This is a genomic window from Arthrobacter stackebrandtii, assembly GCF_017876675.1.
Taxonomy (GTDB): Bacteria; Actinomycetota; Actinomycetes; order Actinomycetales; family Micrococcaceae; genus Specibacter; species Specibacter stackebrandtii.
The window spans coordinates 1,896,726-1,953,270 of the sequence record NZ_JAGIOI010000001.1; the positions used below are offsets into that span (position 1 = coordinate 1,896,726).

Here is a 56,545-nt window from a genome sequence, read left to right on the forward strand (position 1 = left end):
CGCCGCCGTACCAGGCGCCGCTGATGACGGAGAGCAGCTGGCCGTCCGTCTGCTTCTGCTGCAGCACGGGGGCATCTTCGGTCCAGAGCAGCTTGGCGCCCAGGAGTTCCTGCTGCACGTTCATGGCCTCAACGGTTGCCTCGTCGTCGATGCTGACTGTCCAGGCGTCACCGTCAAGGCTGCTCCATTGGGCGCCGTGCTGCCAGGCAAATCCGGCAAGCAATGCGGGATCCGCGGCGGGGCTGGACGCCAGGCGCACCTTGGGATCGGCAGCGGCGACCTTGGCTGCAGCTGCGGAATATTCGTCCCAGGTCGTGGGCACTTCAATGCCGTATTTCTCAAAGAGGTCGGCACGGTAATACATCTGGAGCACGCCGGCATCCAGCGGCACGCCCCAGGTGGCGCCGCCAAAGTTCACGAGCGACTGGATGGACGGGGAGAACTCCTTCGAGACCAGGCCGCCGGCTTCCTTGGTGATGTCCTTCAGCACGCCCTGCGTCGCCATCTCGGCAACGCGCGGGTACTCCACGGTGATGACGTCGGGGGCCGTCTTGGCCTTGACCTGGTTGCTCAGCTGCGGGTAGTTGTCAGCGGAAGTGGGCACTTCCTGGAAGGTCACATGGACTTCGTCCTGGGCCGCATTGTAGGCCTCGACCACATCGGCGGAACCCTTGAGCCACGAGGAGAAGGTGATCTCAACCGGACCGTCCGGGGCGGCTGCCGGAGCCGTGCCGCCGCAGCCGCTCAGGACGGCGATGGCGAGGGCGCCGGCGGCTGCCGACAGGAAACTGGACCTACGAATATTGCGCATGGACGACTGCCTTTCATTGTGTGTCAGTCATCACAGCTTGGTGCAGCAAGCGAAAGTCAGTCAAGGCAAGTGAAAGAAAAGGGCCTTAAATCAAAGGAGATGAAAGATCCGTAAGCTATTTTCGTGGTCGGGTCGACTCGCGTTCCACGAGCTGCGGCACGAGGTAGATGTGTTCTGCGGCCTCGAACGGCGATTCGCCCGGCGTGGCGGCCTGCTGAATTCGGTCCAGGAGCAGGCGGACGGCGCGGTGCCCCACGTGGGCCCGAAATGGTGAGATGGAGGTGAGCGGAACGGAAGCGTAGGCGGCGATGACGTCGTCGTACCCGACGATGGACACATCCCGGGGGACCTGCGTTCCGGCATCCTGCAGCCAGGTCAATGCACGTGTGGCGAGTTGGTCGTTGTGAATAAAGAGGGCGGTGGCTCCGTCCTTGATGAGCTGGTGGAGGGCGGGTGCGGCATCGACGGAGCCCTGCCGGCCTTCGGAAACCACGCCCAGGGATGTGAGCCCGAGGATTGCGACGGCTTCTTCATACCCGGCCTGAATGGGGGCTGAGTTGGGGCCCTGGATCAACAGGCAGGCAATGCGTTCATGCCCAAGTTCGGCAAGGTGGCGGACGGCGGCGGCCGCACCCGCCGCGTGTGCGGAGGTGACCGAATCCAGCTTGGCTGCCGGGCCGGCGTTGGACGGAGGGCGCTCCATGAGCACTGTTGGCACGGTCAGGGAGCCCAGCCAGCTTTCCTGCTTTTCGCTCAGCAATCCGGTCTCGGGGTTGGGCGTCGGGGCGATGACGATCCCATCAACTCCGTTGGCCACCAGCCGCCTTCCCTGCTGCATTTCTGTGAGCTGGTCATATGCGGAGACGCCGAGGATGAGTCTGGCGCCAGCCTCTGCACAGGCGCGTTTGGCGCCGGAAATAATGCCGTCGTAGTAGTAGTCGCTGTGGGGCACGACGAGGCCGACTGTCGGTTGCTTGCGGGGTGCGGGGGCCTCGGCTGACAGGGGATGGGCCATGCCATGTTTGCGCACCAGGGTCCCCTGGTTGGCGAGGTCCTCGATGTCCCTGCGCAGGGTGACGGCCGAGACGCCAAGTTCATCGGCAAGTTCACGCACCTTTCGGGGGCCCGATTGATTGAGGGATTCAAGGATGGCGGCCCGCCGTTCGGCGACGCTTCGGGACATGGTCTGCACTCATTCGTAGTTGGGCTGAGCAAATGCGCTCAATGATGATCATATGATCATGTACGCGATCGTTGCAGTGGGATTGCTCGAATCTGGTGGGGCGCACCGGTGCGGGGGGTGCAAAGGCTGCTTGCTGCGTGGCCACTGTCGGGACAATTGGGCCGTTATTGGGAGCAGTCATTGGTCGGGTCTTTCTCCGGAATTGTGTGGTCAGTCCACATCCGCCGGATTTTGCCCTACAGTGGAGAGCATGAAAATTGCGCTCTTTGCCACCTGCATCGTCGATGCCATGTATCCGCGCACGGCACAGGCCACGGTGGCCATCCTGGAACGGCTGGGACACGAGGTGGTGTTCCCCGAGGGCCAGGCCTGCTGCGGCCAGATGCACGTGAACTCGGGCTACTTCAAGGAAGCCCGTACGGTGGTGGCGAACCATGTGGAGGCCTTCGACACGGACGACTACGACGTCGCCGTTGCGCCGTCGGGCTCCTGCGTGGCCAGCGTCAAGCACCAGCACGAACTCGTGGCGCGCCGCTGCGGAGACACGGCGCTGGAAGCCCGTGCCGCCGTTGTGGGCGCAAAGACATATGAACTCTCCCAGCTGCTGACCGACGTCCTGGGCATTACGAACGCCGCAGAACAGCTCGGTTCATACTTCCCCCACAAGGTTACATACCACCCCAGCTGCCACGGGATGCGCCTGCTGCGCCTGGAAGACCGCCAGCTGAACCTGCTGGCGAGCGTGGGCGGCATCGAGATGGTGGAGCTGCCCGAGGCCGACCAGTGCTGCGGCTTTGGCGGCACCTTCTCCATGAAGAACGCCGACGTCTCCAGCGCCATGAACGCCGACAAGGCGGCGAACATCTGCGGCACCGGCGCCGAGCTGTGTTCCGGCGGCGATGCCAGCTGCCTCCTGCACATCGGTGGCGGGCTGTCCCGCCAGGGCAGCGACGTGGGCACCCTCCACTTCGCGGAGATCCTGGCCAGCACGCTGGAAAACCCCGTCTCAGTCACGGGTGAAGTCAAGGTCAAGTTGGCAGGGAGCAAGCGATGAGCAGCAACACTTTTCTGGGCATGCCCTCACTGCCCGTCTTCGGCCACGGCAACCTCAACGCCACCGAGGCGTTCCCCAAGGCGGCGCACCGCGAGCTCGGGAACGAGCAGCTGCGCGCGAACCTGGGCCACGCCACCCACACCATCCGGGACAAGCGCCTGAAGGTGGTGGCCGAGCTTCCCGACTGGGAGGACATGCGCAACGCCGGCGCCGCGATCAAGGACGCCACCATGGCGAACCTGCCCGCCCTGCTGGAGCAGTTCGAGGCCAACTTCACAGCCCGCGGAGGCGTCATCCACTGGGCCCGCGACGCCCAGGAAGCCAATGAGATCGTCACGGCCCTCATCCGGGAAACCGGCGAGACCGAGGTGGTCAAGGTCAAGTCCATGGCCACGCAGGAAATCGGGCTCAACGAATACCTTGAAGAGCAGGGCATTGCCGCCTACGAGACGGACCTGGCCGAGCTGATCGTGCAGCTGGACCACGACAAGCCCAGCCACATCCTGGTCCCGGCCATCCACAAGAACCGCAGCCAGGTCCGCGAAATCTTTCTGCGCGAAATGCCCGTGGTGGACCCGAACCTCACGGACGAGCCGGCCAAGCTGGCCGAGGCTGCCCGCAAACACCTGCGCAAGAAGTTCCTCTCCGCCAAGGTGGCCGTCTCCGGAGCCAACTTCGGACTGGCGGACACCGGCACCCTGACCGTGGTGGAATCCGAAGGCAACGGGCGCATGTGCCTGACCCTGCCGGAAACCCTCATCACCGTCATGGGCATTGAAAAGCTCCTGCCCACGTGGGAGGACCTGGAGGTGTTCATGCAGCTGCTGCCGCGCTCCTCCACGGGGGAGCGGATGAACCCGTACACCTCGCTGTGGACCGGCGTCACCCCCGGTGATGGCCCACAGAACGTGCACCTGGTCATGCTGGACAACGGGCGCACGGCCGCCCTTGCCGACGAGATGGGCCGCACCGCGCTGAACTGCATCCGCTGCTCCGCCTGCATGAACGTCTGCCCGGTCTACGAACGCACCGGCGGCCATGCCTACGGCTCCACCTACCCTGGCCCCATCGGAGCCATCCTGTCCCCGCTGCTGACAGGCATCAAGAGCGAGGAAAACAACTCCCTCCCCTATGCCTCCTCCCTGTGCGGAGCCTGCTACGACGCCTGCCCCGTCAAGATCAACATCCCGGAAATCCTCGTCCACCTGCGCGGCGAGGACGTCGACTCCAAGCGCGCCAAGGTCAAGGTCCCCACCCAGATGGACCTGATGATGAAGGGCGCCGAGTGGGCGTTCGCGAAGGGCTCGCACCTGAGCCTGCTGGAAAAGGGCCTGCCCCTGGGCACGCTCGCCGCCGGGCGCGACAAGGTCATCAAAAAGCTCCCGGGCATCGCCGGCGGCTGGACGCAAAGCCGGGACATCCCCGCACCGCCCACCCAGTCGTTCCGCCAATGGTGGGCCAAAGAGCACAAGCCGGGTGCCGCCGTCGTGCCCGGCTCCACAAACAGCCCGGAAGGGGAGCAGGCATGAGCGCCCGCGAGGACATCATGAACCGCATCAAGTCGGCCCTGCGGGATGCGCCGGCGACGCCCGTGGTGCCGCGCGAGTACCGCCGCAGCTCGGACATGACTGCGGAGCAGCGCCTCGAGCAGCTCGTGGACCGGCTGGTGGACTACAAGGCGAATGTGTTCCTCACGCCCGCCGGCGACGCCCCCGCCAAGCTGGCCGAACTGCTCACGGGAAGCACCTCGATTGTGGTGCCGCACGGCCTGCCGGAGTCCTGGCTTGCCGCGCTGCCGTCCGCGGGGAAGGACGACGGCGGGACGCCGGCTGTGCATGTCGACTCGCCGGAGCGCCGCCTCACCACCGCCGAGCTGGACGCTGTTGACGCCGTGGTGACGGCGGCCGCGGTGGCCGTTTCAGAGACCGGCACCATCATGCTCGACGGCGGCGGCGACCAGGGCCGGCGCATCATCTCGCTGGTTCCCGACCGGCACATTTGCATCCTGAACGTCGACCAGATTGTGGAGGTGCTGCCGGAAGCCATTGCGCGCCTGGAGGCGAGCCGCCCGCAGACCTGGATCAGCGGCCCCAGCGCCACGAGCGACATTGAGCTGGAGCGTGTTGAAGGCGTCCATGGCCCGCGGACGCTGGATGTCATCATCCTGACGTAGACGGTTTTCGCGAAAAGGACGGCGATTGCGGATAAAGACGGCCGTATAGCACCGTCTTTATCCGCAATCGCCGTCCTTTTTTGGTGCGGGGGCCGATGCCCCGACTCGCCGGGAGTGTCGACAGGCCCGGACGGCGGTGGCAGCATGGCCCGTATGGAAACCTCGGAGCTGCTGGTGGATGCGTTTGGCCGGATCGACGGAATTGTCTCCGGTGTGCTGGACGGGCTGACGTCCGCGAAGGCGAACTGGCGCCCCGGCGGCACGGGCAATTCGATCACGTGGCTGCTGTGGCACCTGAACCGCGCACAGGACGAGCAGGTTGCCCAGCTTGCGGGGCATGCGTCCGTGTGGTCCGGCGGCGGGTACGCGGCGAAGTTCGGCTTTGACCTGGGCACTTCCGACCACGGCTACGGACATACGTCGGCCCAGGTGGATGCGGTGCGCGTGGATTCGTTTGAGCTGCTGCGCGAATACCATGACGCCGTGCTGGCCCAGAGCCTGGACTATGTGCGCGGGCTGTCCTCCGCCGACTTGGACCGGGTCGTGGACCGGCGATGGAACCCGCCAGTCACGACGGGCGTGCGCCTGGTCAGCATCTTGGACGACTGCGTGCAGCACGGCGGCCAGGCGGCCTACGTCAAGGGCCTGCCACACGCCGTTTGACGGGCGAAGCGGGCCGGTGCCGGGATCGCTGACGGAATGCCCATACCGGCCCTCGCCTAAGTGGCGGGTGCTGTCTGTTTGGCAGGCCGCATGCTTGGATCGGAGCCGCCCGGCGCTGCTGTCCGCGGAATGAATGCGGCTAGCACGGCGGACAGGACCGCGGCGCCGACGGCGATCGTGAACGTGACCCGGAACGCGCCCAGCGTGGGCAGCGAGAGCGGGCCCACGGACATGGTCATGGACGCGAGCACGACGCTCATGACCGCGGCCGAGGTGGAGGTGCCGATGGCGCGCATGAGCGAGTTCAGCCCGTTCGCGGCACCGGTTTCGGTGACCGGAACGGCGCCCATGATGAGGGCGGGCATCGCCGCAAAGGCCAGCCCGACGCCGGCGCTGATGACCATCGAGGAGACAATGACCTGCCACATCTCGGCGTTCAGGAACAGCGCCACGGCGTAGCCTGCGGCGATGACCAGGGCGCCGAGAATCAGCGTGGTCTTGGGCCCGCGGCGGGCGGAGAGCCGCGCGGACACGGGGGAGAGCGCCATCATGACCAGTCCGCCCGGGGCCAGCGCCAGGCCGGTCATGAGCATCGACTGCCCCAGCCCGTAACCCGTGGCGGCGGGCGCCATGAGAAGCTGCGGGAAGATCAGCGACGTCCCGTACATGGCAAAGCCGATCATGATGGATGCCAGGTTGGTGAACAGCACCTGCGGCCGGGCGCTGACGCGCAAATCAACCAGCGGCGCCGGAATCCGCAACTCGTAGAATCCCCACGCGAGCAGCGCCACGGCGGCGAAGGCGAACATCCCCAGGGTGGGCAGGGAGCCCCACCCCCACCCGCCGCCCTTGGTGACGGGAACCAGCAGGGCGAGCAGGCCAACAGCGAGACCCAGCGAACCGACGCCGTCGAACTTGGCAGGGGTGCGCACGGCGGATTCCGGCAGCACCAGCCAGACCGCGGCCAGGCAGCTGAGCCCCAGCGCCGCGGCAGCCCAGAACAGCACCTGCCAGTTGGCGCTCTGCGCGATGAAGGCGGCCAGCGGCAGGCCGACCGCACCGCCCACCCCCATCGTGGCGCTCATGGTGGCGATCGCCGGGCCCACCCGCGCCGGGGGCAGGAGGTCGCGCATGATGCTGATCCCCAGCGGAATGGCGCCCATGGCCAGGCCCTGCAGGGCGCGGCCGGCCACCACGATCGTGAGCGAATCCGTCAGCGCACACAGCACCGAGCCCGCCACCATCGCGGCCAGGCTCAGCAGCAGGATCCGGCGCTTGCCGAACATGTCGCCCAGGCGGCCGCCAATCGGGGTCACCACGGCGCCCGCCAAAAGGGTGGCCGTGATGGCCCAGGAGGCGTTCGCGGCGGTGGTGTTGAGCATGCCGGGCAGGCCGGGGATCAACGGGATGATCAAGGTCTGCATGAGCGAGACCACGATCCCGCAGAATGCCAAGGTGGTGACGACTGCCCGCGGGGAAGGGGTGCGTGCTGCGGTCTTGCTGGTGGTCACGTGGCTCCTGAGGAATTATGCTTATGTATGATGCAAACGGTTTGTATTCTACATAAGGATGGGGTCGTCGGTTTCATGGAACGCAACGCACCGGTATTGCAGGGGCTGGAATACGAGCTCATGCTGTTCTCCCGCTACTACCTACGCCCGCACCACAACGGCGACAAGGTTCTGGACCGCTCGGCCTCGGTCCTGCTTAGCCGGCTCGAAAATGCGCCGTCCATGACGCTGAAGGAACTTGCCGGCGCCCTGCGCCTGGACATCTCCACCGTGCACCGGCAGGTGGCCGCGCTACTGCGCCAAGAGCTGCTGTGCTATGCCCAAAACGACGGCGGTGAGCTCGCCCGCCGCGTCCAGCCCACGCCGGCCGGGCTGGCGGCTTTGGCTCAAACTCGAGGTGTTTATCAAGAAGGTATTGGGCGGGTGATTGAAGCGTGGCCCAGTGAAAAACGGGCACAGTTCTTGGCTTTGCTACGGGACTTTAACGAGGGTGTTGAGGTTCTTGAGGGCGGCTCCTGGCCGCGATCGTCAAATGGAGAATGTCAGATATAGGATAATTTGCTGCTTGCCCTTACATATTCTCAACGGCCAGTTTAGACTGGCTGGAACCCCGCCACTGGATGCCTCTCCCGCCGCAGTCATGTGTTTGGATTCGCGCCAAAATTCGTGACCGGGGCTGTTTTCTCGTTGCACTAGGGGGCGTCAACAGATGCTTCCTGAACTAACTAGGAAGGAGCAATATCCATGTCAGGAAACAAGGCCGTTGCCTACAAGGGGCCGGGCGTCGTCGAGGTCATCGACATCGACTACCCAACGTTTGAACTCAAGGACGGACCGGGCGTCAACCCGGCCAATGTGGGGCGAAAGGTTCCCCACGGCGTCATCCTGCGCACTGTGGCCACCAACATTTGCGGCTCCGACCAGCACATGGTGCGAGGACGCACCACGGCTCCCACCGACCTGGTCCTCGGCCACGAGATCACCGGTGAAGTGGTTGAAGTTGGCCCGGATGTTGAATTCATCAAGGTCGGCGACATCTGCTCCGTCCCCTTCAACATCTCCTGCGGACGCTGCCGCAACTGCAAGGAGCGCAAGACCGGCATCTGCCTGAACGTGAACCCCGACCGGCCGGGCAGCGCCTACGGTTACGTCGACATGGGCGGCTGGGTCGGTGGTCAGGCCGAATATGTTCTGGTTCCCTACGCTGACTGGAACCTGCTCAAGTTCCCGGACCGGGATCAGGCCCTTGAGAAGATGCTGGATCTGACCATGCTCTCGGATATCTTCCCGACTGGCTTCCACGGCGCAGTGTCGGCCGGGGTTGGCGTCGGGTCCACCGTCTACGTTGCCGGTGCCGGACCTGTGGGCCTCGCAGCGGCGACCAGCGCGCACCTGCTGGGCGCCGCCGTCGTGATTGTCGGTGACATGAACGCGGACAGGCTCGCCCAGGCCCGCACCTTTGGTTGTGAAACCATCGACCTGACCCAAGGCGACCCCGGCGCCCAGATCGAGCAGCTGCTCGGGGTGCCCGAGGTTGACTGCGCGGTCGACGCCGTCGGTTTCGAGGCAAGGGGCCACGGCCACGGTGCGGGAGAGGCGCCGGCCACGGTGCTGAACTCGCTCATGGACATCACCGCCGCCGGCGGGTCCCTGGGCATTCCGGGCCTGTACGTGACGGGTGATCCGGGTGGCATTGACGCTGCCGCGCAAAAAGGGGCGCTGAGCCTGAGCCTTGGCACGGGCTGGGCGAAGTCGCTGTCCTTCACCACAGGCCAGTGCCCGGTCATGAAGTACAACCGCGGCCTGATGATGGCGATCCTGCACGACAAGGTCTCCATCGCCAGAAACGTCAACGCGCAGGCCATCTCCCTGACCGATGCGCCGCGCGGCTATGCCGAGTTCGACGCCGGTGCAGCCACCAAATACGTCCTGAACCCGAACGGGTACCTGAACTAGGCAGGGCAGGAAACGGCGCGGAGGCCGTCGTTAAGGTTGGAGGCCCGTCAACAGGCCTCCAACCTTAACGACTGCCTCCGTGCCCTACTGTGCCGCACCGGCTATTTTTCCCAGGGTGCCTTGAACGGGAAGTACTTTTCCAGGAATTCGGTCAAGAGTTCCCGCCTCACCTCCGCCGGGGCGTCGCCGAAGCTGCCGTCGTTGAGGCAGAGGAAATCCGACTGCCGGTCCTTCAGGATGCGCGGCAGTCCGCCCAGCCCCGCCATGTTGGCCGTGTCCACATAGATGCCCGTGCCGTCGTGGTGCATGACGGCACGCCCCGTGAGCATGGCGTAGTAGTGGTACAGCGAGTTCGTCACCGAGATGTTGTCCGCGGCCCGGAAGGTGCTGGCCGCGGTGGCCTTGAACTCGTCCGGGAATTCGCGTTCCAGTTCGGCCATGACCGAGCGCCGCAGCGGCGCGGCGCTGTGTTCGAGGTGGTGTGTCGTAAACGCGCCGAACCTGTCCCAGAGCAGCCGCCGGTTGACCCTCGCCGAGTTCTCAAAGCCGCTGCGCTCAACGTCGCTTTCTCCCAGGCCGATGCGGTTGGGGGAGAGCATGAAGCGAGTGATGCCCCCGGGCGTGAAGAACAGTTCCGGTGAGAGCGGCCGGCCAAAAAACATGTCGTCGTTGGAATATAAAAAGTGTTCGGACAGGCCCTTGATGTGGTGCAGCTGGGACTCCACGGCCATGGAATTGTGTGTGGGCAGCACCGACGGGTCGGCAAAATGCTCGACGCTGCGGACCAGTGCGACCTTTGGGTGCTCGGCCAGCCAGGCCGGGGCGGGGGAGTCCGTGGCAATGAAGATGCGCCGCACCCACGGTGCGAAGAGGTGCACGGAGCGGAGCGCGTACTTCAGCTCGTCCACCTGCCGGAACCGTGATTCGTGGCCGTCGCCCTCGCCGAGCACGGCGTCCGCCTCCAGTTGCAGCCGGGCCTGACGGTAGGCGGGCGCGCTGCCGTCCACCCAGGAAAACACCATGTCGATGTCGAAGCGGACGTCAAAGGCGTGGTCGATGAACATGTTCTCAATGGTCGGCCAGGCCATGCCGTGGCGGTCCACCGTGCTGCGCCGGGTGTCGCGGGGATCGATGCTGCGCCGGGTCAGCGAGTTCTCCAGCGGCAGGTCGATCCGATCTTCCGAGAAGGCCCAGAATTCCAGCTGTACGGCCCAGGCTGCCCCGTAGTAGAGGCCGCCCGCAGGTTCCACGCGCGGGCGGAACACCCTGACGATCCGGGTGGCGGGGTCCCCCGCCAGCGATCCGTCCGCCAGCAGAACCGTTGACTTTGCCGTGTCCACGCTGCGTGCATAAAACGGTTCGTCCGCAAACGCCGCAGCCAAGGCCTGCGCAACCCCGGCCCGGGCGGAGGAGGCGACGGCCAGCACCGGGCGCTCGTCGTTTCCGCGGACCAAAAGGTACTCAATGCCGCTGGCATCCAGCACGCCGCGCACCGCCAGCAGGTCCGCCACCATGGCCTGCTGCGGCGTCAGCCCGCCCGTGTTGGCCAGGGCCAGGCGTCCGCGGTGCATGAGCACGTCGGGGCGGGCGTCCAGGATGGCGGCGGCACGTGAAGGGTCTGTGCGTGGATGGTTGCTGGCGGGCGGCGTGGACAAGGAAGGGTCTCCTGAAGGCTGGAGCGGGGTGGCCTGTCCGAGCCTACCGCGTCGGAACCTGGCCCAGCCTGAACACGTTGTCCGGGTCAAAGTGCCGTGCCAGTGAGGACAGTCGGTCCAGAACTGGGGCGGTGTAGTTGGCGGCAAAGCCCCCGGCGCCGCTGCCCGAAGAGAAGTTCGGCAGTGTGCCATCATATGCCGACGCGGACATGTGTTGCTGCAGTGCCACGGACGCGTCGGCAATGGCGGGAAGTTCCGGCGGGGCACCAACGCCCACTGTGTACAGCCCGTACCCGGCCTGGCGGTGGCAGAGTGCGCTGGGAACCTCGGGCTCCTCCGCCAGCGCCCCGCCGAATTGGCGGATCTCCACCATGAGCTGGGGCGAGCCGCTGTCCGGCCCGGCCGCGTCCAGCAGCGTGTCGGCGGCCCCGGCCGTAAAGTCCGAGAGCAGCATGGAGCCTTCGGCCGCGGGAAGCGCATCCTCGGGGTCGGAGTGCACCAGCCCGATCATCGAGGACGGAATGAGGCCCACCATGTCCATGATCGGCACCCCGGCCGAGCGCATCGGCGCAAGCCAGGTTGCGCCGTCGTCGGCATTTCCCGTGTAGACATAGCGGACGGACACCGTGAACCTGCCGGCGAGGGGCTCCGGCACGCCGGGCATGGGAGGCAGGTGCATGAGCGCCACGGAGGTGGTGGCCTCGGGCGGCAGGGGTGGGCACCATTGCGCCCAGGTGCGCAGGACGTGCGGGATGTCGTCGGTGCCGAAGAAGAGCGCGCCCGCGTAGATGTGCGCAAGCGGCAGCAACTCGAATTCCATGCCGGTGATGATGCCCAGTGAGCCCTTGCCGCCGCGCAGGCCCCAGAAAAGTTCGGGCTCCGTTGCGGCGGTGGCGTGGCGGAGCAACCCGTCGCCGGTCACGACGTCAAAGGAGAGGACCCGGTCCGATGCGGCGCCGAACGTCCGGGCCATGGGCCCGATCCCGCCACCGGAAGTGTAGCCGGCCACGCTGACGCCAGGCGCCGAGCCGCACAGGCCCACCAGGCCGGGATCGTGGCCGGCACCCAGCACCGTTTTCCAGGTGACCCCGGCGCCCGTGGCGGCCGTGCGGGCGTCCGTGTCGATGATGCAAGTGTCGAGCGAGCGCGTGTGGACCAGGAGTGCCCCGTCCATGGTGCTGGCGACGCCGTGGCCCGTGGCCTGGACCGCCACCGGCATCCCGTTGGCTGCAGCGAAGCCGACCGCCTCAGCCACGTCCTGCGCGCCGGCGGCCTCCACCACCGCTGCCGGGCTCGTGGCGACGGCCCTGTTCCAGGGCGTGGCGAGTTCGGCGTAGCCGGGGCCGCCGGGTTCAAGAAGGCTGCCGGCGAGTTTGCGGCGCAGCGCGTCAAATGAGGGGGCAGGGCTGTCGGGTTGAGCTTCCATGGTGTCCTCCGCGGGAAAAGTGCTGTGTGAAAGACCCCCAGCCTTATCCCTAGGGTGCCACCGGCCGGGCGCTGTGGCTAGGGCCGCGGAGCAGATTTTTCCCCTGGCGCCCGACGGCGGAACCCTGCTTATTCTGCCGGCGCCGCCTTCTTGCGGTTGAAGATGAGCGCAACGGCAATCCCTGCAAGCCAGAAGTCCTTGGCCATGGCGGTGCCTGCGGGCGTGGGGCGAATCTTGTCGGCCTCCGTCATGCCCGGGGTCTTGAGGTAGGCGGCCACGAGGGCGCCGGAGAATCCGGCCAGGGCCAGCCCGGCCAGGCGGCTCGGGACGAACGGGGCAAGCACGAACGCGCCCAGCCCAATTTCCGAATAGCTGAGGTACTTCCCGAAGGTCTCCGGGGCCAGTTGCCCGGCCTGGGGGATGACGCGCTGCGCGGCTTCCTGCAGCCCGGCCGCGTGTTCGGCCGGCAGGTTGCGCTTGCCGATCCCGGCGTTGAGGATGAAGGCCCCGGAAACGAGGCGGAGTGCTGCGTTGCTGATGCTGAATCCCATGGTGGCTCCCGCTGTCTGTGCTCGGTTGGTGCTGTTGCTTCAGCCTAAGGTTGCCTGCCCGCATTGGCTAGGCGCCGTGCGGGCGCGCCGCGGGGAACATCCATTCCGGGGGTGGAATGTGTCTGCGAGAGTGCAGCACCGCTGTCCAAAGGTCTCGTATCCTCGTATGTGCGGTAACGATTCCTTGTTTGCCCTATCGCGGGCCTTGGTGCCAGTGGAACATGTCTCGGGTCAGGAACAGCTCCCAACCCGGGAGCCACCCGAGGAGGAAACATGCAAGGAAGAGCATTGCTTGTAGCCGGGGTCATGGTTGCAGCCATGACTGTCCCGGTTTCGGCGGCATCTGCCGTGGATGACGTCAACACGGACAAGCTGCGCCAGGCCGTGACGGTGGGAGGCATCATGACCCACGAACGCGTGCTGCAGCGGATCGCCAACAGCAACGGCGGGACGCGGGCCTCAGGAACGCCGGGGTATGCGGCGTCCGCGGACTACGTGAAAACAACCCTGAAGAAGGCCGGATACCGGGTCTCCGAGCAGGAGTTTGAGTTCCCCTTCTACCAGGAGGTGACCCCGGCGACGCTCAGCGAGCTGTCCCCAGTTGCCACGCCCATTGAGACGGAATCCATGCAGTACTCGGGCAGCGGGAACGTGACCGGCACCCTGGTTGCCACCACTAACGTGGTGATCCCGGCGACGCCGGAGCCCAGCTCGGCATCGGGCTGCGCGCCGTCGGACTTTGTGCCGGCATCCGCAACGGAACCGCAGGTGGCCCTCATCCAGCGCGGGACCTGCACCTTCGGTGAAAAGGTGGCCAACGCCGCCGCCGCCGGCTACGACGCCGCGGTGATCTTCAACGAAGGCAACCCCGGGCGGACGGAACTGCTCAGCAACGTCACGCTCGGCGCCCCGGCCCCGTTCCCGGTGGTGGGCATCAGTTACGCCGACGGCGTCGCACTGTACAACGCCACCGCCTCCGGCCCCGTCAGTGTTGCCGTGGCCACGGACATCATTAATGAAACCCGCACTACGACGAACATCATCGCCGATTCCAAGAAGGGCAACCCCGACAAGACCGTCGTGGTCGGAGCCCACCTGGACTCGGTGCTGGAGGGTGCGGGCATCAACGACAACGGCAGCGGCACGAGTGTGCTGCTGGAGACCGCCGTCCAGATGGCCAAGGGGAAGGCCAAGGTCAAGCCTCGACAGATGGTCCGCTTCGCATTCTGGGGTGCGGAGGAATCCGGGCTTCTGGGTTCCGAGCACTACGTGGCCAGCCTGAGCAATGCGCAGCTGTCCACCATCTACGCAAACCTGAACTTCGACATGCTCGGCTCAACCAACTACGTGCGGTTCGTGTATGACGGCGACGGCTCGGCCGATCCCGACGGCGCAGGGGGCCCTCCGGGGTCCGCCCAGATCGAGTCGGTTTTCACCGACTATTTTGCCGGGCAGAACCTGGCCAGCGCACCCACGGCCTTTGACGGCCGCTCGGACTACGGCCCCTTCATTGAGGCCGGCATCCCCGCCGGTGGTTTGTTCAGCGGCGCGGAGGGCATCAAGACCGCGGACGAGGCAGCCGTCTACGGCGGGACCGCGGGGGAGCCGTACGACCCCTGCTACCACCAGGCCTGCGACTCCGTGAACAACCTGAGCACTGCGGCGTTGAATGAGCTGGGCGATGCCACAGCCCATGCCGTCATGACGCTGGCCATGTCCAAGACCGGCTTCTTCGAGGACGGCAGCAGGATGGCCCAGCGCAGGGAAGTGCCCGTCAGGGACTTTGACTACAGCGGCAGCCACATGGTGCGCTGACGGCAGGAAGTGCCGCCGGTTGAAGCGAATGCCACAGTCATATCCGTGGCAAAAGCGTCAAACGGCGGCATTTTTCTGTCCCAATGTGGCTGCGAGGCCCGCCACCATGGCGTTCAGGCCCAGTGTGAAGGCGGCGTCGGCGTCGTGGCGGGCCCGCACGGCCGGGTCGGTTGCGCCGCTGCCGCGCCGGGCCACCGCCGCGCTGAAGCTGGGCGCGTCGGGTGCCAAGTCCCCGGCATCGAAGATGTCCGCCGGGGCGTTGGCGTCGTAGGCGGAGCCGTAGATGAACGACTCCAGTGCCACCACGGCGTCAATGACGGTCTCGGGCGCCCATCCGGCATCCAGGAATCCGCGCGTGACGGCCTCGTACATGGTGATCGTGGCCGGCGCGTTCGTCACCGGAAGCAGGGCGATCACGGGGATCAGCGGCAGGTGCCCGGCAAAAACGTCGCGGTACGAATGTGCCCAGACACAGACGGCCTCGGCCCACGGCTGCGCGCCAAAGGCGGAGACGTCCACGCGGCCCATGAGGTGGTCCTCCACCAGCAGCAGCACATCCTGCTTGGAGCTCACATGGTTGTACAGCGCGGAGGGGGCCACGTGCAGGGACCTGGCCAGGGCTGCCATGGTGAGCCCCTTGTAGCCGTCCCGGCCCACCAGCTTCAGTGCCGCCTGGGTGATGCGTGCGGAACTGAGCAGTGCCTGCGGGGGGCGGCCTGCCCGGCGTCGTGCTTGTTTGGGCGCGTCAGCAGGTAGGGGCAATGCCTGGCTCTCCTTACTGGGGCCCGTTCGGGCGCAAGACTTTCCGCGAACCACTTTACGAATGTGGTGATGTCAGTTACAGTCTAATCTAAATGAACGGCATTCATTTAGTGAAGTGCACCACAGCCCGCTTTGCAGGAGAGGCAAACATGACATCCCCAGAAAACCCCACGATTGACCGCGACGTCGTCATCATCGGCGCCGGTCCCTCGGGCCTGACGGCAGCCCGCGAGCTGAAGAAGGCGGGCCTGAGCGTGGCCGTCGTCGAGGCGCGCGACCGCGTGGGCGGGCGCACCTGGTCCAACACGGTCGACGGCGCCTGGCTGGAAATCGGCGGCCAGTGGGTCTCCCCGGACCAGACGGCCCTCATCGGCCTGCTCGGGGATCTCGGCCTGGAAACCTACTCGCGCTACCGCGACGGCGACTCCGTTTACATCGCCCCCGACGGCACCCGCACCCGCTACACCGGCGAAATGTTCCCCGTGGACGCGGACACGGAGGCCGAGATGAACAAGCTCATCGACACCCTCGACTCACTCGCCGCCACCATGGACCCCGCCAGGCCGTGGGAACACCCGCAGGCCCGCGAACTCGACATCATCTCCTTCCACCACTGGCTGCGCGCCCAAAGCGGCAACGAGGAGGCCTGCAACAACATCGGCCTGTTCATCGCCGGCGGCATGCTCACCAAGCCCGCCCACGCCTTCTCCGCGTTGCAGGCCGTGCTCATGGCCGCCTCGGCCGGATCCTTCAGCAACCTCGTGGATGACAACTTCATCCTTGACAAGCGCGTCATCGGCGGCATGCAGGGCGTCTCCCTCGCCATGGCCTCGGAGCTGGGCGGGGACGTCTTCCTGAACTCCCCGGCCCGCACCGTCCGCTGGGAAAAGAACGACGGCGGCTACCTCGCCACCGTGATTGCCGACGGCGTCACCGTGAGCGCCAAGCGAGTCGTCATGGCCGTTCCGCCGAACCTGTACAGCCGCGTCTCCTTCGACCCACCGCTGCCGCGCCGCCAGCACCAGATGCACCAGCACCAGTCGCTGGGCTTCGTCATCAAGGTCCACGCCGTATATGAGACCCCGTTTTGGCGTGAGGACGGCCTCTCCGGCACCGGCTTCAGCGCCTCCTCGCTCGTGCAGGAGGTGTACGACAACACGAACCACGATGATCCCCGCGGCACCCTGGTGGGCTTCGTCTCCGACGAAAAGGCCGACTACGCCTTCACCCTCACCGCCGAGCAGCGCAGGAAGGAAATCACGGCAGCCCTGGCCGAATTCCTTGGCGACGAAGCGGCTGAGCCGGTGGCCTACTACGAATCCGACTGGGGCTCGGAGGAGTGGACGCGCGGCGCCTACGCCTCCAGCTACGACCTCGGCGGCCTGCACCGCTACTCGGCCGACCAGCTCACCCCCGTGGGCCCCATCCACTGGTCCTGTTCCGACCTCGCGGCCGAGGGCTACCAACACGTCGACGGCGCGGTCCGCATGGGCCAGGACACCGCCGCGAAGCTCATCGCAGAACTGGCATAACAACCCGTCCGGAATCCGCCGGAAGCTGGCACCAGCTCCCGGCGGATCCACCTTTTGGTTTTCTTAGACAATGACGTCCCCAGGAGGACACACATGCGGTATGTAGTTGGATACTCAGCCAACGCGCGCGGCGGCGACGCCGTCAACCTGGCCGTGGCACTGGCCCGCAGGCAGGGCGCCGCCTTGGACCTTGTCATGGTGATGCCGCAGGACTCGCCCTACAACGGGGTGTACCCTCCGGTAGCCGGCTTCGGCGACATCCTGGCCAAACAGGTGTCGGACTGGCTCGATGAAGGCTTGGCCCTGGTCCCGAATGACGTTCCGGCCCAAGCACACATCCGCCGCGGTGAGTCGGAGGCCGAGGCACTGATCGCCGCCGCCGAGGAACTCGGCGCCGTCCTCCTGGTCATCGGTGCCAGCAGCACCGGCCTGTTCCGGCGCTTCACTGTCGGGTCGGTGGCCAGCGCGCTGTTGCACGCCTCCACCGTCCCTGTGGTCCTGGCGCCGTCGGGCTACAGCCGCACAAAGCCGATCACGCGCCTGACCTGCGCGCTGGGCAGCCGGGCCGGCGCCGAGGACGTGCTGCGCACCGGCATCGCCATGGCCCGCCGCCGGGAACTGCCCCTGCGGCTCGTCTCCCTCGTCGCCCTGGGTCCGGGTGACTCCGACGCCACCATCGCCGACGCCGAGGCGCACCTGCGCGCCGTTGCCGAAGCCAGCCAGGGTGTCGACCCGGACGACCTCACGAACCTCGACATCGACGTCGTGGTGGGCCACGGCCGCACCATTGAGGACGCCGTGGACGCGCTCAGCTGGAAGAAGGGCGAGATCCTGCTCATCGGATCCAGCCGGCTGGCCCAGAACAACTCGATCTTCCTCGGCGCCACCGCCAACCGCATCCTGCGCGCCCTGCCGGTGCCCATGATCGTGGTGCCGCGCAACTACGTGCCGCTCTCCGATGCACTCTTCCAGACCACCGCGCTGCCCGTCGTGGCGCCCAAGACCCCCGAGGCGCCCCAATGAGCACCGCCAAGACAACCGAGCACGGACTCAGCGAGAAGGGCCTGAAGGCAGGCTCCGTCGGGCTGATCGGCGCCGTCGTGATCGGCATTTCCTGCATCGCGCCGGCCTACACCCTCACCGCCGCCCTGGGCCCCACGGTCTCCGAGGTGGGCGTGCACCTGCCGGCCATCTTCCTCGTGGGGTTCATTCCCATGCTGCTCGTGGCGCTGGGCTACCGTGAGCTGAACAATGCCATGCCCGACGCCGGGACCTCCTTCACGTGGGCAACGCGCGCCTTTGGCCCGTGGCTGGGCTGGATGGGCGGTTGGGGCCTGATTGCGGCCACCATCATCGTGCTCTCCAACCTGGCGGCGGTGGCCGTGGACTTCTTCTACCTGATGCTCGCGCAGATATTCGGGAACCCTTCACTCGCGGAGCTGACACGGAACCTGCCGCTGAACATTGCCACCACGCTGGTGTTCATTGCGGCGGCGTGCTGGATTTCCTACCGCGGCATGGAAACCACCAAGTCGTTCCAGTACGTGCTGGTGGGCTTCCAGCTGCTGGTGCTGGGCTGGTTTGCCGTGGCGGCCTTCGCCCACGTGGCCAATGGCACCGCCTTTGACGCCACGGCCATCCAGGCGGACTGGTTCAACCCCTTCGCCGTGGAGTCGTTCTCACAATTCGCGGCCGGCGTGTCCCTGTCCATCTTCATTTTCTGGGGCTGGGATGTCACCTTGACCATGAACGAGGAAACCAAGAACCCGAAGAAGACGCCCGGACGGGCCGCCACCGTCACCATCATCGTGATTGTGCTGATCTACATGACGGTCTCCCTCGCCACGCTGTCCTACGCCGGCATTGGCACCACGGGCCTGGGTGCCGGAAACCCCGAGAACCAGAACAGCATCTTCGCAGTGCTGGCCGGACCGGTCATGGGCCCGTTTGCGATCCTCATGTCGCTGGCCATCCTCAGCTCCTCCGCGGCGTCGCTGCAGTCAACGTTTGTCTCGCCGGCACGGACGCTGCTGTCCATGGGCCACTACCGCGCCCTGCCCAAGAGCTTCGGGCGGATCAGCCCCACGCACAAGTCGCCGGGCTACGCCACGGTGGCGGCCGCCATTGCCGCCGCCGGCTTTTACATCATCACCCGGACCCTGTCCGAGAACGCCCTCTGGGACACCATCACGGCCCTGGGCATGATGATCTGCTTCTATTACGGCATCACAGCCCTCGCCTGCGTCTGGTACTTCCGGGCCGAGGCATTCCACGGGGCCAGGAACTTCTTCTTCAAGTTCCTGGCGCCCCTGCTGGGCGGGGTGATCTTGCTGGTCATGTTCTTCAAGACCGCCTACGACTCCATGGACCCGTCCTACGGATCCGGCTCCAACATTGGCGGGCTGGGCCTGGTGTTCATCCTTGGCTGCGGCGTCATTGCCCTCGGTGCCGTACTGATGTTCTTCATGTACCGCCGCCACCCGGAATTCTTCAAGGGTGAGGTCCTCAGCCGGGCGCAGCAGCCGTACAACCCGTGACCTGCGGGCGTTGAAACACTGACGGCGTGGCATGCTGGCGAGGGAGGGGGAAATTTTACCCACTCTCGCCAGCATGCCACGCCGTCGGCGTTGCTGTGGCCGTGCAAAAGGCCGGAATTCAGTCAGAACTCAGCCAGCCGGAATTCAGCTCTTCGGGCGGCGGGCCGCCTCGCGCTCCTTCGCCAGCTTCGCCTCGGCGCGGGCCTGGGCGAACACTGCGCGTTCCTCAACCAGCCACGCCGGGGGAGCCTGCAGCAGCGCGGTGATCTCCGCCGTCGTGAGTGCCTCGGTGATGTCCGAGCGGTTCAGGCCGCCGATGGAGATGTTCAGCTTCTGTGCAATGACGGGGCGCGGGTGCGGGCCGTTGCGGCGCAGCTCGGCCAGCCATTCCGGGGGAGTGTCCTGCAAAACCTTGAAGTCCTCCCGGCTCACGGCGTTCTCTTGGAATTCCGCAGGGGCAGCGGACAGCAGGATGCCCAGCTTCTTGGCCGCTGTGGCGGATTTCATGGCTTGGGGGGAAGGAATGATGCTCATGTATCAAGGGTACCGGTGCGCGGGCGGTAGTTTAGCGGCAAAGCTGTGCTGTACGGTAAACAGGTGTCTGAATCCCGCGAATTAAACGTGACCTTTGTGCCGGGAGTGACTCCCGGGAAGTGGCTCCACCGCTGGCAGGAGCGCATGCCGGACGTGCCCCTCGCCGCCAAGCCGGTCCCTGAGGAGCGCCAGCTCGACGCCGTCCGCGCCGGGAAGGCTGACATGGCGTTCGTGCGCCTGCCCGTGGACAAGGCCGGGCTCAACGTCATCACGCTCTACAGCGAACTCTCCGTCGTGGTGGCTCCCAAGGACCACCCCATCGCTGCCTTCGAGGAGCTGGACGTTGCGGACCTCGCTGACGAGTACCTCCTCGCGGACCCCGACGACTTCCCCGACTGGCGCGATATCTCCACCGAAATCGCCGCCGGCACCCGCAAGCCGCTGCCGCCCATGGCCACCATCGACGAGGCCCTTGACCTGGTCGAGGCCGGGCTCGGCATCCTGATCCTGCCCATGTCCGTGGCCCGCCTGCTCAGCCGCAAGACCCTGCGCTCCCGCCTGCTGCACGGCGTCCCGGACAGCAGCATCGGCCTCGCCTGGCTGTACTCCGACCCGCCCAGCGACCGCGAGGAAACCTTCCAGGAATTCATCGGCGTGGTCCGCGGGCGCAGCGCCCAAAGCTCCCGCCAGCCCTCCGTCCAGGCCAAGCAGGATGCCGCCCCCAAGAAGGGCGCCAAGACAGGTAAAGGCACGACGGCGTCGCGCACCCCCGCAGCCAAGGGCAAGTCCGCTTCGGCGAACCTGCGCGGCGGCGGCCGGCCGGGCGGCAAGGCTCGCGCCCAAAAGCGCGGCCGGCGGTAGTCCCCAGCTCTTCCCAAAGCCCGGCCCGGCGGCGGTCCGGGCTTGGGGTTCCACGGAGTTGCGGACACATTCGAGGGGCGTCTAGCTGGCGCCCTCCCGCATTTTTCCGAAGAAGCTGGGGAACCTGATTTGGTTTCCTGCGCGGACCAGCGACTCAAGCTCGCTTTCAAACCAGATGGCATCGGCCAGTTTTGACCTGAACTGCTGGGCAATCTCCGCCACGGCGGTGTTCGCAGCAGCCAGCAGTGTTTCCCCTGGGTCCCCTGGTGGCCCCAGCGCCAGGAAGGTGTCCTGCAACGCTTGGTGGTCACGGAGCCAGCTGGTGGCCAGCTGTTCGTAGCTGGCGATGTCCACATCGCGAAGTTCCCTGTGCCAAACACCGAGGTCGCCGGCCGGGGGCTTCCACAGCCTGAAGAGGACAAGCCGGGCGCTGAAAGGCGCAATGGTGTGGATGTCGCCTTCCAGCCTGCCGGTCCTGCCCAGGGCTTCATACGTTGCCGAGATCGAGTCCAGGTCGCCCCGCAATTGGGACAACTGGGCAGCCAGGGCGTTGTTGCTGGACCAGCCCCACGACGACCCGGCCGGCACAACCGGGGACCCGCCCGGGCCTCGGGTTCCGTTGGGGTTGTTGCCGCGAGGCTGCAGGGAGCCGGTGCTGGAATTCCACACACAGCGGCCGGCCGTCAGGGCGCCGCCCATGTCACGGGTGGCTGTCGTGGCAAGGAAATGCCCCAGCCCATCTACGGCCCTCTGCAGTGACGCGGCGCTTTTCCGGGCTTCTTCGCTCAAGATATCGAAGGCGGCGTGTGCCTCGTCAAAGCGGCGTGTCCGCCACGACCGCCGGCCCCGCAGCTGGGCCGACGAAAACAGGGCGGCCAGGATGGCCAGTCCCGGGATCCAGGCAACCAGCACCGTGCCCATGTTCGCTTGCGCGAAATCGCGCGTGGTTTCCAGCAGCGGCGACCATGCGTCCGCGCCGGGTCGCCACACCGCCCACGCCGCAACGGTGGAAACGGCCAGTGCAAATTTCCACGACTGGAAACTTGCCGCCGCAGCGGACACGGAGCCCGCGGCCGCTCCCACACCGGAAACAACGCCCTGCAGCGTCCTAGCCAACAGTGCGTGGAAGCGCTTGGCCGTGGGAAATTTATTGAACCTGTCAGGCGCGTCAGGGTTTCCGTAGTAGAAACGTACGCCCACCATGGCCCGAAGCCGCAGAACCAACTGGTGGAGGGAGTGAAGGCCCTGTGTGGACTGCCTGATCCTGGCCAGGCCGCCATGCCCCGCCATGACCTTCACCATGGGTGTCCTGATGGCCCATGCCAGGCCGCGGAGCAGCATCGAGAGAAGGACAGCCGCCACCGACAAGAACAATGCGGTCACAATGAACGCCAGGATGAAGTCCACGGCGGCCGATTCCGGACCCACCCGGTCCAGGAACGTGGTCGCCGGTCCTGCCAGGACGTCCAGGGCGGCGCCGCAGAACCCCGCCACGGCCTCGAAGAAGGCGCTGAACATGGTGATGAAATTCCCCCACAAGTCTGGCAGTGTGCAAGCGACGCGAACTACCATCGTGCCAGCCGGGAGCCGGCAACTGTGAATCCCGCCGCCATTGACAGCCCCCGGCCACCGTGCCATATTGACGGCACTGGCCCGGGAATTCCGGCGCTTGCGTTTGTCAGCTCGAAGGAGAGATGAAACGTGAAAGCGGCATTGTGGGAAATCGAAACCTTGACTATCACACGGCCGGTGAACCCTTCCGGATCGTGCCAGCCCTGCCCTTCCAGATTGAGGGCACCACGGCCCTCGAACGGCGGGAATACGCCATGACCGGCGACGCCGACAAGATCCGCCGGCTCCTCGTCAACGAACCCCGCGGCCACGCGGACATGTACGGCGGCTTCGTGGTACCCCCGGATGACCCCGGCGCGCACTTCGGCGCCCTGTTCTGGCACCGTGAAGGCTTCTCCACCGTCTGCGGCCACGGCACCATGGCGCTGGGGACCTGGGCCGTGCGCAGCGGGCTGGTTCGGGCCCCGGACGACGGCGACACCGACGTGGTGATCGACATTCCCTCCGGCCGGGTCACCGCCCGCATCACCATGCTGGACAGCAAGGTGTCCGAGGTGGCCTTCCACAACGTCCCGTCCTACGTGGTGGACCGGGACATTGAGGTCAAGACCGCCGACTTTGGCCGGCTCCGGGTGGACCTGGCCTGGAGTGGCGCACTGTACGCATCGCTTCCTGCCGCAACAGCGGGACTTGAGGTCACGCCGTCGAACTTGGCAAAACTGGTGGCCGCAGGGCACCAGGTGGCGGCGGCACTCGCCGGCACAGCCGCCGCCCACCACCCGTCGGACACGCGGCTGGAAGGCGTCTTTGGCACCATTTTCCACGAACCCATGGGCAGTTCCGGCCCCGGGCTGAGGCAGCGCAACGTCAGCATTTTCGCCGACGGCCAGGTGGACAGGTCGCCCAGCGGGTCCGGCACGGCGGCCCGGGTGGCGCTGCTGACCGATTCCGGCGAGCTCGCGGAAGGCGAGGTGCTGGAGCACTACTCCATGATTGATTCGCGATTTGCCGCGCAGGTGGTGGAACGGGCGCCGAAGGGGCTGGTGGTGGAGGTCAGCGGGCGTGCCTTCCCGGTGGGGGAGGGCAAGTTCACGCTGGATGCCGACGACGAACTCGGCCTGGGATTCGTCCTGAGGTGAGGGCCGGGCCGGGCCTCGTCGTGCAACGGTGTGAAAACTGGCACGATTGGCACATGATCATTGTCTTCCGGCCCGGCCCTTCCGACGTGGCGGTCCTGCCTTGAAAATCAAGACGCCGCTGGGTACGCGGGACGTCACGTTGGCGCAAGTGCTGAAGATCGGGCCGTCGCCGTTGCCATTGTGGCTGTCCTTTGTGGCGGCCGTATTTGTTACGGTCTCCGCGTTCGACGACGTTCGGCTGCTGTGGGAGGGTGACTCCGCCGGCAACATCTACTGGCTCGGGATTGCCGGGACCGTGGGGTACTGGGCCGTATGGATGGCGTTGGCTTTCGTGCCGAAGTATGTTGCCCCGGCGTTCGTGCTGATGCTTGCCATCATGCTGCCGCAGTCCTCCGTCGGCGGTCCGCTGCTGCTCGCCTTTGGCGCGGTCGCTGTGGCGTCCTACCGCGTTTCCGTACGCAGCCTGGTGGTCATGGTCGGAGGTTTCCTGACGTGGCAGATTGTGTGGGTCCTTGGGGTTGCCCACCTGGGGTCCTCCACATTGTGGGCCAATTTCCTTGTCATTCCGCTCCTGACTGCGCCAGGCCTCGCCATAAAGATGCTCCGGGAGAAATCTGTCCGGGCGGAGCAAACACGGCGGGAAGCCGAGATAACGGCTGCGCGCGCCGCACTTGAGGAGCGCACCGCACTGGCCCGCGAGTTGCATGACGTGGTCACACACGGGCTGACCATGATTGCCGTGCAGGCGAACCTTGGCACGCTGTCCAAGGACGGGACAGAGCAACATGAGGCGCTTGTCGAGATTGGCGGCATGGCCCGCCGTTCGCTCGATGATCTCCGCCGGCTGCTGCAGACCATGCGCGAGGAGGAACCGCGGGCGGCCGGCACTCCGGAGGCGGATTTCAGCGTCCTGACCAATCCGGCCCTCATCGATTTGTCGGAGAGCCTGGCCGAGGCGCAGCAGCGGCTCAACAACCTGGGCTTTCCCACCCGGGTCACCACGTCCGGAGACCTCGATGGCACACCCAACGGCCTGCGCTCGACAGTCCTGAGCATCTTGCAGGAGTGCACCACAAATGCCGTCAAGCATGCGGGCGTTGGCAGTGAATGCCGCATCACAGTGGCGGTGCAGGGCCAGTGGCTGGAAATGGTGATCGACAACAAGATGACTCGCGGCAAGCCGCGCCTTCCCATCTCGGGGACAGGGCTGGTGGGGCTGCGTGAGAGGGTTGCCAGGCTGGACGGGACCATCGACGCCGGGCCCGCCGACGGCTGGTGGAGCGTGCGTGCCGTGCTGCCGTTGGCCGGGCGCCACACCATCCATTAAGGCGTTTCAGGGTTGGATGGGGGCCGCAAAGCGGCAATATATGTTGTCCGTTTGGACAGTCTTTGCCGTTTTCGGTGTGTTTCGACTGTCCATTTGGCTCGATTTGGCCAGACTGGATTGTAGGTGGATGCACCAGACCGTAGCGTCAATTACGCGATGTGGTGGTTGGGGGTTCATCGAAAGCATCACACATTGGTCCACCCGCCCACGCACCAAGGAACAAGGAGCAAGACCATGAATATCACCCCAGTGTTGGTCAGCAGCCCCGCAGTCACGCAGCTCCGCAGCAAGCCCACCGGTATTTGGCCGTCGGGATCCTTCCCCACCAACGACCGCTAAGACTTGCCTGTTCCGGGATGCTCGGCGCCTGCACCGCCTGGCGTCCCGGGGCAGGCATGGTGAGCTGCGTTACGTAGACTGTCACCATGAGCTCGAATGTGGCAGAAGTCCCGTCCATTGACGTAGTCATTGTTGACGATGAAAAATTTGTTCGCGGCGCCTTGCGCACGTACCTGTCCCAAGCGCCGGACGTTGCTGTCGTCGCAGAAGGTGTCAACGGTGCCGAGGCCGTAACGCTGGCACATGAGCACCAGCCCGATGTCATGATCATAGACATCCAGATGCCTGTCATGGACGGCATCGCGGCAATCCGCCGCATCGTGGCGGAACTTCCCGAAATTCGGATTCTTGTGGTCACGGGCCACATTTCCGACAGGTACCTCAAGGCTGCCCTCATTGCGGGTGCCAGCGGCTACGTGGTCAAGGATGCCGAACCCGAGCGCATCATCTCCGCCGTGCGCCAGGTCAACGCCGGCGACTGCCCCATCGATGCCGCTGTCACGCACCTGCTGGTTGCCGACGTCCGCAACAGCCTTCCCGGCACGGCGGTCCGGCCCGACCTTGACCTGTCTGCCCGGGAGGAAGACGTCTTGCGGCTGCTGTGCGAGGGGTTGAGCAACAGCGAAATTGCTGCCACATTGTTCCTCTCCGAGTCAACAGTTAAATATCATTTGGTCCGTTTGGGCAGGAAGTTTAACGCGCGAGACAGGCTGCAACTTGTTGTAACGGCGCTGCGCACCGGGGCTGTACTGTAGGGACTCATCAGGGCCTGCCAGCAAAGACTGTCCAAAAGGATAGGTGCAGGACCGGCTTTTAAGGTGTCGCTCCGGCCAACCCGGACGTATGCTGGGAAGCCAGCCATGCCTTGGTGATCCACATCATAACTTCTTGAAAGGCACCGCCATGAAATCCCGTTTCACAAAAGCCAGTGTTGCCGCCGCCCTCGCAGCCGGCCTGATCCTCGCCCCCGGACTGTCCCCCGCCCAGGCCGCCACGTCCGATCTGGGCACTGCCGGCACCAGCATCTCAGGCACCTCGGTGAAGCCGCCGCTGTCGCTGGGCAACGGTCCCGTCAACGGCGGCGGTGGAACGGCCACCACGTACGGACTGTGGTTCGTTCCCTGTGACTGGATGGGCTTCCGCCTCTGCTAGAACATTCCCTTGGCGCCCGGTTGCAGGCTGCCCGGGCGCCATTGTTGTGCCCATGGGCACGCTAAGATGCCGGCGGGTGCACCTACGTTGTGACGGTGCGCAACTGGCTTAATGTGGCAACTTGCAGCGGTTGCTGACTAGTCCACAATGTGGCCGCGGCCGGCTAAAAGCCCTGCGACTTGCGGTAGCGCTGCATCTGCTGGTGCCTGCGGACCAGGCTGTCGCGGCGCGGGGTCTGGTCTGAGCCGGCCTCCTCGGCCGTCAGCTCTATGTGGTTCTGGCCAAACTGCCACAGCAGCAGGTCGTCCAGCAGCCGGTCCGGGCCGGGGGAGTAGCGGTGGTCCAGGGCCTTGCGCACATTGGAGATGATCTCCGGCTGCAGCAGCGCGGCAAGGTCCATGGTTTTGGCCAGCCCGTGGGCGGCGACCAGCTCGGCAGCCCAGCCCCAGTCGTCGTCGGCCTTTCTGTCAACGTGGGGGAGCAGGGTCTGCCACACCGCCTTGATCCGGTTGGGGGTCAGGGAAATGTTGCCCTCGCCGTCCTCATCCCAATAGCTGGTGACCGTCTCATACCTGTCATGCAGCTCCGAAAACGCCGACTCCACCGTCTCCAGCATGGCCGCAGTGGCCGTGAACTGCCGGTCAAAGTACGGGCTCCAGGCGCGGGGGTCCTGTGACTTGAAGCGGATGTCGTGTTCAATCTCGCTCCAGGCGTGCGCGAAGATGGTGCGGATCTGGCACTCGAAGAAGTAGCTGCCATTCGGCTTCGTGTCAGGATCAAGCAGCGACTGGTAGGCCCGCACCACATCGTTCTGGATGGTGCGCAGGATCAGGTGGCGGCTGGAATAGCCGTACGTGCCGGACTCGATCGAGCCGATATCCTTCTCGGTGTCGCCGCGGCAGTCGAAAATGCTGCGCTGGCGCTTGATCAGATTGGCGGCGACAGCGTTCTCGCCCGGAAGCGTGGTGATGACCCGCACGCCCACCATGTCCGTCAAGTTTCGCAGCGGATCCGGGAACTGCAGGGCAGGTTCGGCGTCCGGTTCGGTCACCATGCGGGAAGCCTTTTCGCGGAAGGACTCCACGGACTTGGTCCGGCTCGTGACAAACAGCGGCTTGTCCTCGGCCTCCGCCAGCACCTCCCGGACCAGCGACTCCATCTCCGCGGTGACCTTTTCCAGGGCGGGGCGGGTCCGTTCATAGTCCGCCACCGAGGCCATGACGGCAGGGCGCAGTGATTCGTCGAGCCGTTCCCAATTACTACTCATGCATCGAGCCTAAACGCCGCCGCCCACACAGGCGAGCAGCACCGCCGTCGTGCGTCACAAAAGGGGCCGCCCCGGGCGGGGCAACCCGCTGCTCGTTTGAAGGGCTGCGGGCGCGGGGACATCGTAGGCTAGTGGCATGTTGACTGTTATTGGCGAAGCCCTGATCGATGAAGTGGTGCAGGACGGCAAGGCGCCCGTCCCGCACGTGGGCGGCAGCCCCATGAACGTGGCCGTGGGCCTGGCCCGGCTGGGGCACCCGGTGCAGTTTTTGGGCCGGTTCGGCAAGGATGCGTACGGCGACATGGTGGCCGGGCACCTGCGCGGAAACGACGTGCTGGTGCCGCTGTCCCCGGATTCGCACCCCACCTCCGTCGCCCGTGCCGTCCTGGATGCCACCGGTGCGGCGAGCTACGAGTTTGCCCTCGATTGGTCGCTGCCGGAGCTGTCCGGGGCCGACGGCGCCCCGCATTTCATGCTGGCCGCCACCACGATGCTGCACACCGGATCCATTGCCACGATGCTGGCCCCCGGCGCGCAGCAGGTGCTGAACGCCGTCATGGGTGTCCACCCGCGGGCCACGATCGCCTTTGACCCCAACTGCCGCCCCACCATCATCACGGACGTCGACTACGCGCGGGAGCAGGCGGAGAAGTTCGTGGTGCTGGCCGACGTCGTCAAGGCCTCCGATGAGGACCTCGAGTGGCTGTACCCAGGCGTGGACCCCAAGGAATCCGCGCGCAAGTGGCTGGCCATGGGCGGCGCGGAAGGCCCCGCCGTCGTGGTTGTCACGCAGGGCGGCGGCGGGCCGTGGGCCGTGTGTGCCGCCGGTGAGGCATCCTGCGAGGTGCCGAAGGTGCAGGTGGTGGACACGGTGGGCGCCGGCGACTCCTTCATGGCTGCCCTGCTCTCCACACTGGTGGACCGCGAATTGGATGGCGCCCAGCGCCGGCCCGAGCTGCGCGCCATGAGCCGTGAGACCCTGGCCGAAATCATCGCCTACGCCGCCCGCGCCGCCGCCGTCACCGTCTCGCGCGCCGGGGCCAACCCGCCCAGCCGCGCCGAACTGCAAAAATAACCCGCATCGAGAGAGGCTGCCATGTTTGATTACGATCCCTATTCCTTCCTGACGCCCGTGCCGGAGTTTGAGGTGCGCAGCGACTCGTTCACGGATGGGGCCACCTTCGCCCCTGCCCAGGTCCACGCGGGCGCCCACCCCGGCGGCCGGGACCTTTCACCGCAGCTGTCCTGGACAGGCTTCCCGGAAGGCACGCGCAGCTTCGCCGTCACCGTCTATGACCCCGACGCGCCCACCGCCAGCGGCTACTGGCACTGGGCCGTGGCAAACATCCCGGCTTCTGTGACGGCGCTGGCGGAGGGAGCCGGCACGCCCAGTTCGCCGCTGCTGCCGTCGGGTGCGCTGACCCTGAAGAACGACGGCGGGTTCCCCGGCTACATGGGCTCGGCACCTCCGCTGGGCCACGGTCCGCACCGATACATGGTGGTGCATGCCGTCGACATTGAGTCGCTGGATGTCGGTGCGGACCCAACACCCGCGACGCTGGGGTTCAACCTGCACTTTCACACCCTGGCCAGGGCGCGGATCACGGGGCCGTACGAGGTGTAGCCGGGCGCCTGTACCCGGATATTTTGTGACGAAAGTTTACGCGCTGGGCACTGTCCAAACGGACATTCTTGGCGGCGGACTGGCAGCTTGGTGAACATAATTTGACGCGACCATTCAGCGGATTTTTAGATATTCAACGTGTAGGTACTTCGAGCAGACGCCAAATCCGTGCCGAATGGGGATCAATCCGTTGACAGATTTTCAGTATCTCGAGTCCGGGGCGGCATCTGACCAACTCTGCATGCGAAAGATTGCGGCCAGGTTCGATGGCAGACTATGGACATTGTTTGGCCAGCCGGCCAGCATCTGGTCTTGTAGATTGAAGGGGAATCTTGTGAGAAAGTTGTTGAGTGGAATAACACTTCTGGTGACGATCTGTCTGGGCGGATTGTTTGTAACTCCGGCCGCAAACGCTGCTTCGGCGGGGTTGGCGGGAACCGTTAATTGCAATGGAAGCTGGGCGACCTATTCGACGGTGCGGAAGACGACGCAATACGGGACAAGTTTCTACCTTGCTCAGGCCGCTGGCAGTGCTGGGAACCTTGTGTACAAAGCCGACTATTCCATGAACATTGGAATGTATATTGTGGCTATCGGCGTAAACCACAACAAATATTACGCTGGAGCGGGCCGCAATTACACATTGCAAAATGCCGGCTATGTCCTTGGGACTCGATTCACCATGCAAGCTCAGATGGCTCCATCACATGGAACGTGCTCAAATACGTGGAACGGGACGCTTAGCTACTGATGCGGAGAAGTTCTGTAAATTTGTCACCCATGGCTGCTGCCTTGGCGTGCGCACTGCTGCTGACGTCGTGTTCGACCAATGAACCACAAGCCTCCGCTACAGATGATGGCATCAAGTTGGTAACGTACGCCGACATGACCAAAGATTATGTGGACTCCCAGGCGGACTATCTCTTACCTGCGGCAGCAACTTATCCTGACATTTCAACGTTTAATCTATATTCCGACGGAACCTTTCAAGATGGCTTTGGCGAAGGCCGGGCCGTGTATATTTGGAATTGCGCGTGGGCGAGTGAGTATCTCAAGCAGGAGGACAAAAGTAGCGAATCTGCATTACATGCACTCGAAGTGTATGCATCCATGGAAAAAATGGACCCGTACATAAATGATTGGGATGATCAATCCATGAAGATTCCATTCGTAGCGATGGTTGAGAGTGCCAGGTTGGGTGATTCATCAGGTATCCAGCGGGATACAGACATCAACTGTCCTGGTGGAGACCCTCGGAGGTGACAAGTGCGTGCAACCGCAGCAGGTGTTTGGGCGCGTTGCCCCTTTCTAAAGGCGGAAAGTAATAGTGAAAATGCGTTTTTCCATCAGGTCCGGCTTCGTGCTGCTGGCGTTGTCTGTACTGTTTCCCGTGGCTGTGGCGGCCACGGTTGGCTGTTCTCCCGTACATGATGAGGTTCAGGGAGCGCAGCTGGCTGTGACGCCGAACGCGCCTGTGACAGTGGCTGTCCAGCGCAAGGACATGGCCTCCGTTCTGGTCCTGGATGGGGCAGTCCAGTCCAGGCCTGTCTATGTCATATCCGCGCCGGCAACTGGTGCGATGGCCTTTGCCGATGACGTGGCTGTTGGCGCTTCAGTCATGAAGGGCCAAACCGTAGGGACCGTGGACGACATCCCGGTCACTGCCGTTGAGGCGGGAGTGGTTTCCGAGTTGTTGGCGGAGCCGGGAGCGCAGGTATCTGCAAAGGTTCCCCTGCTGACGGTGAAGTACGGCGGCTTTGGGCTGCTGGCCCAAGTTCCCGTGGACAAATTGTACCGGCTGTATTCGGCACCTGTTTCGGCGCGCGCCAGCATCCAGTATGGCCCGGCCGGGCTTGGCTGCGCTCTGACGCCTGCCGCCGCCGACCAGGTTGCCGTTCCGGATGGCGGTTCGGACGGAGGCGTGGGGCCGGAATTCCTATGCCTGCTCCCGGCTGATGCGGACGTGGTTCCGGGCCTCTTTGGTTCCGTTGGCATTGCACTGGACAAGAAGCCGGGGATCCTCACACTTCCGGCCACTGCTGTCCGGGGTAGCTCCCAAAAGGGGGTTGTCAGCAAGATTGACGGTGGGTCAACCACGCTTGTTGACGTCCAGTTGGGTATTTCCGATGGCGTGGACGTTGAGGTCACGGGCGGTCTCAAGGAAGGGGACACGGTCTCCAACCAGGCGCCAGGCTTGATAAATGATGCCGCTCATTAGCGTCGACGGGGCTTCTTCCCATGTGATGCTGGCCTCGGGTGAGCAATTGACCATCCTTGACGGAATCGACTTTCAGGTCCGGGCGGGCCAGAAAGTCGCCATCTTAGGCCGCTCCGGCAGTGGAAAGACCACTCTCATGACGTTGCTGGGCATGATGAACAAACCCGACTCTGGGACAGTGGAAATTGCCGGACAGCAGTCAGGACAGCTCAGCGACACAGGACTTTCACGATTCCGCAGCGCCAACATTGGGTTTGTGTTTCAGAATTACTCGCTCATTCCGCACCTGGACGTGTTTCACAATGTTGAGATGCCGCTGGTGTACGCAAAAAAGTTCCATCGGCGGGAGTACAAGGCGCGTGTGCGTGCCGCACTGGATGCCGTGGGAATGATGGACAGGATCTCAGAAATGCCTGCCAAGCTCTCAGGCGGTGAACAGCAACGCGTTGCGATTGCCCGGGCCATAGTCACCGAACCAAAGGTTCTGCTGGCCGACGAACCAACCGGTGCGTTGGACACGGTGACGGCAGAAAAAATCCTGGACCTCCTGTGCACCATAGGTGGACAGGAAGACTCATGCCTGGTGGTGGTGACCCATGACCCCGAAGTGGCCCGTGACTTGGACGTCTCTTATGAACTGACACCCGGAGGCTTGCGTCCGCTGGCCGCAGCCGCGGAGGTGGCCCTTTGATCCGTACGATTCTGCTTGACCTGCGGGCCAGCAGGCTTCGGGTCACATTGACCGCCTTGAGCATGCTGCTGGGTGTGCTGGCTGTGGTGGGGGTGGCCGTTGGTGGTGTCATTGGCAGGGACGCCTTTGTTGGCCAGGCCGAGCAGGAGTCCGGCAGAGCGGTGACGTTTGCGCAAAACTTCCAAGTGGCTGCCAACAACGTGGACAGACTTCCTGCACTGGCTTCTGCGTTGGGGCAGCGAACCGTGAACTCAGACACGCGGACCATGGTGTCCGTGACAGGATCGACGCCTGTCACCTTAAGATCCACACCTAGTGCCTTGAACATTGCGTGGTCGTCGACAGATTCCGGGAACTTCTTCAGGCGGCCGTTGCTGGAAGGGAACAGTCTCTATTTTGGTGGCCGTCTGCCGCGTGGGATTACCCTCAACCAGCCGGCCAGAACGCAACTGGGAATTGATGTGGGCGGGACTTTCCAGGTTTCATGCCCGGGCAGCGGAAGCCGTGCCGTCTTCACCGTTTCAGGCATTGTTGATGACGGGGCAAGTGATCCCAACGGCTATTCAGCGCTTCCCCAAATACTAGACGTCTGCCCTGCAGCCCTGGTGGGCGCCAATGCTGAAATGCGTGTGCAAAGTGCCACGTTGGCGGAGTCCGCTGCTACAGGGGTGATGGCAGACTCGCTCCACTACACGCGGTTTGCGCCCCAGGGCGACGTCCGGAGGGCAGACACTGTTGACCAGTTGGAGAAAAGCATCGGCATCCTTTCAACTGTCTTCCTTGTTGCCGGGGTGGCGCTGCTGCTGGTGTCCGGGATCGGCATCTTGAACGTGGGGCTTGCCTCCGTGAGGGAGCGGGCCCGGGAGCTTGTGGTCCGCCGCGCCATGGGTGCATCAAAGGGCCACATCTTCATCCAGGTCATGGGCGGTGCGGTTGTGGTGGGGCTCGGCGTGGGTGCCCTCGGCACCGTGCTGGCAGTGGCCGCCACGTATGCCCTGCCGGGGTTTTTGTCCGCAAACGCAAGCATCGTTCAGGCGCCGGATTTCCCGTGGTGGGCCTGCGCCGTCGCACTTGGTGCAGCGCTGCTGACCACCATTGCCGGCAACCTTGCCCCCGCCGTGAAGGCAACACGCCTGCCGGTCGCCTCGGCCCTTCGCGAATAAAGCCCACCCCGCGCGGGAAGTTGGATAGCCTTGGGTATGCGTTTAATTGCCAGTGACATTGACGGAACCATCCTGGGCCACGACGGTAAGATCAGCGACCGCACCGTGGAGGCCTTCGCCGCTGCCGCCGAGGCAGGCATTGACATTGTGTTCGTGACGGGACGCCCGCCGCGCTGGCTGGACCCCATCCGGGACCGGCTGGGCCACACCGGCACCGTCATCTGCTCCAACGGCGCCGTCAGCTACGATCTCGGCACCGAGCGGGTCACCGGCGCGCACGTCTTGGACTGGGCCACCGTGGACCGGGTCCGCACCATCGTCAGCGAACTGGCGCCGAACCCGTATTTTGCGCTGGAGTCCCTCACCGGCTTCCATGTGGAGAAGGGCTTCCACGGCACCCGCGCGGCTGCCAGCGGCGAGTTCGTCCCCGGCCCCCTCACCCCGGACATGGCCGACGGCGGGATCGTGAAGATGCTCGCCGTGCTGCACGAGGGCAGCGCCGACGACTTCCTGGACCTAGTCAGCCCCCGGCTGAGCCCGCTCCTGGCCGTCACCCACTCCGCCCCGGACCTGGCGCTGCTGGAAATGGGGCCACTGGGCGTCAACAAGGCCGTGACCCTGGCCGAGTATGCGGCCGCCCGCGGCATTGAGGCGACCGACGTCGTGGCCTTCGGCGACATGCCCAACGACATCGAGATGCTCGGCTGGGCCGGTGCCGGCTACGCCATGGCCAGCGGGCACCCCCAGGCGATTGCGGCGGCGGCGCTGGCGGCCCCACGCTTTGAGGACGACGGCGTGGCCCGCGTCATCGAATCCCGGCTGGCTGCGCTGCGGCTGGCCTAGGCAACGCACACCGGAAGGCGGCAGGACATGGCGCAAGGCGGCAACCTACCAAATCGGCACACGGCACCCAAGCCGTACCTGGATAGCGCCCACCCGGTGGGGATAGCCCACCGAGGCTTCTCCCGCGACGGGCTGGAAAACTCCCTCACCGCCTTCCATGCCGCCCGCGAGCTGGGGTTTGCGTACCTGGAAACAGACATCAACACCACGTCCGACGGTGTGGCGGTGGTGTTCCACGACGCCACCCTGGACCGCACCACGGACGGCCGGGGCGCCATCTCGGAGCTGCCATTTGAGCAGGTGCGGGCCGCCCGCATCGGCGGCCGGGAACCCATCGCCACCCTGGACGAGTTCATTGAGGCGCTCCCCGGCGCCCGCTTCAACATCGATGTCAAGGACTCCGGCTCCGTGGCGCCGCTGGTCCGCGCCATCGAACACTACGGCCTGCACGACCGCGTCTGCGTCGCCTCCTTCTCCGAGCGGCGGCGCCGCAAGGTGCTGGCCGGGCTGAGCCGCCCGGTGGCCAGCTCGCCGGGGCAGTCGCTTATGGCCGCCTATTTCCTCTTGTCGCCCTGGCTGCCCGGCGCCCTGGTGCGGCGGCTGATGCGCAGCGTGGACGTGCTGCAGATCCCCGTGGCCCACAAGGGCCTGCGGCTCGTCACGGCGGCATCCGTTGGGCGCGCCCACCGGCTGGGCCTGAAGGTGCACGTGTGGACCATCAACGAGCCCGCCCGCATGGAGGAGCTCCTGGACCTGGGCGTGGACGGCGTCATGACGGACCGGGCCGACCTGCTGGCCGGTGTCATGCGCGGGCGCGGCTGGCAACCGTAAAGTAACAGACCGCAAGTTCAGCCCTGCCCGCAAGCGGTGGCAGGATGGGGGCATGCGAATTCTCATTGCCCCCGACAAATTCAAGGGGACCCTCACCGGGGCGGAAGCCGCGGCTGCCATGGCCGAAGGCGCCCTGCGGGTCTACCCCGACGCCGTGGTGACCACCCTCCCCATCGCCGACGGCGGTGAAGGCACCGTCGAGGCTGCCGTCGCGGCCGGGTACACGGAGCGCCTGAACGCCGTGGTGGGCCCCATCATCAAGCCGGTCGGCGCCGTCTGGGCGTTTCATGAAGGCAGCAAGGTCGCTGTCATTGAAACCGCCCAGGCCAGCGGCTACCTGCTGAGCGAGCCCACCGTGGAAAACTCGCTGCGGGCACACTCCTACGGCTGCGGCCAGCTGATCGCCGCCGCCATGGACGCCGGCGCCACCGAAATCATCATCGGCCTGGGCGGTTCGGCCATGTCCGACGGCGGTACGGGCGCCCTGCGTGCCCTGGGCCTCAAGCTCGTGGACGCGCAGGGGAACCTGGTGCCGCTGGGCGGCGGCTCCCTCGTGGACGTCGCGGCGATTGACGCCACCGGACTGGACCCGCGGCTCGCTGGAGTGAAGCTGCGCATGGCCGTCGACGTGGACAACCCCCTCTACGGCCCGGACGGCGCTGCCCACGTGTTCGGCCCGCAAAAGGGTGCCGACCCGGACGCCGTCGAACTCCTCGATGCCGGCCTGCGCAACCTGGCCTCGGTGGTCCGCGAGGCCACGGGCGTTGACATCGACCAGCCCGGGGCGGGCGCCGCCGGCGGCTTCCCCTCAACGTTCACGGCCTACGCGGGCGCCTCCGTGGAGCGCGGCTTTGACCTGGTGGCCGACCTGATCGACCTGGACGCCCACCTGGACGACGCCGACCTGGTCCTCACCGGGGAAGGCTCCCTGGACGTGCAGTCCCTGTCCGGGAAGGGCCCCCTCGGCGTGGCCGACGCCGCCCACGCAAGGGGGCTGCCCGTCGTCGTGGTGGCCGGGCGGATCACTGTGACGCCGGAGCAGCTGGCGCGGCACGGCGTGGTGTCGGCGGTGAGCGCCACCGACGTGGCCGGCTCGCCAGAGGCGGCGCTCGCCAACGCGGCCCGCTACACCACGCTCGCCACCTCGGAGGCGCTCAACGGCATCTGAAGCATCCCGTGAACATGCTGCTGCGGCCCCGAAACATCGATTTTGGGGCCGCAGCCGTGTTTCCGGCGGGAAGGACTCAATCACATCTCGGTTTGGTAAAACGGCTCTTCAGAATTGAGAGTGTAGTTTCGGTCTGAAGCCGCCGGATTCCAGCAGTGATCTGGCGACGTAGTTGGTGAGGTTGCGGAAGCCAAGGGCGGATCCTCGGAGGTGTTCCAATCTTCCATTAATTGCTTCAGTTGGGCCGTTAGAAGTTCCCGGACGGTCGAAGTACGCGAGGATGTCAGTTGCCCTGCGTTTGAGTGTTCGGCCCATCTTTTTCAGTTCTTTCAGAGCTGCAGGGACCCCGCTGCTGAGGGAATCAATGAGGGCTTGCATGAGCTTCTTACCTTGGGCCGGGTCTTCTGCCCGGTAAGCGGCGATCATGCGTTGATAGGCGCCCCACGTAGCTTCGACTTCGACATGTTTCTCCTCGGCGAAGAGATCAGCGATTCGCTTTTGTTGTTTCTCGGTCAGCAATCCTTCACCGGTATGCAGCGTCAGCCGGGCTTTGTAGAGCGGATCCCCGGCTCGTCCCCGATGCCCACACGTGGCCTGCTGCACCCGGCGACGGCAGTCATCGAGCGCGTCGCCGGCAAGACGGACGACATGGAATGGATCCATCACCGCAACAGCGGCAGGCAGCTCTTCGGCGGCAGCGCTTTTGAACCCGGAGAACCCGTCCATGGCCACGACTTCCACCCCGTCACGCCAAGCTTGAGGGCGTTCCTTCAACCAGGTAGCGAAGACCTGTTTGGAACGGCCCTCAACCATATCCAGCAGCCTGGAGGGGCCCTTTTTGTCGCGGACCGGGGTGAGGTCGATGATGACGGTGACGTATTTGTCTCCATGCCTGGTGTGGCGCCACACGTGCTCGTCAACACCGATGATCTTTACTCCGTCGAAGCGTGTGGGGTCATTGATTAGCACCCGCCGTCCTTCGGCCAACACGGCCTTGTTCGCGGTATTCCAGGACACGCCCAGCCCCTCGGCGACGCGAGCGACGGTGAGGTGCTGGCACACGATGCCTTCCAACGCCCACACCAGGCCGCGACGGGAAAGCTTTGACCGTGGTTCGGCCGCCTGGGTGGTGTCTTGCCGCCAGACATGACCGCACCCGGTACACCGATAGCGGCGGATCCGGACCAGCAACGTCGTCGGCCGCCAGCCGAAGGGTTCATGGCCGAGTTCCCGGGTCACTGTATCCCGCGGGATACCTTGGCCGCCACACTTACGGCACCATTCATCCGTGGCCACCACCCGACAGGCAATCACAGCACGATCAGGAGCAAGGAACTGCCCGGTCGCTTCCAGACCAAGCCTGTCAAGGCGGCAGAAAGTAGTCAGGTCAGGGCATTGAAGAGTAGCGTTGAACACGAGGGCCTTGCTGTAGAAAAATCTGGATCTAGACAATCTGATTCTCTACCAAGGCCCTCACCTATACCGAAACGAGTTCCTCGCCCGGATTCATCACTGACCAACCCCACCTACACCCTGCATTCGGAAGAGCCGGTAAAACTGTTGACATCAAAACGCGTAACATGTCATATTTTACTGATTAGCGAAGTGTGATCTACCCGACAGCAGGCAGCATGCGGGAGTATCCGTGTGGCTGGCTTTGCGTTGTTGCGTCAAAGGAGATGTGGACAATGAAGCTTCGAATTCCCCGTGCACTCGGCATGGCCGCAGTGGCCGCAACCGTCCTCGCCACCACGGCATGTGGCGGCATTCTCGGCGGGGGAGGTGAGAAAACCGCGGACTCCGGCCCCATCAAGGTTGCAGCCGTCATCCCGCTGTCCGGATCCAGCGCACCCACCGGCGCGTTCATGAAGAACGGCATGCAGATGGCCGTCGACGAGATCAACGCCAAGGGCGGCGTCCTGGGCCGCCAGCTCCAGCTCGACGCCGAGGACGAGGCCTGCGATCCCACCCAGGCCGCGGCGGCCGCCAACAAGGCTGTCTCCAACGGTGCCGTGATCTCCGTGGGCGGCTACTGTTCCGGCGCCACGCTGCCAACGCTGCCGATTTTCCAAAAAGCCAACATCCCCATGATCATTCCCGCCGCCAACTCGCAGGACCTGGTCAACCAGAAGCTGCCCAACGTGTTCCTCATCAACGGAACCGGTGCGCAGCAGTCCGCGGCCGCCGTGAAGTTCATGGTCAAGGACGGGGTGAAGTCCGTGGCACTGGTGGATGACAACACCAGCTATTCCAAGGACATCGCCACCGAGACCAAAAAGGACCTGGAGGCCGACGGCAACGTCAAGGTTGCCCTGGCCACCTCGGTGACTGCCGGTGAAAGCGACTACTCCTCCGTGGTCCACGACATCATGGGCGCCAACCCGGACATGCTCTACTGGACCGGCTACTACCAGGAGGGCGGGCTGATCATCAACCAGCTCAAGGCGGCCGGCTACACAGGCAAGATCATGGTGGCCGACGGCAGTGTTGACGCCTCCCTGATCAAGATCGCCGGCGGCTCCAACGCCGAAGGCGTCCTCGCCACCATGACCCAGACGCCGGACACCATCAAGGGCGCCGAGTCCTGGATTGCGGACTACACCAAGAAGTTCGGCAGCGCCCCCGGCCCGTACTCCACCCAGTCCTACGACGCCGTCCGACTGGCAGCCGAGGCCATCACGAAGGCCGGCAGCACCGACGGCACCAAGGTCATCGCCGCGCTTGAAGCCATTGACGGCTTTGAACTGTTCTCCGGACCGTTGAAGTTCACGCCGGAACACACGCTGTCCAGCGGCGGATTCCAGATCCTCGTGGTCCAGGACGGCAAGTTTGTCCTCAAGGACGCCCTGAGCTGACCATCCGCAACCGGCGGGCCGCGAGCCCGCCGGTTGCCCTGGTTCCCCACCGGTTTCAACGCCAAGGCAGGACAAGCATGACCCAACTCATCTGGAACGGCCTCTTCGTGGGCTCGTTTTACGCACTCGTCGCCCTGGGCTATTCCATGGTCTACGGCATCATCAAGCTGCTGAACTTCGCCCACGGCGACATCTACATGCTCGGCGCCTTCATCGGCTTCGCCATGCTGACCTCCGTCGGCGTGATCCCGGCATCCCTGTCCATCACGGCGCTGCTCATTGTGCTGCTGCTGGTCATGATCAGCACCGGCGCCATCGGCGTTGCCATTGAGCGCGTGGCCTACCGCCCGCTGCGCAACTCGCCCCGCCTGGCCGTGCTGATCACCGCAGTGGGCGCATCCTTCACCCTGGAATACGGCGTCGCGGCCATGGCCGGACCCAACCCGAGGGTGTTCCCCGTGCGCCTGGAAGGCCAGACCTTCGACGTCCTCGGTGCACGCATCTCCGCACCCCAGATCGTCCTGATGGTCGTGGCGATCATCCTCATGCTGGGCCTGAACTCCTACGTCCAGCGCACCTCCATGGGGCGGGCCATGCGGGCCATCGCCCTGGACCCCAAGGGCTCGCTGCTCATGGGCATCAACGTCAACAAGGTCATCACCTGGACATTCTTCATCGGCTCCGCGCTCGCAGGTGCGGCCGGTGTCATGGCCGGGGCCTATTACGGAAAAATCGACTTCCTCATGGGCTTCATCATCGGCCTGAAGGCGTTCACCGCAGCCGTGATCGGCGGCATCGGCAACATCAAGGGCGCCATGCTCGGAGGACTCCTCCTGGGCCTCCTGGAAGCGTTCGGTTCACAATGGCTGGGCGGGCAGTGGCGCGACGTCTTCACCTTCGCCGTGCTGATCCTGTTCCTGACCTTGAAACCCACCGGCCTGCTGGGCGAACGAGTGACGGAGCGTGTCTAGATGAGCGAGAACGTAGATTCCTCCACCGCCCCCCGGCTGATCGGCAAGCCCGCCAGCGCCGTCTCCCGGCTGTTTGAAAGCAAGCAGCTGGGCTGGGCCGCCTTCGCCATCGCGGTCGTTTTCCCCTTTCTAATCGCCAACAACTACGCCATGAACATCGCCACGACGGCCGTGATCTTCGTGCTGCTGGCCTCCGGCCTGAACATGGTGGTGGGCTACTGCGGGCTGCTGGACCTGGGCTACATTGCCTTCATGGCGGTGGGCGCCTACACGGCGGGCATCGTGTCCAAGGCCTTTGAGCTGCCCATCCTCTACACCATCCCGGCCGTCATCATCATGTGCATCCTGTCCGGCCTGGTCATTGGCGGTCCCACGCTGCGCCTGCGCAGCGACTACCTGGCCATCGTGACCCTGGGTTTCGGCGAGATCATCCGCCTCACCGCCAACAACCTGGACATCACCGGCGGCCCCTCGGGCATCTACGGCATCCCGGGCATCCAGCTGTTCGGCCTCGACCTGTCAGCCCCCGTCCCGTTCTACTACTTCTGCGTGGTGGTGGTTTCCCTGCTGGTGCTGGGCTCGGCACGCCTGGGCAAGTCGCGGCTGGGCCGGGCCTGGCGCTTTGTCCGCGAGGACGAGGACGCCGCCGAGGCCATGGGCATCCACACCTACAAGGTGAAACTGGCCGCCTACATCTTTGGCGCGGTTTGGGGCGGCTTCGGCGGACTGTTGTTCGCCGCGCACCTCTCCGCCATCTCGCCGCAAAGCTTCGTGTTCCTGCAGTCCGCACTGGTCCTCATGGCCGTGGTGCTGGGCGGCATGGGCAACACCCGCGGAGTGGTGGTGGGCGCCGTCGTCATTTCGCTGATGCCGGAGCTGCTGCGCGACATGGGCAACCTGCGCTACGTCATCTTTGGTGTGGTCCTGGTGGCCATGATGGTCCTGCGGCCCCAGGGTTTCTGGCCGGCCCGGGCCTACGAGCCAGAGCGGCCCGTCCACGACAATGATCCGCCGGGTGGCGGTCCCGGGAGGCCCGACGGCGGCACGCGCCCGGGTGCCCGCGGCCGCAGGAGCCGTGGCGCCGGCGCCACCGGGGCGGACAGTGCGAAGGGAGGGGCGGCATGAGCCCGCTGCTTGAGGTCAAGGACCTGCAAATTGCCTTTGGCGGCGTCAAGGCTGTCAACGGGCTCAGCTTCACCGCGGACGCCGGAGAAATTGTCTCCGTGATCGGGCCCAACGGTGCCGGAAAAACCAGTGCATTCAACTGCATCACCGGCTTCTACAAGCCGGTCAGCGGGTCCGTGACCGTGGACGGCCAGGATGTGACGGGCAGGCGTCCGGCCGTGATCGCCGCGACAGGGGTGACCCGCACGTTCCAGAACCTGCGGCTCTTCCCGGACCTGACGGTGCTGGACAACGTCCGCGGCGGCATGCACTTGTACGGCGGGCAGAACTTCATGGACTCCCTGTTCCACACGCCGCGGTTCAAGAAAAGCGAGGCGTACTACACGGAGGAGGCCCACCGCTGGCTGGACTTTGTGGGGTACAAGGGCGGGCGCGGCATCCCGGTCCGCAACCTTGCCTACGGCCAGCAGCGGCAGGTGGAGATGGCCCGGGCCATGGCCCGCAAGGCCAAGCTGGTGCTGCTCGATGAACCCGGCGCCGGCCTGAACCACTCCGAAAAGCAGGACCTGCTGGCACTGTGCCGCAAGATCCGGGACCTGGGGGCCGCCGTCGTGCTCATTGAGCATGACATGGGCGTGGTCATGGAGGTCAGTGAACGGATCGTGGTCATGAACTTTGGCAAGGAGATCGCCGACGGCACGCCAGCGGAGGTCAAGCGGAACCCGGCGGTGATCGAGGCTTACCTGGGCAAGGACGACGATAGTGAGGCGGGCGCCAGCCCGGCGGCCAGGGACAGTGCCGCGGACAACGAACCGGAAGGGGGCGGAGCCTGATGTCGATGCTTGAATTTGAGAACGTAGAGGTGTTTTACGGCAAGATCCAGGCGCTGCGCGGCATGAGCATCCGGGTGGAGGAAGGCGAGATCGTCTCGCTGCTGGGGAACAACGGGGCGGGCAAGACCACCACGCTGTCCACGGCCTCGGCCATTGTGAAGGCGCATTCGGGCAGGATCAGCTTTGCCGGCTCCGACATCACCCGCGCCAAGCCCTGGGAAGTGGTGGCCGGCGGGCTCATCCACGTGCCGGAAGGGCGGCGGATCTTCTCCACCCTGACAGTGGCGGAAAACCTGCAGCTGGGCGGCTACCTCGTCAAGGACCGCGGCGCCGTGGCCAAGCGGATGAAAGAGGTCTATGAGATGCTGCCGCTTCTGGCCGAGCGGCGCAGCCAGCAGGGCGGCACCCTTTCCGGCGGCGAGCAGCAGATGCTCGCGATCGGCCGCGCGCTCATTGCCGGTCCCAGGATGCTTATGCTGGATGAACCATCCATGGGGCTGGCGCCGCTCATCGTGGCCCAGGTAATGGAGGTCATCAAGGACGTCAACGCCAACGGCACCACGGTTTTGCTCGTGGAGCAGAATGCGCGGGCGGCCCTGAAGATCACCAGCCGCGGCTACGTCATTGAGGGCGGCGCCACCACCATGACCGGAACGGGGCCGGAACTGCTGGCCGATTCAAGGATTGTGGAGGCATATCTTGGCGCCTGAGCCTGGCACGACGCGCGACGAGGTGGCGCAGGCCGCGAAGTGGACGGTCAAAACGGTGGACTACCACACGGGCGGGGAGCCGTTCCGGATCGTGCCGGAACTTCCCTTCGACATCCCAGGTGCCACGGTCCTGGACCGCCGCCAGGCCGCCCAGTCCGGCCCGGCCGACGTGCTGCGCCGGCTGCTGGTCAACGAGCCGCGCGGCCACGCAGACATGTACGGCGGCTTCATCGTCCCGCCAAACGACCCCGGCGCCCACCTGGGCGTGCTGTTCTGGCACAAGGACGGCTTCTCAACCGCCTGCGGCCACGGCACCATTGCGCTCGGCGCCTGGGCCGTGGAGTCCGGACTCGTCAATGCCCCGGACGACGGCGAAACGGACGTGGTCATTGACGTCCCCTCGGGGCGCGTCACGGCCAAGGTGACGACGGTGGCCGGCCAGGTTGAGGCCGTCACCTTCGTCAACGTGCCCTCCGCCGTCACGGCGCGCTCCATCACCGTGGACACCGAAGCCTTTGGCCGGCTCGAGGTGGATGTGCTGTGGGGCGGCGCCCTGTACGCCTCACTTGCCGCACAGGCAGCGGGACTGGACGTCACGCCGTCGGACTTGAACAAGCTGATCGAGGCGGGGCGGGCGATCAAGGCCGCGCTCGCAGGCCACCCCGCGGCACGTCACCCCCTCGAGCCGCGGCTGGACGGCATCTACGGCACCATTTTCCACCAGGCCATGGACCCGGTGGACGGCAACCTCGCACAGCGCAACGTCACGATTTTTGCCGACGGGCAGGTGGACCGCTCGCCGTGCGGCTCGGGGACGGCGGCCCGGGTGGCGGGGCTTGACGACTCCGGCGAGCTGGCGGACGGGGCAGTGCTGGAGCACTTCTCCATTGTTGACTCGCACTTTGCGGCACACGTGGCAGCCCGGGAGGAGTCCGGAGTGGTGGTGGCGGCGGTGCGCGGCACCGCGTTCGAGGTGGCGCGCTGTTCGTTCACGCTGGATGCGCGGGACACCCTGGGGCTGGGGTTTGTGCTGCGGTGAGCCGCGCCGGGGCCGCGGCTGCGGAACGTATCGGCGGACCGCTTGAGAGGATGGGGCCATGAACGAAACAAATTACATCATCCCTGGCATGGCCGTGACCGACTTCTTCACCGAGGTCCCCCTGGACTGGTTTGACCCGTCCTCGACCGCGACCATCAAGGTGTTTGCACGCGAACTGGTGGACCCCGTCCGCCGCGGCCAGGAACTGCCCGTCATGGTGTTCCTGCAGGGCGGCCCCGGCGGGAAGGGGCCCCGGCCGCTGGGTGCCACCGGCTGGATCGGCCAGGCACTGAAGACCCACCGCGTGCTTCTGCTGGACCAGCGCGGCACCGGCCGCAGCACCCGCATCGACGCCGCCACCATGGCCCGCTTTGGCGAGGGCCCGGCAGCGGATGCCGCCGGCGCCGACTACCTCTCACGCTTCCGGGCGGACTCGATCGTGTCCGACGCCGAGCACATCCGCAAGACCCGCTACGCCGGCCGCCGCTGGTCCACCATGGGGCAGAGCTATGGCGGGTTCCTGACGCTGACGTACCTCTCGCGCGTGCCCGAGGCCCTCGACGCCTGCTATGTCACCGGCGGGCTGGCCAGCATCTGGCCCGACGCCTCCGAGGTCTACCGCCGCACCTTCCCGCGCACGGCCGGGAAAAACCGCCAGTTCTACGCCCGCTACCCGCACCAGATGGAGCAGGTGGCAGCCATTGCCGATTACCTCGCGGCCCATGATGTCCGCCTGCCCGACGGCGACCGGCTCACCGTGCGCCGCTTCCAGACGCTGGGGATCGACTTCGGCATGAAGCCCGGGTTCGAGCGCATGCACTGGCTGCTCGAGGAGGCCTTCACGGACGAGGGGACACTCAGCGACGGCTTCCTGTCGCAGGTGCTGGCGCGGACGTCCTTTGCCGAGAACCCGCTGTTCGCGGCGCTGCAGGAGAGCATCTACTCCCATGGCGGCAACGGCCCCACCAATTGGGCCGCCGAGCGGGAGCGGGCCAACCACCCCGAGTTTGCCGAAGAAGCCCGCCCGCTCTTGTTCACCGGCGAGATGATGTTCCCCTGGATGTTTGAGGAGATCCGCCTGCTGCGCCCCTTCGCGGGCGCCGTCAACGAGATGGCCCGGCGCGCGGACTACAGCGAGCTCTACGACGTGGAGCGGCTCGCCGCCAACGAGGTGCCCGTGGCTGCGGCCGTCTACTACGACGACATGTACGTCGACGCCGGGCTGCAGCTGGACACCGCGGCCGCCGTGGGCAACGTGCACGCCTGGGTCACCAACGAGTTTGAGCACGACGGCATCGGCGACGACCGCGTCTTCGCCAACCTGCGCCGGACCGTGGACAGCCTCGGCGGCCCGCTGCAGTAACACGTCCCGTCGTGCGGCGCTGCCCGGTGCAAAATAGTCACCCGAAACTCCTAGTGGAATGTGACATTGTACTGTTAGGCTGATCTCGTAATGCTTTGTTGGCAGCGCCGCCGGCACTCTTTTTGCGGACTGCGCAGCCTGCGCCCCCATGGCGGCCCCACCTGCAAGGAGACATTCATGACCACCCGCACCCAGCCCTGGCAGGGCATCCACGTTGCCACGGCACTTCCCTTCAATGACGGCCTCAGTGTGGACTACGCCGCCTTCGGCGAACACGTTGCCTGGCTGGCGGCCAACGGCTGCGACGGCGTCTGCCCCAACGGCTCGCTCGGTGAGTACCAGACCCTGACTGACGAGGAGCGGGCCAAGGTGGTGGAAACCGCCGTCGCCGCATCCCCGGAGGGCTTCACCGTGATGCCCGGCGTCGCTGCGTACGGTGCCGCGGAATCCCGCCGCTGGGCGGAGCAGGCCCGCGACGCCGGAGCTGCGTCTGTGCTGGCCCTGCCTCCCAACACCTACCGGGCCGACGCCGACACCGTCGTGGACCACTACCGTGAGGTGGCCAAGGCCGGCCTGCCGATCGTGGCGTACAACAACCCCCTGGACACCAAGGTTGACCTGGTGCCGCCGCTGCTCGCCCGCCTGTACGAGGAGGGCCTGATTGTGGCCGTGAAGGAGTTCACCGGCGATGTCCGCCGCGCCTACGAAATTGCCGAGCTGGCCCCCGGCCTGGACCTGTTGATCGGAACCGACGACGTGCTCCTGGAGATGGGCCTCGCCGGGGCCGTCGGCTGGATCGCCGGCTACCCCAACGCCATCCCGCAAAGCACGGTGGAACTGTACAACCTGGCCACCAGCGGCAGCATGGATGACATTGCCACGGCACTGCCCATCTACCGCGACCTGCACCCGCTGCTGCGCTGGGACTCCAAGACCGAGTTTGTCCAGTCCATCAAGCTCTCCATGGACATCGTGGGACGCAAGGGCGGCGCCTGCCGCCAGCCGCGCCTGCCGCTCTCACCCGAGCTCAACGCCCGCATTGCGGCCGACACCGAGGCCGTCCTGGCCAAGGGCTACAAGTAAGCCACACCCGAAAAAGAGGTCCGATGCGTTCAAAGAGGGTTTTCCACGCAGTAGATTCCCACACCGAGGGGATGCCCACCAGGGTCATCACCGGCGGTGTGGGGACCATCCCGGGCGCCACCATGGCCGAGAGGCGCCTGTGGTTCATGGAGAACAGCGACGACATCCGGACCCTGCTCATGTACGAGCCCAGGGGGCACGCCTCCATGAGCGGCGCCATCCTGCAACCGCCCACAAGGCCGGACGCAGACTTTGGCGTGCTGTTCATCGAGGTCTCCGGGCTGCTGCCCATGTGTGGGCACGGCACCATTGGCGTGGCCACTGTGCTGGTGGAAACCGGCATGGTCCCGGTCCTGGAGCCCGTCACCACCATCCGGCTGGACACCCCGGCCGGACTGGTGGTGGCGGACGTCCACGTGGAGAATGGAGCGGCCAAGTCGGTCACCATCACCAACGTCCCCTCTTTCTCCCTGGCCCTGGACCAGGCCGTGGAGGTGCCCGGATTCGGCCAAGTCCACTACGACATGGCGTTTGGCGGCAATTTCTACGCCGTCGTGGACCTGGAGGAACTGAAGCTTCCGTTCGAGCGGGAGGCGAAGGACAAACTGCTGGCCGCCGGGCTGGCCATCATGGACGCCATCAACAACAGCAGCCCGCCCGTGCACCCCGAGCGCCCGGACATCCATGGCTGCCACCACGTCTACCTGAAGGCGCCGGGCTCCACGGCCCAACACTCACGCCACGCCATGGCCATCCACCCTGGCTGGTTTGACCGCTCACCCTGCGGCACGGGCACCAGCGCCCGCATGGCCGCGCTGCACGCCCGCGGCGAACTGGCACTGGACACCGACTTCATCAACGAGAGCTTCATCGGCACCACGTTCACCGGCCGGCTCGTCGGCGAGACCACGGTGGGCGGACTGCCCGCCGTCATCCCCACCATTACGGGGCGTGCCTGGGTCACCGGCATGGGCCAGTACCTGCTGGACCCGGACGACCCCTTCCCTGCCGGGTTCCTGCTGTGAACGGCCCGGCGCTTGTCCTCACGCCTGAGGAGGAGGCCATGCTCGACGGCGGCCGCGGTCCCGGAACTGCCATGGCCATGCGCATCGTGGTGGCCGTGGCCGGAGTGCTGGGCGCCGACAGGCTCATGCCCATCACCGGCGCGCACATTGACGCCTGCCTCTACCATGGGCAGGCCGGCCTGGACTTTGCCCAAAAGCTGGCGGACCTGGGCGCCAAGGTCGCCGTTCCCACCACGCTGAACACCAGCTCGCTGGACCTGATGCACCCCGGCCTGGTGCGCCTGCCGCCCAGCGAAGCGGTCCCCGCCCGGGCCCTCATGGATGCCTACCGGGCCCTCGGCGCCCGTGCCACCTGGACGTGCGCGCCCTACCAGTCCACGGAGCGCCCGGCCTTTGGCGAAAACATCGCCTGGGCCGAATCCAACGCCATCGTCTTTGCCAACTCCGTCCTGGGTGCACGCACCGAACGGTACGGCGACTTCCTGGACATCTGTGCCGCCGTCACCGGCCGCGTCCCGCACGCCGGCCTGCACATGGGCGAACACCGGATGCCCGCCATCGAGCTCGACTGCTCCCCGCTCTCCAGCGAAATGCTGGGGCATGAGGCCGTGTGGGCTGCGCTGGGCGGGGTGGTGGGGCGCCTCGTCGGGGAGAAGATCCCGCTGTTGACCGGCATCGATCCGGCCGTGGTGGACGAGGACAAGCTCAAGGCCTTCGGCGCCACTGCCGCCTCCTCCGGCGGCGTGGCCCTGTTTCACATTGCCGGCGTGACACCCGAGGCGCTCGCCGCCGGCTGGGACAGCGGCGGGGACGCACCGGGAAAAACCGTCATCACGCCCGCCCTGGTGTGTGCCATGCGCGATGAACTGACGACGGCGGACCCCGCAGCGCCGCTGGACGCGGTGGCCCTGGGCACCCCGCACTTTTCCGTCAAGGAATTCCGGCAGCTCGCCGGACTGCTTGAAGGCGGGCCGTCATTTCGCCCCGGCTGCACCGTCTGGATCAACACTTCCCGCGAGGTCCTCGAACAGGCCCGCGGGGACGGCACGGCCCAGGCCGCCGAGGAGCGCGGGGCGCGGATCGTGGTGGACACGTGCACCTACATCACCCCCATCCTCGGCCCCGAGGAGCGCTCCGTCATGACGCCCTCGGGCAAGTGGGCCTGGTATGCGCCCATGAACATCGGCGTGGACATCATCTTCGGCACCATGGCCGAATGCGTGGACTCCGCAATCTCCGGAAAGGTGGTCCGCCATGACCAGCAGTGGACCTGAGGCGGAAATCGCGGCCGCCACTGAACCGGCCGCCGCCTTCGGCGGCATGACACTCTGCGCCGGGTCCGGATCCGGCCCGCTGCTGGCCCTTGCGGAACCGCTCTCGTTCTGGGGCGGCACCGACAGGAACACCGGCGAAATCATCGACGCACACCACCCCCAGCGCGGCCGGCTGCTGGGCGGGCAGGTCCTGGTCATGGACGCCTCGCGCGGATCCAGTTCCTCGTCCTCCGTGCTGGCAGAGCAGCTGCGGGCAGGAGTCGGCCCCGCCGCCATCCTGCTCACGGCCCGTGACGCCATCGTCTGCCTGGGCGTGCTAGCCGCCGCGGAACTGTACGGCGGCGGGATCCCGGTGGTGCTGCTGGACCATTCCGACGCCGATAGACTGCACCAAAGTGCCCTCCCGGCCAGCGTGTCGGTGACGGCCGAGCCCGGCGGGCGTGCCGCCGTCGTACTTTCAACCGGGGCCGGAGCCCCGGAACCCCAACCCTAGGACAACCATGACACTGCCCTACTTTGACGCCGCACAGCTGCAGGAACTGCTGCCGCCCGGGACCGCCGTGGCCGCGCTGGAGGAGGCGCTGCGCGGCGGGCTCGATCCGGAGCTGGATTCGCCACGGCTGTTTGCGCCGCTGGACGCGGGCGAGTTCCTGCTGATGCCGGCGCAGTCGGCCCGGTACGCCGGGATTAAGGTGGTCACCGTGGCGCCGGAGAACCCCGCCAAGGGGCACCCCAAGATCCAGGGCACGTACCTGCTGCTGGACAAGGACACGCTGGCGCCGCTGGCCGCCATGGATGGGGCCGAGCTGACGCTGATCCGCACGCCCGCCGTGACCACCATGGCCGTCAAGGGGTTGCTGGCGCTGCGCGGCGCGGAATCGGCCGGGACCGTGGCCGTTCTGGGGACGTCGCTGCAGGCGGACCGGCACATCGAGGCGCTCGCAGCAGTGTGCGGCATCGGGGAGCTTGTGGTCATTGGCCGGCGTCCCGAGGCTGCGCAGGCGCTCGCCGACAAGTGGGCCGCGCAGGGAATCCCTTCGCGCGCGGGCAGCCACGGAGACCTGGCGGCAGCCGATGTCATCCTCTGCGCCACGTCCTCCGCCGAGCCGGTGTTTGACGGTGCGCTGCCCAAGGATTCGGCCGTGATTGCGGCGATCGGCTCCCACGGGCTCGATGCGCGGGAGATCGACCCCGTCCTGGCCCGCCGCGCAGAAGTGGTGGTGGAGGGGCGGGCGTCGGCGCTGCGTGAGGCCGGCGACCTGATTCCGGCACGTTCGGCGCAAGAGTGGCAGGAGCGCGGCCTGGCCACGCTGTCGGACCTTGCCAACGGCCGCTTCGACCCAGACCCCGGAAAGCCGCTGCTGTACACCGGTGTTGGCATGTCGTGGGAGGACATCGTGGTGGCGGGCCGGGCCTTTGAATCCGCAGGCTCCGCCGGGGGCGTGCACTAAAATGTCATATGACAGTGGGGCGCAACAGCCGTTCCGCTGCCGCATGGGGCGGTGAGTCCGCTTCAGAAGGGTCCTAGAGGGGGAACGGCATGGAAACTGCGTCTCATTTGACCATGGTCAAGAAAAACGTCAGCCTGCGAGAAACGGTGACGCTTGCACTGCGGGCCGCCGTCATTTCGGGTGAAATGAAACCCGGTGAGGTGTACTCCGCCCCGGCTCTCGGCAAGCGCTTCGGCGTCTCGCCCACGCCCGTGCGCGAGGCCATGCTGGACCTTGCGAAGGAGGGCCTGGTGACCTCGCTGCCCAACAAGGGGTTCCGCGTCACCGAAGTCTCTGACGAGGACCTCGACGAGATCACTGCCCTGCGCCTGCTCATCGAGCCGCCCACCGTCCGGCAGGTCACCCCGCTGATTGACGACGCCGGGCTGGCCCGCCTCCGCCAGATGGCCGATGCGATCGTGGGATTCGCCGTCGCCGGCGACCTCATCCAGTACACCGAAGCCGACCGCGCGTTCCACATTGCCATCCTTGAATACAGCGGCAACAAACGCCTGGTCGCCCTGATTTCCGAGCTGCGCGCCCACACCCGGCTGCTGGGGCTGGCCCCGCTGGCCGCAGCCGGCACGCTGCAGGATTCGGCGCAGGAGCACGTGGAGCTCGTGGAGCTGATTGCGGCCGGCAAGGCCGCGGAGGCGCAGGAGCTGATGACCGTGCACATCGGCCACGTCCGTACCGACTGGGCCAGGCACTAGGCATTTTCGCCGGGGAGGGGGCACCGGTGGCGGGCCCGGCCCGCGGTGGAGGCCTGGCGGTGCCCCGTGCCGTCACAAAACTGGCGCAAAAAGTATCAGGACACCCCGCCACGGAGCTGTGGTGTGTGACATACTACCGTCATGAGTCTTCCCCGATTCGTTGACGTTGTGGTCATCGGCGGAGGTGCCGTCGGTGCCGCCTGTGCTTATTTTGCCGCGCGCTCCGGCCTGTCCGTGGCGGTGGTGGAACGGGGCGCGGTGGCCTCGGGAACCTCCAGTGCCTGCGAGGGCAACATCCTGGTCTCCGACAAGGAAGCCGGCCCCGAACTGGACCTGGCCCAGTACTCGCAAGGCCTGTGGCGCGGGGACCTCGCCGAGTTCGGCCGCCTGTGGGAGTTTGAGGCCAAGGGCGGGCTGGTTGTCTCCGCCCGGCCCGGCACCCAGGAGAACCTCGCCCTCCTCGCCGAACGCCAGCGCGCAGCCGGAATCGATGTCGAGCTGGTTGCAGCAGACGGCCTGGCCGAACTTGAGCCGCAACTGAACCCGAACATGGCCGGCGGGGCATATTATCCGCAGGACGCCCAGGTCCAGCCGATGCTGGCCGCGGCCCACCTGCTGCGCCTGGCCCGCGGGTTTGGCGCCACCGTTCACACACAGACCACCGTCACCGGATTCCTGCGCCGCGGCGACGCCGTCACGGGCGTCGTGACCAGCGGCGGAACCGTCAGCGCCCCCGCCGTCGTCAATGCCGCGGGAACCTGGGGCGGTGCCGTGGCACAGCTGGCCGGTGTCAACGTTCCGGTCCTGCCCCGCAAGGGCTACGTGTTGGTGACGGAACCGCTGCCCATCAAGGTCCGGCACAAGGTATACGCGGCCGAGTATGTGGACAACGTGGCAAGTTCCGATGCCGGCCTGCAGACCTCCCCCGTGGTGGAGGGAACCCGCGGCGGCACCATCCTGATCGGCTCCAGCCGCGAACGGGTGGGCTTCGACAAGGCCGTCGACCCGCGGGTGCTGGCTGCCATGGCGGGCAGGGCGATCGGGCTGTTCCCCTTTCTCGCCGGGGCCAAGGCGCTGCGCAGCTACTTCGGATTCCGGCCGTACTGTCCCGACCACCTGCCGGTCATCGGTGCAGACCCCCGGGCTCCCGGGCTGTGGCATGCCTGCGGGCACGAGGGCGCGGGCATCGGCCTGAGCGTCGGCACGGGCGCCCTGCTCGCAGCCGCCCTTACGGGCACCGCGCCCGCAATGGACCTGGCGCCGTTCGCGCCCGAACGCTTTGACATCCCCGCCGCCCAGGAGGCCGCCCATGCCTGACATACAGATGACCCTCGACGGCGCACCGCTGCCGGCCCGCCCTGGCCAGACCGTGGGCGCAGCACTCACCGCCGCCGGTGTCACCAGTTGGCGCACCACCAGGGCGGGACGCCCCCGCGGGCTGTTCTGCGGCATCGGTGCCTGCTTCGACTGCCTGATCACGGCCGACGGCGCACTCAACCAGCGCGCCTGTCTCACCCCCGTGCATGATGGCATGGTCCTTGAAACCGGAACGGCAGGCGCGCATGAAGAATGAAACGGGCGCGGACCCGGAAATGGCCTTTGACGTTGCCGTGGTCGGCGCCGGGCCTGCAGGGCTGGCCGCGGCCGTGCACGCGGGCGACTGCGGCCTGGCCGTGGTGCTCATCGACGCCGGACAGCAGCCCGGCGGGCAGTTCTGGCGCCACCGCGACGAGGAGGTGCACGGAGCTTCCGGCACCCCGGCCGAGGGCGCCGGGGACGAAGGAGGCGCTGAGGAAGGCGCCGGGCACCACGACTGGAAGACCTTCACGGAGCTGCGTTCACGCCTTTACGCGCATGAAACCTCCGGCCGGGTTCGCTACCTTCGGGGCACGCAGCTGTGGTTGCTGGACACACCCGCCCCCGACGGCACCCGCGTCTTGCAGCTGAGCCCTGTGCTGGAGGTTCCTGCGGACGGAACCCCAGCCGCGGAAGCGGCGCCCGGCTCCGTGCGGGCAGGCCGGCTGGTCCTGTGCCCCGGCGGCTACGACCGCCAGCTGCCCGTGCCGGGCTGGGAGCTGCCCGGTGTCATGGCGGCCGGCGGGGTGCAGGCACTGCTGAAGGGCAGCATGGTGGTCCCGGGCGGCACCGGCGTCGTGGGCGGGACGGGGCCGTTCCTGCTGCCTGTCGCGGCGGGGCTGGCCCGCGCGGGCGTCAAGGTCGCTGCCGTCTGCGAGGCCAACTCGCCCACGGGCTGGCTGAGGAACCTGCGCGGCGCCGTCCGCGCCCCGGAGAAGGTCCCGGAAGGCGTGGAATATGCGGCAGTGCTGGCCCGGCACCGCATCCCGTACCGGACCCGCACGGCGGTGACGGAAATCCATGGAACGGACCGGGTGGAGGCCGTGACCCTTTCTAAGCTCACGCCCGACGGCGCCGTCGTGGCCGGCAGCGGCAGGCGCGTGCCGTGCGACTTCGTGGCGCTGGGCTGGGGCTTCACGCCGTCGCTGGAACTGGTGCTCGCCGCCGGGGCCGCCACCGCCCTCGACGTGGACGGCTCCCTCGTTGCCGTGGTGGACGACCGGCTGAACAGTTCCGTGCCCGGCGTCAGCGTTGCGGGGGAGGCCACGGGGATCGGCGGTGCCGCCATGGCTGTGGTCGAGGGCGAGCTCGCCGCCCTGTCCGCCGCTGCCGCCCGCGGTGGCGAATCCCCGGACCTGCCGGGCAGGATCGCCCGGCTGCAGCGCGAACGCGCCCGGTTGCGGGCCTTCGCCGTCGCCATGCACAGGGCCAACCCCGTCCCCGCGCGCTGGACCGGCTGGCTCACCCCGGACACCATTGTGTGCCGCTGTGAGGAAGCCAGCTACGGGGACCTGTGCAACGCGCACGCCGAGCTGGGTGCCGACGACGCCCGGAGCCTGAAGTCATATGCCCGGCCCGGCATGGGCTGGTGCCAGGGCCGGGTCTGCGGCTTTGCGACGACGTCGATCGCGGCGGACCTGGCAGGACGCGGCCCCACCGCCGAGGACCTGCAGGCCATGTCCAAGAGGACGCTTGCCGCACCTGTCTCGCTGGGCCGCCTCGCGGCGCTCACCGATTCAGGCATGGAGCTCCCGCACGGTGCCGCAGGCGAAAGCCCCTGACGGTCCTGAAAGACACCCGCAACATTGAACGCCACACACGATCGTCAAGATGAAGGAAGCAATGCCATGACTGAAACCGCCACCACAGCCGAAGAGCTGGAGGCCGTGCTCGCCGCGGCCCACGCCGCATCGGGACAGTGGGGCCGACGCCCCGCCGAGGACCGCGCCGCCGCCCTCGTGGCCGCCGCCGACGCCCTGGATGCGGCGGGTCCCGAGCTCATCCCCATCGCGCAGGAGGAGACGAACCTGCCCGAGGCGCGGCTCAGCGGGGAACTCAAGCGCACCACGTTCCAGCTGCGGCTTTTCGCCGAGCTGCTGAATGACGGCGGCTACCTCGACGCCAGGATCGACCATGCCGACGACGCCTGGCCCATGGGGCCACGCCCCGACATCCGCCGCGTCCTGGAACCGCTGGGCCCGGTGCTGGTGTTCGCCGCCAGCAACTTCCCGTTTGCCTTCAGCGTGGCGGGAGGCGACACCTGTTCGGCCCTCGCCGCTGGCTGTGCCGTGGTGCTGAAGGTCCACTCCGGCCACCCCCGTCTCTCGGCCGCCGTGGGTCGCGTGGCCGCCGCAGCGCTGGAAGGTGCCGGTGCGCCGTCGGGCATCCTGCAGCTCATTTACGGCACACAGGCCGGGCGCGACGCCATCCTGGACCCGCGCATCAAGGCCGGTGCGTTCACCGGGTCCATCCCCGGCGGGCGGGCGCTGTTCGACCTGGCCACCTCCCGGCCCGACCCCATCCCGTTCTACGGCGAGCTGGGCAGCGTCAACCCGGTCTTCGTGACGGAGGCGGCGGCAGCGGCGCGCGGGGCGGAGATTGCGGCGGGCTTTGTGGCGTCGTACACCATGGGCGCCGGGCAGTTCTGCACCAAGCCCGGCATCCTGCTGGTGCCGGCCGGCTCGGCCATGGTGTCGGAGCTGGCCGGCACGGCCCGCCCCGCCCCGGCGCCGCTGCTCAACGACAGGATTGCGCAGGGCTACGCGGACTCGCTGCAGGGCCTGTTGGCGCACGACGCCGTTTCCCCCTTGGGCGGCACCGGCGGCACCACCTCGTCCCCGCCCGCGCCGGCGCTCAACGTGACCACGGCGGCGGCGCTGCTGGCGGACCCGGAGGGGCTGATCAGGGAGTGCTTCGGGCCGTCGGCGCTCGTGGCCGCCTACGACTCCGAGGCGGAGCTGCTGGAGGTGGCGGGCGTGCTGGACGGGCAGTTGACGGCCACGATCCAGGGCGAGGACTCCGACGCTGTGGCCCCGGAACTGGTGCGGATCCTGGCCGACAGGGCCGGGAGGGTGCTGTGGAACCAGTGGCCCACGGGCGTCTCGGTGACGTATGCGCAGCAGCACGGCGGGCCGTACCCGGCCACCACCGCACCCACCACGACGTCCGTGGGGACGGCCGGGATCACCCGCTTCCTGCGGCCCGTGGCCTACCAGGGGCTGCCGGACCACCTGCTGCCGGCAGCCCTGCGTGACGGCAACCCGCTGGGAGTGCCGCAACGCATCAACGGGGTGCTCAGCCCTTCGTGAGCGCTGCCGCTGCGGGGTCTTCCTCGGGGTCCAGGGGGTTGGCGGCGGTGCCGCGCCACTTCGCCAGGGCGCTCATGCCGTGGTAGATGATGAGCGCGGCGGCCGTGCCGAGGGCGATGCCCTCGAAGGTGAGGGAGCCGGCTGCCCAGGTGAAGTTTGCCACGCCGATGATCAGCGCGACGGCGGCCGTGGTCAGGTTGATGTTGTTGGAGAAGCTGACCTTGTTCTGCACCCAGATCCGCACACCCAGCACGCCGATCATGCCATAGAGCAGGGTGGCGGCACCGCCCAGGACGCCCACGGGGACGGTGGCGATCAGCTCGCCGAACTTGGGGGAGAAGCTCAGCAGCAGGGCCGCGAGGCCTGCAACGTAGTACGCGGCGGTGGAGTAGACCTTGGTGGCGGCCATGACGCCGATGTTCTCGGCGTAGGTGGTGGTGCCGGAGCCGCCGCCGAGGCCGGCCAGGGTGGTGGCGACGCCGTCGGCAACGATGGCGCGGCCGGCGTAGGGGTCCAGGTCCTCGCCTGTCATCAGGGCAACGGACTTCACATGGCCGATGTTCTCGGCGACGAGCACCAGCACCACGGGGATGAACAGGCCCAGGACGGCAAAGTGGAAGGTGGGTGTCTGGAAGTGCGGCAGGCCGATCCAGGCGGCGGAGTCGAACTTGGAGAAGTCCACCTCGCCGCGCAGCACGGCCACAAAGTAGCCCACCACGACCCCGACCAGGATGGCCAGGCGGCCCAGGATGCCGCGGAACAGCACACTGACCAGGATGATGACCAGCAGCGTGACCAGGGCCGTGACGGGCGCCTTTTCAAAGTTGGCGCGCGCTGAAGGCGCCAGGTTCAGGCCGATCAGGGCCACGATGGTGCCGGTGACGGGTGCGGGCATGAGCCGGTTGATCCACGAGGCTCCGAATTTCTGCACAACCAGGCCCAGGACGGCGAGTGTCACACCGGCCACCACCACGCCGCCGAGCGCCCCGGACACGCCGAACTGCTGCTGCGATGCCATGATTGGGGCGATGAACGCGAAGCT

At 66.4% G+C, this 56,545-nt stretch carries 54 protein-coding genes (2 of these 54 only partly in view); 42 read left to right on the forward strand and 12 right to left on the reverse strand.

Annotated elements, in window-relative coordinates; translation table 11 throughout:
• On the reverse strand, positions 1 to 811 hold the 5' portion of the coding sequence (locus JOF48_RS07915; RefSeq protein WP_209679268.1) for an ABC transporter substrate-binding protein. It extends 485 nt beyond the left edge of the window; 811 of the gene's 1,296 nt are visible here — the first part of the coding sequence; its start codon is at positions 809 to 811; its stop codon lies beyond the left edge, outside the window.
• A gap of 115 nt (positions 812 to 926) precedes the next feature.
• The gene (locus tag JOF48_RS07920; RefSeq protein ID WP_209679271.1) at positions 927 to 1,994 is read right to left on the reverse strand and encodes a substrate-binding domain-containing protein; all 1,068 of its coding nucleotides are present in this window, start codon (positions 1,992 to 1,994) and stop codon (positions 927 to 929) included.
• 250 nt (positions 1,995 to 2,244) lie between these two features.
• Here JOF48_RS07920 and JOF48_RS07925 point away from each other — a divergent pair, with 250 nt between their 5' ends.
• The 4 genes from JOF48_RS07925 (at position 2,245) to JOF48_RS07940 (ending at position 5,884) form a co-directional block, all read left to right on the forward strand.
• Positions 2,245 to 3,048, forward strand: a complete 804-nt coding sequence (locus tag JOF48_RS07925; protein WP_209679274.1) for a (Fe-S)-binding protein — start codon at positions 2,245 to 2,247, stop codon at positions 3,046 to 3,048.
• Complete coding sequence (locus JOF48_RS07930; protein WP_245346447.1) at positions 3,045 to 4,577, forward strand: LutB/LldF family L-lactate oxidation iron-sulfur protein; 1,533 nt, start codon at positions 3,045 to 3,047, stop codon at positions 4,575 to 4,577. The genes JOF48_RS07925 and JOF48_RS07930 overlap by 4 nt, the downstream gene beginning before the upstream one ends.
• Complete coding sequence (locus JOF48_RS07935; RefSeq protein ID WP_209679277.1) at positions 4,574 to 5,221, forward strand: LutC/YkgG family protein; 648 nt, start codon at positions 4,574 to 4,576, stop codon at positions 5,219 to 5,221. Before JOF48_RS07930 ends, JOF48_RS07935 begins: the two co-directional genes overlap by 4 nt.
• A gap of 153 nt (positions 5,222 to 5,374) precedes the next feature.
• Entirely contained in the window at positions 5,375 to 5,884 is a 510-nt protein-coding gene (locus JOF48_RS07940) for a mycothiol transferase (RefSeq protein WP_209679280.1), read from the forward strand.
• A gap of 56 nt (positions 5,885 to 5,940) precedes the next feature.
• Here the strand turns inward: JOF48_RS07940 and JOF48_RS07945 are convergent, their stop codons facing one another.
• A complete protein-coding gene (locus JOF48_RS07945; protein WP_342591192.1) occupies positions 5,941 to 7,395 on the reverse strand; it encodes an MFS transporter in 1,455 nt (484 codons plus the stop codon).
• 75 nt (positions 7,396 to 7,470) lie between these two features.
• On the opposite strand from JOF48_RS07945, the gene JOF48_RS07950 reads away from it, so the two are divergent.
• Together JOF48_RS07950 and fdhA are read left to right on the forward strand one after the other, a co-directional pair.
• Positions 7,471 to 7,947 carry a MarR family winged helix-turn-helix transcriptional regulator gene (locus JOF48_RS07950; protein WP_209679282.1) on the forward strand — a complete coding sequence of 159 codons (477 nt, stop codon included), beginning with the start codon at positions 7,471 to 7,473 and terminating at the stop codon, positions 7,945 to 7,947.
• Positions 7,948 to 8,139: 192 nt separating this feature from the next.
• On the forward strand, positions 8,140 to 9,351 hold the full coding sequence (gene fdhA, locus JOF48_RS07955) for a formaldehyde dehydrogenase, glutathione-independent (protein WP_209679285.1): 1,212 nt from the start codon (positions 8,140 to 8,142) through the stop codon (positions 9,349 to 9,351).
• Between the two features lie 101 nt (positions 9,352 to 9,452).
• Here fdhA and JOF48_RS07960 read toward each other — a convergent pair whose 3' ends face one another.
• The 3 genes from JOF48_RS07960 to JOF48_RS07970 form a co-directional block, all read right to left on the reverse strand.
• Positions 9,453 to 10,922 carry a stealth conserved region 3 domain-containing protein gene (locus JOF48_RS07960; RefSeq protein ID WP_209684299.1) on the reverse strand — a complete coding sequence of 490 codons (1,470 nt, stop codon included), beginning with the start codon at positions 10,920 to 10,922 and terminating at the stop codon, positions 9,453 to 9,455.
• A 127-nt stretch (positions 10,923 to 11,049) separates the two neighbouring features.
• The gene (locus tag JOF48_RS07965) at positions 11,050 to 12,432 is read right to left on the reverse strand and encodes an FAD-binding oxidoreductase (RefSeq protein WP_209679288.1); all 1,383 of its coding nucleotides are present in this window, start codon (positions 12,430 to 12,432) and stop codon (positions 11,050 to 11,052) included.
• A 128-nt stretch (positions 12,433 to 12,560) separates the two neighbouring features.
• A complete protein-coding gene (locus tag JOF48_RS07970) occupies positions 12,561 to 12,983 on the reverse strand; it encodes a hypothetical protein (protein WP_209679290.1) in 423 nt (140 codons plus the stop codon).
• Between the two features lie 318 nt (positions 12,984 to 13,301).
• Here JOF48_RS07970 and JOF48_RS07975 point away from each other — a divergent pair, with 318 nt between their 5' ends.
• Positions 13,302 to 14,798: a M28 family peptidase gene (locus JOF48_RS07975; RefSeq protein WP_209679292.1), complete on the forward strand. Its 1,497-nt coding sequence runs from the start codon at positions 13,302 to 13,304 to the stop codon at positions 14,796 to 14,798.
• A gap of 57 nt (positions 14,799 to 14,855) precedes the next feature.
• Here JOF48_RS07975 and JOF48_RS07980 read toward each other — a convergent pair whose 3' ends face one another.
• Positions 14,856 to 15,560, reverse strand: a complete 705-nt coding sequence (locus JOF48_RS07980) for a TetR/AcrR family transcriptional regulator (RefSeq protein ID WP_245346448.1) — start codon at positions 15,558 to 15,560, stop codon at positions 14,856 to 14,858.
• A 149-nt stretch (positions 15,561 to 15,709) separates the two neighbouring features.
• Between JOF48_RS07980 and JOF48_RS07985 the strand changes: the two genes are divergently transcribed.
• The 3 genes from JOF48_RS07985 (at position 15,710) to JOF48_RS07995 (ending at position 19,629) form a co-directional block, all read left to right on the forward strand.
• On the forward strand, positions 15,710 to 17,092 hold the full coding sequence (locus JOF48_RS07985; RefSeq protein WP_245346449.1) for a flavin monoamine oxidase family protein: 1,383 nt from the start codon (positions 15,710 to 15,712) through the stop codon (positions 17,090 to 17,092).
• 93 nt (positions 17,093 to 17,185) lie between these two features.
• Positions 17,186 to 18,115, forward strand: a complete 930-nt coding sequence (locus tag JOF48_RS07990) for a universal stress protein (protein WP_209679296.1) — start codon at positions 17,186 to 17,188, stop codon at positions 18,113 to 18,115.
• Entirely contained in the window at positions 18,112 to 19,629 is a 1,518-nt protein-coding gene (locus tag JOF48_RS07995; protein WP_209679298.1) for an APC family permease, read from the forward strand. Before JOF48_RS07990 ends, JOF48_RS07995 begins: the two co-directional genes overlap by 4 nt.
• A gap of 144 nt (positions 19,630 to 19,773) precedes the next feature.
• Here the strand turns inward: JOF48_RS07995 and JOF48_RS08000 are convergent, their stop codons facing one another.
• Positions 19,774 to 20,136, reverse strand: a complete 363-nt coding sequence (locus JOF48_RS08000) for a DUF5997 family protein (protein ID WP_209684303.1) — start codon at positions 20,134 to 20,136, stop codon at positions 19,774 to 19,776.
• Between the two features lie 90 nt (positions 20,137 to 20,226).
• On the opposite strand from JOF48_RS08000, the gene JOF48_RS08005 reads away from it, so the two are divergent.
• On the forward strand, positions 20,227 to 21,024 hold the full coding sequence (locus JOF48_RS08005; RefSeq protein ID WP_342591193.1) for a substrate-binding domain-containing protein: 798 nt from the start codon (positions 20,227 to 20,229) through the stop codon (positions 21,022 to 21,024).
• Between the two features lie 81 nt (positions 21,025 to 21,105).
• On the opposite strand, the gene JOF48_RS08010 is transcribed toward JOF48_RS08005, so the two are convergent.
• Positions 21,106 to 22,563 carry a hypothetical protein gene (locus JOF48_RS08010; protein WP_209679301.1) on the reverse strand — a complete coding sequence of 486 codons (1,458 nt, stop codon included), beginning with the start codon at positions 22,561 to 22,563 and terminating at the stop codon, positions 21,106 to 21,108.
• Between the two features lie 155 nt (positions 22,564 to 22,718).
• Between JOF48_RS08010 and JOF48_RS08015 the strand changes: the two genes are divergently transcribed.
• The 4 genes from JOF48_RS08015 (at position 22,719) to JOF48_RS08030 (ending at position 26,553) form a co-directional block, all read left to right on the forward strand.
• Complete coding sequence (locus JOF48_RS08015; protein ID WP_209679304.1) at positions 22,719 to 23,735, forward strand: proline racemase family protein; 1,017 nt, start codon at positions 22,719 to 22,721, stop codon at positions 23,733 to 23,735.
• Positions 23,736 to 23,835: 100 nt separating this feature from the next.
• Positions 23,836 to 25,062 carry a sensor histidine kinase gene (locus tag JOF48_RS08020; protein WP_209679308.1) on the forward strand — a complete coding sequence of 409 codons (1,227 nt, stop codon included), beginning with the start codon at positions 23,836 to 23,838 and terminating at the stop codon, positions 25,060 to 25,062.
• A gap of 425 nt (positions 25,063 to 25,487) precedes the next feature.
• A complete protein-coding gene (locus JOF48_RS08025) occupies positions 25,488 to 26,156 on the forward strand; it encodes a response regulator (protein ID WP_209679311.1) in 669 nt (222 codons plus the stop codon).
• 148 nt (positions 26,157 to 26,304) lie between these two features.
• Positions 26,305 to 26,553: a hypothetical protein gene (locus tag JOF48_RS08030; protein ID WP_209679314.1), complete on the forward strand. Its 249-nt coding sequence runs from the start codon at positions 26,305 to 26,307 to the stop codon at positions 26,551 to 26,553.
• Between the two features lie 163 nt (positions 26,554 to 26,716).
• Here JOF48_RS08030 and JOF48_RS08035 read toward each other — a convergent pair whose 3' ends face one another.
• Entirely contained in the window at positions 26,717 to 27,820 is a 1,104-nt protein-coding gene (locus tag JOF48_RS08035; protein WP_209679317.1) for a GTP pyrophosphokinase, read from the reverse strand.
• A gap of 136 nt (positions 27,821 to 27,956) precedes the next feature.
• On the opposite strand from JOF48_RS08035, the gene JOF48_RS08040 reads away from it, so the two are divergent.
• From JOF48_RS08040 to JOF48_RS08085, 10 genes are all read left to right on the forward strand, one after another.
• Positions 27,957 to 28,895, forward strand: coding sequence for a PfkB family carbohydrate kinase (locus JOF48_RS08040; RefSeq protein WP_209679320.1), 939 nt, complete (start codon positions 27,957 to 27,959; stop codon positions 28,893 to 28,895).
• A 21-nt stretch (positions 28,896 to 28,916) separates the two neighbouring features.
• Positions 28,917 to 29,444 carry a YbhB/YbcL family Raf kinase inhibitor-like protein gene (locus JOF48_RS08045; RefSeq protein ID WP_209679323.1) on the forward strand — a complete coding sequence of 176 codons (528 nt, stop codon included), beginning with the start codon at positions 28,917 to 28,919 and terminating at the stop codon, positions 29,442 to 29,444.
• A 334-nt stretch (positions 29,445 to 29,778) separates the two neighbouring features.
• Positions 29,779 to 30,195: a hypothetical protein gene (locus JOF48_RS08050; protein ID WP_209679326.1), complete on the forward strand. Its 417-nt coding sequence runs from the start codon at positions 29,779 to 29,781 to the stop codon at positions 30,193 to 30,195.
• Positions 30,196 to 30,224: 29 nt separating this feature from the next.
• Entirely contained in the window at positions 30,225 to 30,707 is a 483-nt protein-coding gene (locus JOF48_RS08055) for a hypothetical protein (protein ID WP_209679329.1), read from the forward strand.
• Positions 30,708 to 30,777: 70 nt separating this feature from the next.
• Positions 30,778 to 31,662, forward strand: coding sequence for an efflux RND transporter periplasmic adaptor subunit (locus tag JOF48_RS08060; protein WP_209679332.1), 885 nt, complete (start codon positions 30,778 to 30,780; stop codon positions 31,660 to 31,662).
• Positions 31,646 to 32,353, forward strand: coding sequence for an ABC transporter ATP-binding protein (locus tag JOF48_RS08065; protein ID WP_209679335.1), 708 nt, complete (start codon positions 31,646 to 31,648; stop codon positions 32,351 to 32,353). Before JOF48_RS08060 ends, JOF48_RS08065 begins: the two co-directional genes overlap by 17 nt.
• A gap of 671 nt (positions 32,354 to 33,024) precedes the next feature.
• Positions 33,025 to 33,516: an ABC transporter permease gene (locus JOF48_RS08070; RefSeq protein ID WP_209679338.1), complete on the forward strand. Its 492-nt coding sequence runs from the start codon at positions 33,025 to 33,027 to the stop codon at positions 33,514 to 33,516.
• A gap of 36 nt (positions 33,517 to 33,552) precedes the next feature.
• Positions 33,553 to 34,359, forward strand: coding sequence for an HAD-IIB family hydrolase (locus tag JOF48_RS08075; protein WP_209679341.1), 807 nt, complete (start codon positions 33,553 to 33,555; stop codon positions 34,357 to 34,359).
• Between the two features lie 27 nt (positions 34,360 to 34,386).
• Complete coding sequence (locus JOF48_RS08080) at positions 34,387 to 35,190, forward strand: glycerophosphodiester phosphodiesterase family protein (protein WP_209679344.1); 804 nt, start codon at positions 34,387 to 34,389, stop codon at positions 35,188 to 35,190.
• Between the two features lie 52 nt (positions 35,191 to 35,242).
• Positions 35,243 to 36,358, forward strand: a complete 1,116-nt coding sequence (locus JOF48_RS08085) for a glycerate kinase (RefSeq protein WP_209679347.1) — start codon at positions 35,243 to 35,245, stop codon at positions 36,356 to 36,358.
• A 108-nt stretch (positions 36,359 to 36,466) separates the two neighbouring features.
• On the opposite strand, the gene JOF48_RS08090 is transcribed toward JOF48_RS08085, so the two are convergent.
• Positions 36,467 to 37,774 carry an ISL3 family transposase gene (locus JOF48_RS08090; RefSeq protein WP_209684305.1) on the reverse strand — a complete coding sequence of 436 codons (1,308 nt, stop codon included), beginning with the start codon at positions 37,772 to 37,774 and terminating at the stop codon, positions 36,467 to 36,469.
• 272 nt (positions 37,775 to 38,046) lie between these two features.
• Between JOF48_RS08090 and JOF48_RS08095 the strand changes: the two genes are divergently transcribed.
• From JOF48_RS08095 to JOF48_RS08175, 17 genes are all read left to right on the forward strand, one after another.
• Positions 38,047 to 39,213 carry a branched-chain amino acid ABC transporter substrate-binding protein gene (locus JOF48_RS08095; RefSeq protein ID WP_209679350.1) on the forward strand — a complete coding sequence of 389 codons (1,167 nt, stop codon included), beginning with the start codon at positions 38,047 to 38,049 and terminating at the stop codon, positions 39,211 to 39,213.
• A 77-nt stretch (positions 39,214 to 39,290) separates the two neighbouring features.
• Positions 39,291 to 40,184, forward strand: coding sequence for a branched-chain amino acid ABC transporter permease (locus tag JOF48_RS08100; protein ID WP_209679353.1), 894 nt, complete (start codon positions 39,291 to 39,293; stop codon positions 40,182 to 40,184).
• On the forward strand, positions 40,185 to 41,309 hold the full coding sequence (locus JOF48_RS08105) for a branched-chain amino acid ABC transporter permease (RefSeq protein ID WP_209679356.1): 1,125 nt from the start codon (positions 40,185 to 40,187) through the stop codon (positions 41,307 to 41,309).
• Positions 41,306 to 42,142: an ABC transporter ATP-binding protein gene (locus JOF48_RS08110; RefSeq protein WP_209679360.1), complete on the forward strand. Its 837-nt coding sequence runs from the start codon at positions 41,306 to 41,308 to the stop codon at positions 42,140 to 42,142. Before JOF48_RS08105 ends, JOF48_RS08110 begins: the two co-directional genes overlap by 4 nt.
• A complete protein-coding gene (locus tag JOF48_RS08115; RefSeq protein ID WP_245346451.1) occupies positions 42,142 to 42,852 on the forward strand; it encodes an ABC transporter ATP-binding protein in 711 nt (236 codons plus the stop codon). Before JOF48_RS08110 ends, JOF48_RS08115 begins: the two co-directional genes overlap by 1 nt.
• Positions 42,842 to 43,891, forward strand: coding sequence for a proline racemase family protein (locus JOF48_RS08120; RefSeq protein ID WP_245346452.1), 1,050 nt, complete (start codon positions 42,842 to 42,844; stop codon positions 43,889 to 43,891). The genes JOF48_RS08115 and JOF48_RS08120 overlap by 11 nt, the downstream gene beginning before the upstream one ends.
• 58 nt (positions 43,892 to 43,949) lie before the next feature.
• Positions 43,950 to 45,254, forward strand: a complete 1,305-nt coding sequence (locus tag JOF48_RS08125) for an alpha/beta fold hydrolase (RefSeq protein WP_209679362.1) — start codon at positions 43,950 to 43,952, stop codon at positions 45,252 to 45,254.
• A 177-nt stretch (positions 45,255 to 45,431) separates the two neighbouring features.
• Entirely contained in the window at positions 45,432 to 46,337 is a 906-nt protein-coding gene (locus JOF48_RS08130; RefSeq protein ID WP_209679364.1) for a dihydrodipicolinate synthase family protein, read from the forward strand.
• A gap of 23 nt (positions 46,338 to 46,360) precedes the next feature.
• On the forward strand, positions 46,361 to 47,362 hold the full coding sequence (locus tag JOF48_RS08135) for a proline racemase family protein (RefSeq protein ID WP_209679366.1): 1,002 nt from the start codon (positions 46,361 to 46,363) through the stop codon (positions 47,360 to 47,362).
• Positions 47,359 to 48,636 (forward strand): aconitase X, encoded by a 1,278-nt coding sequence (locus JOF48_RS08140; RefSeq protein WP_342591194.1) that lies wholly within the window; start codon positions 47,359 to 47,361, stop codon positions 48,634 to 48,636. Before JOF48_RS08135 ends, JOF48_RS08140 begins: the two co-directional genes overlap by 4 nt.
• A complete protein-coding gene (locus JOF48_RS08145; RefSeq protein WP_245346453.1) occupies positions 48,617 to 49,129 on the forward strand; it encodes an aconitase X swivel domain-containing protein in 513 nt (170 codons plus the stop codon). The genes JOF48_RS08140 and JOF48_RS08145 overlap by 20 nt, the downstream gene beginning before the upstream one ends.
• Positions 49,130 to 49,136: 7 nt before the next feature.
• Positions 49,137 to 50,087: an ornithine cyclodeaminase family protein gene (locus JOF48_RS08150; protein WP_209679368.1), complete on the forward strand. Its 951-nt coding sequence runs from the start codon at positions 49,137 to 49,139 to the stop codon at positions 50,085 to 50,087.
• Positions 50,088 to 50,176: 89 nt separating this feature from the next.
• Complete coding sequence (locus JOF48_RS08155; RefSeq protein WP_209679370.1) at positions 50,177 to 50,839, forward strand: GntR family transcriptional regulator; 663 nt, start codon at positions 50,177 to 50,179, stop codon at positions 50,837 to 50,839.
• Between the two features lie 141 nt (positions 50,840 to 50,980).
• Positions 50,981 to 52,156, forward strand: coding sequence for an NAD(P)/FAD-dependent oxidoreductase (locus JOF48_RS08160; RefSeq protein WP_209679372.1), 1,176 nt, complete (start codon positions 50,981 to 50,983; stop codon positions 52,154 to 52,156).
• A complete protein-coding gene (locus JOF48_RS08165) occupies positions 52,149 to 52,412 on the forward strand; it encodes a (2Fe-2S)-binding protein (RefSeq protein WP_209679374.1) in 264 nt (87 codons plus the stop codon). Before JOF48_RS08160 ends, JOF48_RS08165 begins: the two co-directional genes overlap by 8 nt.
• Positions 52,402 to 53,976 carry an FAD-dependent oxidoreductase gene (locus JOF48_RS08170; RefSeq protein ID WP_245346454.1) on the forward strand — a complete coding sequence of 525 codons (1,575 nt, stop codon included), beginning with the start codon at positions 52,402 to 52,404 and terminating at the stop codon, positions 53,974 to 53,976. The genes JOF48_RS08165 and JOF48_RS08170 overlap by 11 nt, the downstream gene beginning before the upstream one ends.
• A gap of 66 nt (positions 53,977 to 54,042) precedes the next feature.
• Entirely contained in the window at positions 54,043 to 55,503 is a 1,461-nt protein-coding gene (locus tag JOF48_RS08175) for an aldehyde dehydrogenase family protein (protein WP_209679376.1), read from the forward strand.
• Here JOF48_RS08175 and JOF48_RS08180 read toward each other — a convergent pair.
• A protein-coding gene (locus JOF48_RS08180) for a uracil-xanthine permease family protein (protein WP_209679378.1) crosses the window boundary here: on the reverse strand, positions 55,490 to 56,545 show its 3' portion. Its footprint extends 264 nt past the window's final position; 1,056 of the gene's 1,320 nt are visible here — the last part of the coding sequence; the start codon falls outside the window, past its right edge — the gene reads right to left on this strand; it ends in the stop codon at positions 55,490 to 55,492. The genes JOF48_RS08175 and JOF48_RS08180 overlap by 14 nt on opposite strands.

Coding starts and splice junctions, on each gene's coding strand:
- JOF48_RS07920 (WP_209679271.1), bottom strand. CDS start 1,994: ATGTCCCGAAGCGTCGCCGAACGGCGGGCCGCCATCCTTGAATCCCTC.
- JOF48_RS07925 (WP_209679274.1), top strand. CDS start 2,245: ATGAAAATTGCGCTCTTTGCCACCTGCATCGTCGATGCCATGTATCCG.
- JOF48_RS07930 (WP_245346447.1), top strand. CDS start 3,045: ATGAGCAGCAACACTTTTCTGGGCATGCCCTCACTGCCCGTCTTCGGC.
- JOF48_RS07935 (WP_209679277.1), top strand. CDS start 4,574: ATGAGCGCCCGCGAGGACATCATGAACCGCATCAAGTCGGCCCTGCGG.
- JOF48_RS07940 (WP_209679280.1), top strand. CDS start 5,375: ATGGAAACCTCGGAGCTGCTGGTGGATGCGTTTGGCCGGATCGACGGA.
- JOF48_RS07950 (WP_209679282.1), top strand. CDS start 7,471: ATGGAACGCAACGCACCGGTATTGCAGGGGCTGGAATACGAGCTCATG.
- fdhA (WP_209679285.1), top strand. CDS start 8,140: ATGTCAGGAAACAAGGCCGTTGCCTACAAGGGGCCGGGCGTCGTCGAG.
- JOF48_RS07960 (WP_209684299.1), bottom strand. CDS start 10,922: ATGCACCGCGGACGCCTGGCCCTGGCCAACACGGGCGGGCTGACGCCG.
- JOF48_RS07965 (WP_209679288.1), bottom strand. CDS start 12,432: ATGGAAGCTCAACCCGACAGCCCTGCCCCCTCATTTGACGCGCTGCGC.
- JOF48_RS07970 (WP_209679290.1), bottom strand. CDS start 12,983: ATGGGATTCAGCATCAGCAACGCAGCACTCCGCCTCGTTTCCGGGGCC.
- JOF48_RS07975 (WP_209679292.1), top strand. CDS start 13,302: ATGACTGTCCCGGTTTCGGCGGCATCTGCCGTGGATGACGTCAACACG.
- JOF48_RS07985 (WP_245346449.1), top strand. CDS start 15,710: ATGACATCCCCAGAAAACCCCACGATTGACCGCGACGTCGTCATCATC.
- JOF48_RS07990 (WP_209679296.1), top strand. CDS start 17,186: ATGCGGTATGTAGTTGGATACTCAGCCAACGCGCGCGGCGGCGACGCC.
- JOF48_RS07995 (WP_209679298.1), top strand. CDS start 18,112: ATGAGCACCGCCAAGACAACCGAGCACGGACTCAGCGAGAAGGGCCTG.
- JOF48_RS08000 (WP_209684303.1), bottom strand. CDS start 20,136: ATGAAATCCGCCACAGCGGCCAAGAAGCTGGGCATCCTGCTGTCCGCT.
- JOF48_RS08015 (WP_209679304.1), top strand. CDS start 22,719: ATGAAACGTGAAAGCGGCATTGTGGGAAATCGAAACCTTGACTATCAC.
- JOF48_RS08025 (WP_209679311.1), top strand. CDS start 25,488: ATGAGCTCGAATGTGGCAGAAGTCCCGTCCATTGACGTAGTCATTGTT.
- JOF48_RS08030 (WP_209679314.1), top strand. CDS start 26,305: ATGAAATCCCGTTTCACAAAAGCCAGTGTTGCCGCCGCCCTCGCAGCC.
- JOF48_RS08035 (WP_209679317.1), bottom strand. CDS start 27,820: ATGAGTAGTAATTGGGAACGGCTCGACGAATCACTGCGCCCTGCCGTC.
- JOF48_RS08040 (WP_209679320.1), top strand. CDS start 27,957: ATGTTGACTGTTATTGGCGAAGCCCTGATCGATGAAGTGGTGCAGGAC.
- JOF48_RS08045 (WP_209679323.1), top strand. CDS start 28,917: ATGTTTGATTACGATCCCTATTCCTTCCTGACGCCCGTGCCGGAGTTT.
- JOF48_RS08055 (WP_209679329.1), top strand. CDS start 30,225: ATGGCTGCTGCCTTGGCGTGCGCACTGCTGCTGACGTCGTGTTCGACC.
- JOF48_RS08060 (WP_209679332.1), top strand. CDS start 30,778: ATGCGTTTTTCCATCAGGTCCGGCTTCGTGCTGCTGGCGTTGTCTGTA.
- JOF48_RS08065 (WP_209679335.1), top strand. CDS start 31,646: ATGATGCCGCTCATTAGCGTCGACGGGGCTTCTTCCCATGTGATGCTG.
- JOF48_RS08070 (WP_209679338.1), top strand. CDS start 33,025: ATGGCAGACTCGCTCCACTACACGCGGTTTGCGCCCCAGGGCGACGTC.
- JOF48_RS08075 (WP_209679341.1), top strand. CDS start 33,553: ATGCGTTTAATTGCCAGTGACATTGACGGAACCATCCTGGGCCACGAC.
- JOF48_RS08080 (WP_209679344.1), top strand. CDS start 34,387: ATGGCGCAAGGCGGCAACCTACCAAATCGGCACACGGCACCCAAGCCG.
- JOF48_RS08085 (WP_209679347.1), top strand. CDS start 35,243: ATGCGAATTCTCATTGCCCCCGACAAATTCAAGGGGACCCTCACCGGG.
- JOF48_RS08095 (WP_209679350.1), top strand. CDS start 38,047: ATGAAGCTTCGAATTCCCCGTGCACTCGGCATGGCCGCAGTGGCCGCA.
- JOF48_RS08100 (WP_209679353.1), top strand. CDS start 39,291: ATGACCCAACTCATCTGGAACGGCCTCTTCGTGGGCTCGTTTTACGCA.
- JOF48_RS08105 (WP_209679356.1), top strand. CDS start 40,185: ATGAGCGAGAACGTAGATTCCTCCACCGCCCCCCGGCTGATCGGCAAG.
- JOF48_RS08110 (WP_209679360.1), top strand. CDS start 41,306: ATGAGCCCGCTGCTTGAGGTCAAGGACCTGCAAATTGCCTTTGGCGGC.
- JOF48_RS08115 (WP_245346451.1), top strand. CDS start 42,142: ATGTCGATGCTTGAATTTGAGAACGTAGAGGTGTTTTACGGCAAGATC.
- JOF48_RS08125 (WP_209679362.1), top strand. CDS start 43,950: ATGAACGAAACAAATTACATCATCCCTGGCATGGCCGTGACCGACTTC.
- JOF48_RS08130 (WP_209679364.1), top strand. CDS start 45,432: ATGACCACCCGCACCCAGCCCTGGCAGGGCATCCACGTTGCCACGGCA.
- JOF48_RS08135 (WP_209679366.1), top strand. CDS start 46,361: ATGCGTTCAAAGAGGGTTTTCCACGCAGTAGATTCCCACACCGAGGGG.
- JOF48_RS08145 (WP_245346453.1), top strand. CDS start 48,617: ATGACCAGCAGTGGACCTGAGGCGGAAATCGCGGCCGCCACTGAACCG.
- JOF48_RS08150 (WP_209679368.1), top strand. CDS start 49,137: ATGACACTGCCCTACTTTGACGCCGCACAGCTGCAGGAACTGCTGCCG.
- JOF48_RS08155 (WP_209679370.1), top strand. CDS start 50,177: ATGGAAACTGCGTCTCATTTGACCATGGTCAAGAAAAACGTCAGCCTG.
- JOF48_RS08160 (WP_209679372.1), top strand. CDS start 50,981: ATGAGTCTTCCCCGATTCGTTGACGTTGTGGTCATCGGCGGAGGTGCC.
- JOF48_RS08165 (WP_209679374.1), top strand. CDS start 52,149: ATGCCTGACATACAGATGACCCTCGACGGCGCACCGCTGCCGGCCCGC.
- JOF48_RS08170 (WP_245346454.1), top strand. CDS start 52,402: ATGAAGAATGAAACGGGCGCGGACCCGGAAATGGCCTTTGACGTTGCC.
- JOF48_RS08175 (WP_209679376.1), top strand. CDS start 54,043: ATGACTGAAACCGCCACCACAGCCGAAGAGCTGGAGGCCGTGCTCGCC.